This is a genomic window from Pantoea sp. EKM21T, assembly GCF_011800405.1.
Classification (GTDB): Bacteria; Pseudomonadota; Gammaproteobacteria; order Enterobacterales; family Enterobacteriaceae; genus Pantoea; species Pantoea agglomerans.
In genome coordinates this window covers 63424-112030 of sequence record NZ_JAALFV010000013.1, presented here as the reverse complement: position 1 = coordinate 112030, position 48607 = coordinate 63424, and the positions used below count along the sequence as shown (strand labels likewise).

Here is a 48607-nt window from a genome sequence, read left to right as displayed (position 1 = left end):
GGGGTTCGGCGGAGCTTACCGGCAAAGCCGGTTAGCGCAGTAGGACTGACGACCCGGCAAAGCCGGGGAGCCGAAGGGGGCCATGACTCCGTGCCGTTTTCAGTTCAGTGCTGTAATCTCCCTGGCTCATACCGCTACCGCCCTGAACATCAGCTTGTTTGGTACCATCCAGCGTTCCAGCGCCTGCGTCATCGCGGTCGATTCCTCTGACAGGAACCCGGCCTCAGCCCCGAGTCTCCATAACGGCTGGCCTGCCATTTCCCAGCGATCCAGAGATTTCAGTGAAGGGAATCTCTCACTCCACCGATAAAACATGATCTCCAGCTCGGTATGATGCAGTTGCGAGTCAGACCAGCGTGATATCCAGCTGCTGACACTGGCTGGCGTGTGGAATGCCAGGTCAATCTCAGCCTGCCCTTTTACCGCCTGATGAATCCGCGTTTTCTCCTCTCTCTCCCGGCGATACTGGCGGGAATACTTCTCATCGCGCAGCTCCGTTTTTCGCCGCTGCCGCTCGGTGCCCTGAAAACGCCATCCCGGAAACAGATCGTGAACATCATAACTGCTCAGCGGATGCGGACAGTCCTCACCGGCACTGGCAATCATCCGGTCAATCGCTGCCAGCCATGACTGCCTGTTACCCCTGAATTCGTCCTCAAGCATCGAGGGACGGAAAAAGCGGATTTCTTTCAGGGTTACCCGCCTGCTGCCCCTGAGAAGGCGGAAAAAAGCGTGTGCATACGGATAGTCTGCACAGTACACGTTACGTTCATGCCTGTTTTCAACGAACGCAATGGCCTGCATCGCTGCACGGCGTGCAGGTGAAAGCGGAACCAGTGAACGACTGAGCGGGATCATGCGAACTCTCCTTCTGCCAGATATTCCGCCATGCCGGCTGCGCAGTGTTCCAGCAGGGATGCCTGTGCCGCTGCGGCGATCAGGTCGCTGATGCGCTGCGGGTCGAACGGCGTCAGCCTGAGCACCTCGCGCACGCAGTTACCGTCAGCTGACACCAGTACAATCAGCCACTCCCCGGACACGTCTCCCGGACTGCATACGCAGAGACTGAACGCCTCTCCGGGCGGCGTGTAGCGCAGCTGAACCGGAAAGAATCCGCCAAATTCGGCACGGTATTCCCCGTTGACATTCCAGCCCGCTGGCACGCGCAGCAGCTGCGCGACAGCGCTGGTCAGAATATGGCGATCGTTCTCGCCTCTTTCGCGCCACTCCTCAAATTCGCAGGGGTGCATTCCGGTCAGCACGGTCAGATTCAGAGCATTGTTATTTTTCATGTTTGTCTCCATGCCGCCCCGAAGGGCGGCGCTCCTTATCAGGCCGCGTGAGCGGGATCGTTGTTGTCAGTGTCGCTGTCAGCCTCAGCAGATCCGGCCCCGCCGGTCGTTTCTGGCTCCGGCCCTTTCATCCAGGCTGGCACCCAGCGCGTATCCCGCATTTTTCCCTCAGCCAGTTCAGCAGCATCCCCCTTCTTCATTTTCGCCGCGTCAGCAGCCGCGCCTGTAAACCCGGCCTCAGTCAGTGCATCGATAATCTGTGTATGCTTCAGGTCAGCGAAGAAGTTCGCCTTTGTGGGTTGCCACCAGTCACGCATGTGGAAGCCAATGGCGTTTTCCAGTGAGTCCAGGCGGCTGTCAGAGGTGCGCTGATATTCACGCGTCTGTACCCCGTCAACTGAGCAGGCGACACAGAACGCCATCAGCGACATAAGCGTTTCACCGCTCAGATCGAAGAAGGTGGTGAAGTCTTTATTCCATCCCTGCGGCAGCAGGGCTTCCAGACGGGTCTTTTCCTGCATCAGGGCAGTAAAGCCCGGGCCTTTGTCACCGGACGGGGCATTCTGCGTCAGGCTGTAGTGCGGCACGGTCACGCGGATGCCAAACGGGTTGCCATAATGTGAGCCGGAGGTGAAGACATCAGTGCAAAGCTGCCAGACCAGCAGGGCAACCGCCTTTTTCTGCTGCTGCATCAGCGCAGCCTGCACGGCAAGAGTGCGCTCAGAGGACATTTTTGTGAGAAGCGGCAGACTGATACCCTCAGCCGCATCCGGCTTTTTAGCCACGTTGATTGGGCTGATATGAGGTACGGCAGACTCTGCGCCCTGCTCTGTTTCGCTGCTTTCTTCGCCCTGCAGATCGGCAATACGCACAACGCCGCGCTGCACACAGAGTTCACCGTATTTATCGAACCCGACCACCACGCCCGACATGGCGCGAATTTCCGGGGTCCAGGCACGAACCAGTGCTGCTTTTTCGATGATTTCAATTGCATCGCTGGCGGCGCTGTAGCCATCGTCGTCGGCGCTTTGTGCGCACTCGTCGGCTACCTTGTACAAATCATCGATGCGGCTTTCTTCATCACCGATGTACACAGGCTCCGGCTCGTCAGTCAGCTGATACATCAGCGCATCCCTGTGCGGATAAAGTGAACTCAGCTGGCCCATACTCCATTTCCAGCCTTCACTTTTCTGAATGTCCAGCGCCATTGCGGTCAGCTTCTGCACGGTCAGGGTTTCCAGCAGTACTGAGTCAGCCGTTCCCTCACCTTCCTGCTGACTGAACAGGTCTTCGCGCACGACACCGCCTGCTGCCTCATACGTCTCACGACCCACGAAAAGAAAGCGCTTATCCGTGATCGAGATTTCTTTATCGGTAATGAGTTTTCTTAACATGGTGACCGGCAGGTTAGGCCAGGAGGTTTTCACCTCTTCATAGACACGCACCTGACGGGCCTGATCGTCTTCGAGGCAAAGCGTCTGGCACTGCTCAACCGTCAGCTGATCGTCTGCCAGCAATTTAAGCAGTGACGGCGCAAGGTTTGCGAGTTTCAGCATGCGCTGAACGTGACGAGTGCTGTAGCCCAGCTCTGCACCAATCTGCTCGGGGGCTTTGCCCTGATAAGCCAGGGCACCGAAGCTGGCAATCTGCTCTGCCGCATGCATATCGCTGCGCTGCGCATTCTCGATGTAGGAAACCAGCGCGGCCATTTCCGGGGAAACGCGCTTGAACGGCACCGGGTAATCGGGGGTCAGAAACTGCTGTGAGAGCAGAAGATTCAGGGCGGTAAGGCGTTTGCCGCCTGCGGCCACCGCCAGTTCGCCGTCCGGCAGTTCGTGGGCGACCAGATTCTGCAACAGGCCGACCGACTTAATGGTTGCCGCCATGCTTTCAATGCTTTCCGTTGAATACGGGATGGTGCGGGCATTAAGCAGCGACATCACGAACACTGACAGGGGCGCGTATTCAACCGGCGTGGCTTCAAGCGCCGCTTTTACCGCTGCCTGTTCGGCGTCGGTCACTTTTTTAGCGCTGGTTTTTTTAGGGGCTTTTGCTTTAACATTGGCTACTGACATCGTTGATACCTCGTTAGATTAATGACTGTCTCGCCCTGCAGAGTTGCTGCTCCGCAGGGCACCTTTTCACTGCTTACTGCGCTTTGCGAATACCGTAATCACCGATATAACGGTTCAGCCAGTAACCCGCGTTTGATTCAAAATTCCATGCCCGCCAGACCAAATCGCCGTCCTTGCGCACGACAAGGCGAAAATGCGTACCCTGATCGTCTTCGATAGCAACATTGATGTACTGCGCGGCGACTGCCGTCGCCTGCTCACGCGTATAGGTGTCATCCGGTAAGCGCACAATTGCTGGCTGTTCCACTGAAATCTCCTGATTGTGTTTGCCCTTAAAACCATCACCCGTTGAGTTGCCGGGGCCGCGGTCTTGACGTTTTGCGGGGAACTGCTGTTTTCTCCCCAGGTTGTAACCTTCACCCGTTTGAGAGCCGTTCGCCGCAAAGGGCGTAACGAGCACGGGCCGGCGCAGATGTCCGGGCGCGAGCGGAAAAATTTTTGGCCACATAAAAAATTTTCCGGCGAGAGGCTTCAGCCGTCCCTGGACAGCCAGGCGGTTTGTGCTTGTCTCAGCCCCGGCGAAAGGACTCAGGCGGGCGAAACAACCCATGAGGAAAGCAGGAACCCGCCGCAACGGTGTGACGCGCGGGCGCGATACAGCGTTGCCCCTTACATCCCGCCGTGTGTGGTGGCGGGATGCAGGGAGCGCCGTTTACGGCGAGACTGAGCGGCGCAGCCGGAACGGCTGCTGCGAGCGGAAGGTGTTGCGTCAGGATGGAAACCCACTGCCCCGGAACGGGGCCGGGCAGAGACGGCCTGCCGGCTCTGTGCGAAGCATGACAGCCGACAGGACGCCCGGTGAGACAAAAAACTGTCTGCAAGCAACGGGTGAAACCGGAAGCACTGCGTGCAGACTATGCTGAAAAATTCTGAAAAAATGGCAGCGAAAGCCGGTTTGATTAATCACGTAATCAAAGGCGGAGCGGTGGCTGCGCCGTCAGGCGCACGTTCTTCCGCCCCGCCGCCGCAGGCGAAGGTTTTCAGGCGCGCTGACAGGCGGCCGGAACCGCCTGACTGTGCTGATTACCCTTTTCCGCCCTGCATAATAAAGTGGCCACCGATGTAAACGGCACTCTGACAGGTCATGAAATAACAGATTTCATCCATGATTTCCTCCGTCCTCAGCTCTCTCAGGCCGTTGGATCGACGCTGCGCATTCACAAGGGTTTTATACTGGCGAAGGATGTCGCGGGTTTGCGGTGACAATTTCATTTTTTTTCCTTTTCGGCAGGGCTTCCCCTGCCGGCATCATCAGTTGCTGAATACAAAGCCGTCGTGCAGCACATACCCGCTGCTGAACAGGTCACGGGCATAGGCTTCATAGTCGAAATAAGAGCGCAGCGGCTCCGGAACGTCATTCAGCAGGCCGCAGTCTTCAATATGCTCATACGCATAATCTTCCTCACTTTCCGCCTTCCCCCTGTACGCATCATCAAATGCGTCGAAATCGCACCCGCCGGAATAATCCGCCCATGCAGCAAAGGCGTCTTCCCTGCCCTCTTCTTTCGCCCGCTTCCACGCCGCGATGAAATCCCAGTCGATATAGGATTCAGACACGAATTTAGACGGAATGCCCTTCCAGTCCTGAAACATAAACTCAGGATCTTCTTCAGAGGCGTGGAGTTCGCGACACGCGTCGTGAAACTCGGTCTTTTCTTCAAATTCAGTGAGATCAAACCACTTCCCGAAAATACTGCCGCAGTTATATTTATGGTAAGTCCCGACGTATACCGCTGGTCCGCTAAATGTCATAAGAAATCCTCCGCAGTCAAAGTTGTCTCAGTTCCGGCCTGTGCCGTGACTGAATGACAGCCCGGCGGAAAGCGGAGTGTTCAGGAGCGACACCGCAGGCCGCAGCGCAAGCGAGCGGGAGACGGGATTACGCACGGCGCAGGCGCGAATTTCTGAGCGGCGGCGCGACGGAAGTAAGCACGGCGGAGCGAGTGCGAACGGGCGAGGATGGCGAGCGAAGCGATCTCTTGAACACGCAGCGGCCGGGCTAAAGTGAAGTCACGGCACCGGCCGCAGCACACACGGATCGGGTTTTCTGCCCTGTCCCGCCGTATGGCGGAATATAGCGGCGCGCAGCAACATCCTTATTTCATTCTGTCCACAGCCCTGGTGCATATCCGGTCAGTAACTCTGTGGACAAAAGCGCTGCAGCAGCAGTATCCGCGCACAGACAGCAGGCGGTCACAAAATGACCGCATATCGTATCTTTCAGATGCAGGTGAAACAGGGCTTCGTGAAAAAACATTAGGAAAACTATCCTATCCATTCCCTCTGGTGAAAAATTAAGCTAATAAAGTTCTTAATAGGATCTCGCTTATAGAATTAAAAATGGCGCGAGTGTTTTAAAGCAGAATTTTTAGCTTTTTTTCAAAGAGGGTATTGTAGCGGCAAGATACTTTTTGTTAATTGTTAATTGTTCCGGGACAGAATGTTTTAAGAATGTTAACTTTAATTTTAAAAGGAAAGTGAAATGAAAAAAGTTGAATCATCAAAACTGCTGAAAATCAAATCTCCACTGTCTGGCTGGTCATTCAGCAAGTAATTACTGACAAGTAGATTTGGAAAATCACGCTCACTGGAGCGTGATTTTTTTGTGGAGATTATTATGTTGAATATCGCTTCCCCAAATTATGATCACAAAGCTGCCAGAAAATTTTTCACTGAAAGCCTGCACGAATCTGTCGACTATCTCATAGACTTCTATGAACTGGACGGTGTTAAAAAGTCCCCGCCTCTTTCATGGCAAATGTGTGCAGCACACTATCTTGCCGCTAAGTCGGCTGAGGCCGAGGATCATGATTCAGCAATAAAATATTTAAAATATATAGAGTCAATTCCTGTTCCAGAGGGCATTGTTGTCTCACCACTAACATCAAGTGATAAATCTTTTGACAAGGAAATGATATTAAAGATTATCCATGATGATAAAGAACTTGGTTTCGGTTTTTGTGATGACAAAAACCTTGCTGCAACCGAAGCAGAAAAGGTTGTTCAAGCTCTTGATGTAATTAAAGAAAATGTCCCTGATGCCTATGAAGAGATAAACACGTTTATCCATTCAGTACATCTCACTCGTGAAACCAGTGACGGTTCTCGTTTCATGCGTTCCGGAACTAACTTTTATATGTGGGGAATGATGTTTACGTATGTTCATGAAGAACATACGGTGCCTTACTATATTGATATTCTCGCGCATGAGTGTGGGCACACTGCACTCAATATTATAAATTCATTCGATGAACTGGTTATCAACAATCCAAACGATACGTTTGTTGCACCCTTACGCGTTGATAACAGACCAATGATCGGAATATTTCATGCATTATTCGTTCTTTCGCGAATCTGCTATGTATTTGATAGGATAATTAAGCGTGGAACCAGTGAATATGTCGAAGAATGTAAGGAAAGATTCTCGGTCGCGTTTAAAAAACTAAATGATACATATGAAATAGTAAAAGAGCACGGACGATTTACCGAAGCCGGGCAGACTATCTATGAAGATATCTGCAAGCTCTGGAAACTGAATTAAAACAAACAGCACCGTGACGGTGCTGTTTGTTTTTATGGAGCTTTAGAAATGAACGTTTACCGACATCTTTTTGAACGAAAAAGTCGTAATATTAATTTGTGCTTTTTGTTTAACTCTATTGGTTCTACACTCCTGATGCCCCTAGCTCTGCTCTATCTGGCTGGCAATAGCCTAAGTGCAAAAGATATTCTGTACCTGGGCACAATGAAATTTTGGTCATTTTCACTTTCGTATTTTCTTATTATTCCTCTTGCTAATCGCCTCGACGTTAAAAATACGATAGTTTTTTCCTTGTTTTTTAAACTTATATCATTAGCAGTTCTGTTTACCGGGCAGGGATTTATCATCTGTATGGCTGTGATGCTCGCGAATGGTCTGGCGTCATCATTTTTCTCTACGGCCTCTAAGATTTATGTTCGGTCAACTTCTGATAATATCAGTGAAAGTTTTTCAGCCCGAATGACGCTCAGTAACGTTGGTGCTGCAGTATCGCCACTGGTTATCAGTGCCTTGGTCTTTTTCCATATTCCGTTTCGCCCTGCTCTGCTTATTCTGATCGTACTTTACACCGTTGGTGTGGTGATGGCCGCTGGCCTAGCCCGGTGCAAAAGGTCTCCAGGGAAATCTTTTGGATTACCGCATCTGGCCGGAGTGCTTAGCAGGGAGTCTGCCGTGGTAGCAACCCTTAGCATTGTGTTTGCCATGCTGTATTACACTTTTGAGACAATCGTTCCTCTGGAGCTGGTCCAGTCTGGAAAAAAAGAGTTAGTTGGGCCCATCATGTTATTCAATACCAGCGTCATTATTCTTGGTCAAATCCCCGTTTATAAGTATTTCACCGAAAAGCTTGGTGTGATTAATGCTCTTCTTTTTTCGACGGCATTCTGTATTTTATTATTTATACCTTGGTTTCTGCAGTTTACAGAACTGTCCGGACTGCTACTGATTGTAGTTGGCGTTACGCTATTAGAAATGTTTTACGGCGCGGGGATAGATACCGTAATTGCATCTGCCGAAAATGACAATAAAATTGCATTGCTGGATGGTGTCTCAAGTATTGCATTATCTGCCGGAGCAGCTTTGGCGGCTGCAGTTTATGGTGATCCCGTCATGTTCATCCCTTTTGTTCTGACACTGTTTGTTATGAGCTTGGTTTTGATCAGAGGTGCAGATCATAAGCTCGCTTAATGGAAGCTGTTTTCGCTGGTGCTGAAATTTTTTTGTCCACAATTGCACCTGTGAGATACGCCCTGCTATCGGAAAGCGCACGCACATGAAGAGCAGAACGAATGTCCCGCGCACGGCGGGGAACGGGTGAGCAGTGGTATTTGATGTCAATTAGGAAGGGTGTTTCAAAGGCGCGCATTGGTTGCAGGTTATGAGCGTCCGCTAAGAGCGAAGAGCGGACCTTGTTTATGCTTATACTTTTTGAATTAGAACCCCTGCTACATGACCTACATAATTGATATGCTATTGAAACTGGCAAATCAGGAAGAAATTCATGGACAAGGACACACTGGTTACACTCTTGAAATTCAAGCGCTGGATTGATGCTGAAGCGCTAAAAGCAGTTAAAGCTATCAGCGAATCTGCTTATGCAGAAAAGCGTCATCTGATGCTAAGATTGATGAACCATATTCATGTGGTAGACATGATTTTCAGAGCAAATATTTCGGGACGGCAGCATGGTTACACTGCCCTGAATACCCCTGAAACACCCTCTGTAGATGAGCTTGAGGTCAAAATGGAAGACTGTACAAACTGGTATATTCAGCACGTCAGCTCAATGGCTCCGGCCGATTTAGGAGAAACGATTAAGTTCAGTTTTGTCGATGGTGGAGAGGGAGAAATGACAGCCATAGACATGCTAAATCATATGCTTTTTCATGGAACCTACCACCGTGGGGCAATAGGCTGGTTAATTTCAGAGTGCGGAGGTGTTCCTCCGAAAGATGTGCTGACGGTTTTTCTAAGGGATCATAATCACTGACAGGTAAGTTCTTCAGCCCATCACTTATCCAGCGGCTTTGAGGGCCGCTTTGGCGAGAAGCCTACCTTAACGACCTGCGATGGCGATAAGTTTGGGCTAAAAATTTTCAGAGATAATGCTTAGAGCTCTCTCAAAAGTCTGGCTGGATTGCCAGCATACACCCCTTTAATTAACACAGGCTTTGTAACCACGCTACCTGCACCAATCACCGCACCACTGCAAATGTCCGTTGTTAAGATAGTTGCTCCGCTCCCCACGGTTACCGCGTTGCCTAATACGATATGTATCCAGCTTTCTGCAGAAGCATCAGGACCGCCATTCTTGAACAGGTCGTTAGCAAAGGTTACGCCATGGCCTATAAAACAGTCCTTACCCAAGGTAACGTTCTCACAGATAAAAGTGTGAGACTGTACTCGGGTTCTGTCGCCTATAACGCATCCCTTTTGTATCTCTACGAATGGTCCTACAAAAACATCATCGCCCAGTTCACACTCATAGATGTTTACCGGCGTGATTACTTTCACATTTTCACCTTGTTTTACGTCACGAATGCCACTTTCAATAACCTTCATATGAGCTGTGCCCTTCCTCGAGATGATTCGGCTAAAAGCTTGAGCAGGTTTTGAACTTCACCAAGTGCCCAAGTTAACCTGCTTTCACTCATTCGCGCACTATGATGATCGCAATGTCTGCTCCTGGCACAAAGCGGCCCCTTAGATGACCAAATGCATGATATGTTTATTTTGGAAGATAGCGCCTGAAGTTACTTAAAGAGATTTTCAGTACCATACTTTATTGATGTATCCTTGCCCGGACTTTCACAAGGAGCAGGTCTGGAAATGAAATGTGGATTTTGTGGTACAAACGTACCTGATAATTATACCGTCTGCATGGGCTGCCACGCTGAGTACAGACTGGAGCCAGCGAGTACAGGATGCAGGCCGGTATTGCCGATGCTGACGGGCATAATCATATTATTTTGTACTCCGGCCATCAGTGAACTGGGTCTGAGACGCCCATTCATTGCAGCAACTATTTTCATAACTGGTTTAGTTCTTTTTATTGGTGGCTGGAAACGTTTGAGACGTCTTCAAAAAGTGACCCCGCGAGTAGGGAGATGGTACAGGAAGAGAATCTGATTTGTAGAAGAGTCAAAATTGAACCGGAAAACGGCATGTCCCGGGCGTAAGCATTAAGCAAAAAATCCACATTTAATACTTGAACACACAACGTTTGCCGAAGTAATGGCTGAGGCTCACCGGGAAACACATGCGCAGCCAGAACGGACTGAATGTTCCGCGAGAATCGGAGAACGGGTGAAGCGTTTTGTTTTGTATCAATCTGGAGAGGTGTTTCAAGGACGCGCAGTAGTTGCAGGTGATGCGCGTCCGCTAAGAGCGAGGAGCAGATGTAAGGATGTAGTATGTTAGCTGATAGGGAGCAAATTTCGGGTCTCCTTACAACATAAACTTTTACAATCCTATGTGTATTTAGGAACGCTTACTGATACTCACTTTCCATTATTAATGATAAAAACCTGTCATGAAATGAACTTAAATTTACAGTAGCAATCAATGTATCGTCTTTGCTGATTACACTTTCTGAACTTTTTCCATAGCATTAGTAAAATAGGAATTTTTGAGATAGTCGTACCACTTTTCAAAAGACTCATTATCTTTCTGTGCAGGATAGGGCTTACCATTCTTATATATTTCACCGCCAATTAGGTAATGAGAAAGCCTTATCTTTATCTCATTTTCACTAACAGAGGTGTTATTTAGCACCGAGGCACGCTTCCCTTCACCGATAAAATAAAAGTAGACATGGTAATTTGTTTTTGAAACTTCAAGAAGCTTCTGGAATGTATCTTTGTCCGGGGAGTGGGTACGAACTACTTCAATGATAACGTTTGGGTAAGAGGAGCGTGGGAAAAATTTATTTACATCTCTTCCACCTATATCCGGTTGAATATAAAATTTATCATGAAACGCAATTCTGGCATCCGCTTCCTTATACCATGTATAATTACTATCATTTAATGGACTGAAAACTACCTGCTCTTCTTTTTTACCATTTTCAAAAACATACGTACAGAACTTGATTTTTTTCGAACCATGACTCATTAATTGATTATGTAAGTAAGTAACACAATCATCGTGCGTTGGATTATTCTCTGCTTTACCTAGAATTTTATCGAAGGATGCATTTCCTATCCGTCTAAAATGAGGGTGTTCGTTATTTCTTACTGGTACAACAATACAGTCATCATTATCAAGGAGGGGTTCCTCTCTCATTCTTGGGTATAAAGCTTGATTAAAGATATCGCATTCCGAATAGTTTCGACCTGAGATTAGTCCTCTTGGCATATGCTCTCCTTAGACTTGGCAGTGATGAATTCACATCGTTTACAGTAGGATATAGCTAAGGCTTCATAATGATCAATACGATAGTCCTTGATCTTACGTACTTAGTTACGCTCAAATTACTTAAATTATACATGAGGGATCGTCCCCTTCAGGTACGAAGCGGACCACCATAAGCACTTAGGGCTCTGCCACGAGCGCGGAGCTGGCATTACCTTAACTAGATGGCTAGAGACTTCGTTCTACAGTACATCCATCATGGTTGGCTTGAAACGGCAGACTACTCAAGCACTCCCACCGACTTACCTAAATTTATTTAATGCTTAGTATATCTTTTAATCTCGTTGTATAGCGAGGTGACAGCATTTCACGTTTCATCTGCCATGAACTGTCGCGATCTCCCTGACCCGCGAAAAAGACTTTTCCTTTCCCGGATCGATTAATACCGTCCAGTGCTGCCATTAGCGCGTCTGCGTTCGCCCGCGGCTGCTGCTCACTAAACATGTCAAACTGCGCAATACCTGACTGATAAAAATCTCCAAGCATGACGCCCGCTTTAGCGTACCGATAGCCTTCCCGCCAGATGGTACTGAGGCCGCTTAGGGCTGACTCAATGATGTCGCGGGTATCGTTCGTCGGATAATCACAAAGGCGAGAGGCGGTATTCGAATATTGCGGTTCATTACCGTGACGGGCAGTGGCGATGGAAACACTGATATGCCGGCAGCGTGAGTTCTGCTCCCTAAGCTTTTCCGCCGCACGTGTGGCATACAGCACGATTGCCTGCTGTATGTCTTCCAGTTTTATGACTCTTTCGCCAAAAGATCGCGAGTTTAAAATGTGCTGTTTTGGTGGTGGGGCATCTTCCAGTGCAATACAGGACTCGCCATTAAGTTCGCGAGTAGTACGCTCAACAATAACGTCGAAGTTTTTCCGTATCATGCTGATGTTGCTATCAGCCAGCTGCAGAGCCGTTGTGATCCCCAGCTGGTGCATGCGTTTGGTAATGCGCGGGCCAATACCCCAGATATCACCGACGTCGGTCAGGTGCAGTAGTTTTCGCTGCCGGATTCTGCTGGACAAATCCACGACGCCCCCGGTCTGCGTCCACTTCTTTGCCGCATGGTTGGCCAGTTTGGCCAGTGTCTTCGTTGGTCCGAATCCTACGCCAATAATCAGCCCGGTTTCACGCCGGATGCGCTCGCGCATCTGCTGACCAAATGTCTCAAGGGAGATAAGGTCACTAATCCCGGTCACATCCAGGAAAGACTCATCGATGGAATAGACTTCCTGTCCCGCAGCCATCTCACCCAGTATGGCCATCATGCGCGCTGACATATCGCCGTACAGTTCATAATTGGAGCTGAACACATGCACACCATTCTGCCTGAAATAACGCTCGTTCTGGAACAGCGGAGCAGCCATTTTGACGCCTAAACACTTTGCTTCTGCCGATCGCGCGATAACGCAGCCGTCGTTGTTCGACACAACGACAATCGGTTTGCCGCGCAGGTCGGGCCTGAATATGGTTTCACATGAGGCGTAAAAGTTGTTGGCATCGGCCAGCGCAAACATTTCTAACCTCCTGCAGGTCCGTTAAATCCCACTCCGGCTACATCGGTGAGGGCATAGGCAACCACACCCCACACCGGGAGCGTCTGGCTCACGTCAAGCAGCGTTACAGTCTCGTCCGCATCCAACGCCTGAAGGGCGGGTACCGGATTGAGCAGCAGGCGCCTCAGCGTCAGCTCCCCGTCGAGTTCAGCAACGATAATCTGACCGTGTGTCGGCGTCAGCGCCCGATCGATGGCCAGCACGGACCCTTTAACAATACCTGTACCGGGACAGTCGCTTTCGCTGCGCATGAGATAGGTAGAGTAAGGGGCAAGATGCACCAGATCGCCCAGACTCAGGCGTGCTTCGGTGTAGTTCTGGGCCGGACTCTGAAAGGCCATGAATTGCTCCATTCTTAATAGCTTTTCAGCCTTGTGAAGTGAACCTGATAGCAACCAGGTGTCCATCTCGCAGGCGCAATTAATGCTCCAGATATCAGTATACGTCGCTATCCTTACATCAACAGCAGGAGGTATCTATGTGTGGAAGATTTGCGCAGTACAGCAGCCGCGACGACTATTTTGACTCCCTCGGTCTTACACCAGACGAAATAATCTTCGATCTGGAGCCTCTCGGGCGGTTTAACGTAGCACCAGGTACTAAGGTACTACTGCTAAACGAACAGAAAGATTCGCTGCGCCTCGATCCGGTTTACTGGGGCTATGGACCGGAGTGGTGGGATAAGCCACCACTTATTAACGCCCGTGGTGAGACGGCTGCGAGCGGCCGCATGTTCAAGCCTCTCTGGAATCATGGCCGCGCTATCGTGCCTGCTGACGGCTGGTTCGAATGGCAGAAAGAAGGTGGTGAGAAGCAGCCATTCTTCATCTTTCACAAAAAAAAGGAGCCTCTTTTTTTTGCCGCCATCGGCAGACAGCCATACGGGCAGGATCACGGCAAAGAAGGCTTTGTGATTGTCACGTCAGCCAGCAATCAGGGCATGGTCGATATACATGACAGGCGGCCGCTGGTCATTACGCCTAATGCCGTTCGTGAATGGCTCAGTAAAGAAACGTCTCCAGCGCGTGCTGAAGAAATTGCCCATGACGCTGCCGTTCCGGAAAAAGCATTTACCTGGCATCCTGTCAGCAAAAAAGTAGGCAATATTCATCACCAGGGCAGTGAGCTTATCGAGCCTTTACCGGCAGATAAGGATTGACTCGCTTACAGTTCACAAAACTTCATATAGGGCATTTCTCAGACGGCTATTATTGCCGGGATGGGCAAGCCATAAGAGTAATAAGGGGCGGTATTTCTTTCCCTGAACGTGCAATTGTAACGCTCGCCGCAGGCCCGACTGAGGCGTACCGCAGCGCAGCGAGGAACGAACAGTCGTGGCGAGGAAGCGTCATTTCACCGATGCCGACATGGACTGCTTACACATCATACATATATAACGCATTATTGTTAGCTCAGCCCGGATCTGAAAGTCAGGGTGATCTTCATAAAATTTCCTATCCCTTCAGATATATAGATTCGCTTTAATAAGTGGCCGTCTCGCTCCCTATTGCCAGATTAATCCGCCTCAATAATACTGTACATATAAACAGTAAAATAAGAGGAGGAATTTTATGCGCTATTTCAAGAGAGTTTCTGCAGTGATAAGACATCATAACCGGAGCATCTGGTCATGAATCCGGGTAACTATGCAGCAGGCCTGACATTGCTCTGGCCCCCACTATTTACGCCCCGCATCCGGGTGCCGCTGTATGCTGATCCGTGCGCAGCCGGCTTCCCCTCCCCCGCTCAGGATTACGTTGAGAAAGAACTCGATCTTAACGAGCTTTGCATCCGCCGACGCGCCTCGACCTTCTTCGTTCGCGCCAGTGGAAACAGTATGCGGGACCTCGGTCTCTGCGATGGTGACGTCATGGTTGTTGATCGGGCTGAGAATGCGGCTCACGGCGATATCGTGATCGCTGAGGTCAACGGCGAGTTCACCGTTAAGCGTCTACAGCTACAGCCCACGCTTGCCCTGCTCCCGATGAATCCGGCCTATCCGGTAATCTATCCGGAAGAACTGCAGCTGCTCGGTGTTGTTACCTGGTTCTTCAACAGTACCCGAGCCCGGCGGAGGTGACCATGTCCATGTTTGGGCTTGCCGACGTCAACTCGTTTTACGCCAGCTGCGAGGCGCTGTTTCGCCCCGATCTCCGCGGTAAACCCGTTGTTGTGCTGTCTAACAACGACGGCTGCATCATCGCACGCAGCGCGGGCGCAAAAAAACTGGGCATCAAAATGGGGGCACCGTGGTTCCAGATAAAAAATCAGGATTTCAGCGAGCGCGTACATGTATTCAGTTCCAACTATGCGCTCTAGTAAGTTAAGTGGAATGCAACATTGACTGGGTAAACTTTGAGCAGCAATGCTGCTGTCAGAGGTAAACACAATGATGATTCCACCAAACGAGGACGTTCTGGTACTGGCGGAGCGCTGGCTGAAACTGCTGTCCGACCTGGGCCGGGCTCAGGCCACACTCTCCGCCTATCGCAGTGCCCTCAGCCATTATTTTGCGTTCTGCAGCCAGAACAGCATTGACCCTGAAAAGGCCCGGTTTGAAGACATGGCTGCCTATATCAACCCTCAGTTACCCGGCATGCCTTTTCCCGCGGCCAGCGCCACGCTCCAGCTGCGCCTTTCTGCGATCCGTCTCTGGTATGACTTTCTGGTTTATCAGGATATATGCAGTCTCAATCCACTACCCCGTGCCGGTTTGCCGGGGAGTGCTTATACGGGACGTGGTCTGGTTCCCCGTATCACACGTCTGCCCGTTATTCCTGATGATGAGCAATGGCTGAGATTTCTTAAACATGTTTCAGCTGCCTCCCTGCGTGACCGGCTGATGCTCGCGCTTGCCTATTTTGGTGCACTCCGCCGTGCAGAGGTGACAGCCCTGGCACTTGAGGATATCGACCCTGCTCATCGTCTGATTCGTGTTCGCGCCGAAACGACGAAAAGCAGGAGGGAAAGGATAGTCTGCTACAGTCCCGCCGTAACACCAGTGCTGGCAAACCATTTCCGGCAGTTACGGCTCGCGGGTTACCGTGGAGGTGCATTGTTTCGCTCGTCTTCTGATCGTAACCACGGTGCCCCCCTGTCTTTCTGGAACTGAAGTAAAACTGTCCGGAAATGGGCACTTGATGCAGGCTTTCCACAAATCACCACACATACCTTCCGCCATCTTCGCCTGACGCACCTGGCTCGCTCAGGATGGAAACTCCATGAACTAGCCACATACGCAGGACACCGCGATCCGCGTACTACCCAGATTTACATCCATCTTTCAGGTTCTGATTTGGCTGGCCGGATGGCCGCTGCAGTAGCTGAAATTGATCGAAAAGTTGCCGGCCTTATTTTTCAGACGGAGACTCGCTAATGAAAGAAGACGTAATCATTTGTACTTACAGCCCCTTTGAACATACAGATGTGCTCACTGATGAAGAACGGGCAGCGCTAAGTACAGGCCATCGCAGATCAGCCGCTCTCGACCAGCCGGATTCTTTGTCATTGTTACTGATGCCTTTGCAGGATATTGCCACTCGCAGTGGAACCAGTGACAGGCTGATCAGGATCATAATTCTTTCCGTTCTGGCAGAAACACACCGGACAGGAAAACCCTGCTGGCAGTGGCCGCAGGAAAAATGGATTTCTCTGTTACAGCAGCATAAATCAGGCAGGCCGCTGCTTTCCGCTTTTGCCTTTCATCTTGGCCCATTTTCTTCTCCGTTCATTTTGCCGCATCAGGGCGCGCCGTCGCTATATGCCCGAGCCATTTTTGGACAGAAAATTTTCAGTCAGGAGCTCAGCCGTCTGACTGAGGTTCTGGTGTCGCTTGGGTATAAAAGTCAGAACCAGAAAAATGCTCTGTCAGCCATACTCGGCGTACTGATGCTGATGAATAACAATCCTCAACTTGAAAGCTTTACGATGGATCTGCTGTGGCGGGCGCAGAATTATCACGACCGGGGAATAGCAAAAACAGCAGGCAGAGTTTCACACGCACTTGCCGCAATGGGCATCATAAAAAATTCTGTACGTATGCGGAATTATAAAGAATGGCATGAAAAACCCACGCAAGGTATCGCGGCAGACTGGGTCACGTGGTGCCGGAAATGGAGGGATACGTCAGTGCTTCGCCCCCGATCGCGCGAGAACCAGTACAGTTTTATTCTCCGCTGTGGGCTGTGGCTTACCCGTGAATATCCGGATATTCGCGAACCGGCCGACTGGACAATGGAAACCTGTGCCAGCTTTATTGCGGCAGTTGGACGAATGAAGGTAGGCGAGCTGTCACTGGGCACTAAAGGAGGAACCCGCCAATCGGCCCGGATAGGTGAGCTCTTGCTGCCGAATTCCCGTAGCGGATTTGTGTATGCGGTTCGCCGTTTCATGATCGATTATGAAAACTGGGGCTGGGGGCGACTGAAATTCAGTCCGGCTCGACATCTCTCTACGCCTGGCACCCCACTGTTCCGTCAGAGTGTAAATCCCCGCGTCATTGATGATCCAGTCTGGCTGAAGCTGATCTGGGCAAGCCTGAATCTGCGCCATGAAGATCTCCTGAGTGACATTCATTATCCTCTGTCCATGCTGCAGGCGATGGCCGTTATCTGGACACATGCCGGGCTGCGTCAGAACGAGTTAATGCGTCTTACTGCTGGCTGCATCACTCTGCAGGCAGAAGATATCAGGCGGGAGGATGGCAGCATCATTCCGGCAGGAACGCTTTGCTACCTCAGCGTACCGGCAGGAAAAACGTCTAAAGCCTTTGTAAAACCTGTCTCTGCCATTGTAAAAAAGTACGTTGATATCTGGCTCAGCGAACGTCCACAGGAACAGGCAGCTCTTACGGATGAGCGTACCGGTGAAAAAGTCCGGTTCCTGTTTCAGTTTCGGGGCAAACCGGTCGGCAGGGATGTCATAAACCGGACGGTCATCCCGGTTCTCTGTGCCAGAGCGGGTATGCCAGTGGAAGACAGCCGGGGGACAATTACCAGCCATCGGGGCCGCGCTTCAGCAGTTACAGCCCTGGCCAGTGTTCCGCAGGGCATGTCTTTGTATGAGCTGATGCAGTGGTCAGGTCATTCTACGCCTCAGTCCACCATGCATTATATTCGTATACGTCCTACCCAGCTGGCTGCGTCTTTTGTGAAGGCGGACCGGGTGGCGCATATGATGAGCGTGCTAATCGATCATGATCCGGAAGCTGTCAGCCTGACCGGACCGGCAACCTATTACGATTTAGGGGATTCTTTCTGTACGAATCCATTCTGGAGCAGTTGCCCTCACCGTATGGCCTGTATCGGGTGCGATTTTAACCTTCCTAAAGAAAGCGCCAGAGGCCTGCTGCTGGAAAGTAAGGCTTCAGTGAAGCGTTATCTGGAGGAAGTGCCGCTGACGGTTGACGAGCAAGAGATTGTCGTTAACGATATGAAAAAACTGGATTATGCATTGAAAAAAAAGTAAGGCACCCTGTTACGCCCCGGAGAACCATTTTGTCTGAAAAACGAATACTGAGCCCGGGGCGAAGGTTCAGACCGGTTATATTACTTTCTCATGAACGATTCCCAGGGGTCCTTCGCCAGAATCCAGCTTTACGTTAACAGACCCCAAAGCGGAAGAGGGTTATTTTTTCAGCCACGTTTCCATATGCTCAATTTCACCTTTTTGCGCTTTGATAATGTCCTCTGCCATCTTCTTCATTTCCGGGTCTTTCCCGTATTTCAGTTCCGTTTCGGCCATAGCAATAGCCCCTTTGTGATGCTCAATCATGCCCCTGGCAAACGCTCTGTCAGCGTCCTGCTCCTTCATGGCATTCATCATGTCGCTGTGCATCTTTTGCATTCCAGACATGTACTCTTTTGAAGCCGGAGACATATTCATATTCTGGGACATTTTTGAGTCCGGCTGCTGGGCTATAACGGCAGCCGGCAGGGCAAAAATCAGGGAAGCAAAAACAAATTGCGTTTTTTTCATAACCTCACTCCTTCATGTGTTGGATTCTGACTTCAGGTTTTCCCGATATCCTTTCGTGTGCCGGGAAACCTATTTCTGATACTAAGACAGTACAAGACCATGAGATTTGTCGACCTGCCGGTAAAACGTTAAAACGCCTCCCGGGGAGCTGGCATCATGGCCGTGAACGTAATTACATTATCGTTCATGGAAACCTGCAGATCGCCCTCATGAGCCAGTAAAACAGAACGGGTGATAGACAGCCCCAGCCCGGCACCATCCGTATTATGCTGACGGGAAGCGTCGCCCCGGTAAAAACGGTCAAAAAGCCGGTTCAGACTATCCCTGTTGATATTTTCTGTGGGGTTAGAGACATGTATAAAAACCCTGCCGGCGTGGTGTTCAGCCAGCACATTAATGGCTGATCCGGGTAATGAATATTTTATGGCATTAGTTATCAGATTACTCATTGCACGACGCAGCATCAGGCGATCGCCTCTGACAACTGCCTCCCCCTGCAGAGAAAGCGTTTTGCCGCTGTCACCGGCAAGCGGTTCAAAAAAATCGAGGAGCTCTTCCAGCTCTGCGTTTAACGAAACGTCCTGTTTCTCCAGAGGCATCAGCCCGTTTTCAGATTTAGCCAGGAAAAGCATATCACTGCTCATTCTGGCGAGCCGGCTCAGCTCTTCCAGATTTGAAAAAAGCACCTCACGGTAACTTTCGGCATCACGTTCACGTGACAGCGCAACCTGAGTCTGCATCATCAGATTACTGACAGGGGTACGCAGTTCATGCGCGATATCCGAAGAGAACTCAGACAGACGACTAAATGAATCTTCCAGCCGTTCAAGCATGCTGTTAAATTCAGCTACTGTTACCTTCAGTTCGGCTGGCAGATTATGGCCAGGGAGACGTTTGCTCAGGCTGTTAATCGTAATTGCCGAGGCAAGCCGGTTTATTTCATTCAGAGGCCTGAGTCCCATCCGGGTGACGAGCCATCCCAGAAAAACGGAGATAAATATCAGAGCGACATTAAACCAGACCAGCCATCTTTTAAGCTGACCGATAAACTCATCATGAAGGCTGGTATCATAGGCGGCCGTAATCAGTACATCGTTTAGTTTACCTGCGCTCTTCGCATTAATTTTTCTGACCATAACGTTATAACGCCTGCTGTCTTCCTCCACCGTCTGCATAATACCCGGACGGGTAGCTTCGCCGCTAAAGCGCTCATAAGGCACCAAAAAACCGGGAGATGAATAGTCGGCCAGCATCTGGTTATCAATTGTTTTAACGGAAAGATAAAGTCCGCTGTGACCAACCATGGCATCCGAAAGCTTTCGTGCAAGCGATGCGCTGTCGAGCTTTCCGGCGTGCACCTCGCCCTCAAGAAGCTCTGTGGCAAGCTCAAGCTTTCCGGTCAGCAATGTGGCATCCTGATGACGAAAATAACTGCTGAGGGCGGCTACAAGCAGCACACTCGAAAGAAGCCAGACGGACATCATCACGCCGGCAAAGATTATGCTCAGTCGTGATGTCAGGGACCAGTTACGCTTCACTCTTCCCGTATCTCCAGCACATATCCGATACCCCGTACCGTGTGAATAAGCTTTGGTGTAAAGTCATCATCCACCTTACTGCGAAGTCGTCTGACGGCCACATCAATCACATTGGTATCGCTTTCAAAATTGATATTCCAGACCAGAGATGAAAGCAGGCTCCTTGGCAGCACCTCTCCGGTCCGCTGTAACAGCAGCTCAAGCAGCACAAATTCTTTAGCAGACAAATGTATCTTTTTGCCGGAACGGCTCACACTCCGGCGGGTGACATCCATAACCAAATCAGCAATGCGGTGCGTACCGGACGCTTGCGTACGGTTGCGTCTGAGCAGGGTGCGGATACGCGCCAGCAGCTCGGCAAAATCAAAGGGTTTGAGCAGATAGTCATCCGCGCCAAGATCGAGACCTTTAATCTTTTCACTGACGTTATCCCGGGCAGTCAGAAACAGCACGGGCTCTTCGTGCCGGGCCATACGCATCTGCTGAAGAATATCCCAGCCGTCCATTGAGGGCAGCATTACATCCAGAATAATGAGATCATAATGCTGTCGCAGGATATGCTCCAGTCCCTGACGCCCGTCGTTTACAAGGGTTACATCATATCCCGCTTCCAGAAGCCCCTGTCTCAGGTAGGTACCGGTTTTCAGTTCATCCTCAACGATCAGCATAGTGGTCATGGGCAGCTTTCCTGCAGGCTACGGTTAGTCGTTATTCCATACCGGTACCCGGCGACAGCGTGCCCAGCCAGGCGACGGTTGCCAGTATCAGTACCGAAACAGTAAATTCCGTGATAATGCTTTTACGCATCAGGTAAATACCCATCTTATATTGGCCCTGACGCAGGGCCTTTTCCAGTCGCGGTGTAAGCCGGAAGCGATTGGCGGCGGCCAGCAGCAGCATCAGAAAAAACAGAACAGTTTTTATCAGCAGCAGCAGACCATAGTCACTGCCTGGCAGGGTACTCAGAGGCTTTTCAACGATAAATACGAAGTTAACCACGGCGGTGATGACAATGCTCAGCACAATGATCGTGCCGGCACGGGCAAAACCCGACAGCGCTGCGGCCAGCTGGCTGGCATAGACAGCCTTTTCAGCCTTTTTAATGCATAAGAGCAGAGTAAAAGCCGCCAGTGCACCGATCCAGGCCCCGGCCGCTGTCAGATGAATGATATCGCTCAGAAGATGAAGATAGTAGCTGATCCCGTCATTCATTGCCGCATGCCCGCCCCATGCCAGTGTAGCAAGTGCTATACCGCCGGACAGGGTAAGCACATAACGTGACAGCCCGACATGCCTGAGCCGCAGGCCAAGCCCGATAAACGCCATGACCAGCGCAGCGAAGCGGATAACCCAGCTCATGCCCACTGCAGTTTCCCCGACAACCATCTCCATAATATGCAGCGTCAGTTCGCCGGGATCACTGACGCCACTCATGGCCTGAGCGACAAGCAGCATATTTACAAGGGACAAAACCATGCCAGCAGAGATGAGCGTAAAAAAGAACGACCAGACGCTGAACAACGATACCGATTTTTTCAATACACCCTTTACCCCATAAATTTCGAATAAAGGCAGGCCAAAAAGAAGCATAAGATCCAGGTAAAGAAAAAAACGGATGATAATAAAAGTCTGATCGTTCATGGTATTACTTCACGCTAAAACTGTAGTTGCCGGTGCGTGGGTGAGTATCAGAAGATACCGCCCGCCATTCCACTTTATAGGTTCCTGCAGGCAGAGTTTTTGCCGGTGTGATAATCATTGTTTTCGGATCGCTGCCCGCTGAGACTTTAGCCGCAACGGGCATTGGCGCATGAGAAGACATGCCCGGCATGGCGGTCATTACAAGACGTGCGCCGGAAAATTTCGTTACCAGATTTTCGGTGAAATGCAGTTCCAGTTTAGACGGTGCCGTTATCTGAGACTTATCAGCAGGGACAGCAGACGCCAGTTCCGGATGCGCCTGTGCAGCGAAAGTTGCGACAGAAGTAACTAAAGCAAAGAAATATTTGGCAGATGAATGTTTCATAATAATACCTGTTTTGTTTGAATTAACTGCATCAGAACCACATGCGAGCCCCGAGGAGGAAGCGCACTTCATTATCTTTTTCACCTTCACGGGCAGCCATATCAGCAGTATTGCCATAGAGCTGGCTCCACGAAATCCCCACGTAAGGTGCAAATTCTCTTTTCACTTCATAGCGAAGGCGAAGAGCAAGTTCGGTACTGGAAAGGCCTTTACCGGTTTCCCGTGCTTCATCATCTTTCCCGTAAATATTTGCCTCAAAGGAAGGCTGCAGGATCAGGCGATTGGTCAGCAGCACATCGTATTCGGCTTCCAGCCTGAGCGCTGTCCGTCCCTGCTCGCCGGCAAACGCAGTCAGCTCGCTTTCAAAGTTGTACAACGCCATGCCCTGAAAACCAGCAGCCAGCCAGGTTTGCGGTTTTCCGGGCCTGAAATCCTGCCGGGCACCGGCAACCACGTCCCACCAGGGTGTCAGAGCATGTCCCCATAAAGCCTGAACTTCTGCGGATTCGACTTTACCTCGGGTGGTTTCACCTTCGCTACGTAACCAGAGTCGATTTATATCCCCGCCAGCCCAGCCGCTCACATCCCAGCTGAAGCCACCCGGATCACTGTTTTTTTGCCATTCCAGCTGATCGGCAAGCACAAAGTAATTTATGCTGTTGTCATGAACCTTATGCCCATGTACGTCCGGGAATGCTGCCTTACGGTCCGCCTCCGTAACCGGCGGAATGGGTGTACGGCTTTCTGCTGGCGCCGCGGGCTGCATGGATTCCATACCCTCCATACCGGATGCCCCAGGCGTCATTCCTTCCATTGACGCATGATCCATTCCCTGCATAGCAGAATGGTCCATGCCTGACATATCATGCTGTTGTGTATTGTCAGATGATCCCGTAGGTGCTGCATACGCGGGCATCACTATCGTTCCGGCAAACGCAGTGCAGGCCAGCAATCCTGCAGCGGAACGTGAAAAATACTTTGCCATACCATTCCATCCTGAAACTGACATTATCGCTACCTCACTCTGTAACCCGGACTTCACGAAACATGCCGGTTTCCATATGGAAAAGAAGATGACAGTGATAAGCCCACCGCCCGAGTGCATCGGCTGTCACCCGATAGCTTCGGCGGGTGCCCGGAGGCATATCGATAGTGTGTTTGCGTACCAGGAAATTACCGTCCTCATCCTCGAGATCGCTCCACATACCATGCAGGTGAATGGGGTGCGTCATCATCGTGTCGTTAACCAGCACCACACGCACGCGTTCGCCATATCGCAGCGTAACCGGTTCTGAATCGGAGAATTTAATACCGTTGAATGACCAGGCGAATTTTTCCATATGTCCGGTGAGATGTAGCTCGATGGTACGCGACGGCTCACGCCCGTCCGGATCTTCGAATGTGCTTTTCAGATCGGCATACGTAAGGACTTTTCTGCCGTTATTACGCAAACCAATGCCCGGGTCACTTAATTTAGGCGCCGGCATCATGGCCTGCATATCAACCAGTGGATTGTCTGTTTCAGATGCAGGATGTTTCTGCATGTCCCCCATGCCACTCATGCTGCCGTGATCCATCCCTGCCATGGCGCTATGGTCCATTTCCGGCATACTTTCTGCTGCTCCGGATACAGCTGAGCCATCCATAGCCTGCATAGCATTACCATCCATACCTGTCATGGTGTCGTTATTCATGCTCTGCATCTGGCTGTGATCCATACCTCCCATGCTGCCGTGATCCATCCCGCCCATCCCCATATCGTCCATAGTCAGCCAGGGGCGTGGATCGGGAGCCGGTACCGGAGCATAAAGCCCTTCACGGACAGCCAGCGTGCCGCGAGCGTAGCCGCTTCTGTCCATAGACTGCGCGAAAATAGTGTAGGCATCTTCAGCCGGCTCAACGATTACATCGTAAGTTTCGGCCACAGCGATGCGGAACTCGTCAACAGCAACAGGCGTGACATACTGGCCATCAGCCGCCACGACCGTCATTTTCAGACCCGGAATGCGCACATCAAAGTAGGTCATGGCGGAACCGTTAATGAAACGCAGGCGTACCTTCTCGCCTTTACGGAACAGCCCTGTCCAGTTTTTTCCTGGGCCCTGCCCGTTCATGAGATAGGTATATGTGGCACCACTGACGTCAGCCAGATCCGTCGGATTCATCTTCATTTCTGCCCACATTTTCCGATCGGACAACGTACTGCCGAGACCTTTTTCCCTGGCGTCACGGAAAAAGTCAGAAACGGTAGGTTTCGCAAAGTTGTAATAATCGGACTGCTTTTTCAGTTTGGCGAGAATGTCTGATGCTTTTTCATCAGACCAGTCGGTAAGCATGACTATGTGTTCGCTGTCCCAGACAAACGGTTCTGGTTCAGCTGCATCAATAATAATCGGGCCATAAACACCTTCCTGCTCCTGCAGGCCGGAATGGCTGTGATACCAGTATGTACCGTTCTGCTTTAGCTTAAAGGAGTAAACATAGGTATCGTCCGGCTCAATACCATGAAAACTCAGTCCCGGTACGCCATCCATATTCGCCGGCAGAAGAATGCCATGCCAGTGAATTGATGTCGGTTCAGAAAGGCGATTTTTGACTCTTAATGTAACGGTATCGCCTTCTTTCCAGCGCAACAGAGGACCTGGCAGGCCAGCATTAATGGTTTTTGCATACCGGGTTTTACCGGTGATATTAAGCGGCGTCTCGCCAATAAACAGATCAAAGTCTGTGCCGGTAAGTGTGCGGGACGGCATCAGGCTTACCGCCGAGAATGCATCGAATGTTCGCAGGCCCAGTCCGCCCACAATGCCAGCGGCAGTGATCCCTTTAATGAAATTACGTCGTGAACTTTTAAGCTGCATGACTGAACTCCGGCAATTTCCTGTTATCCCGGGAGAATGGCTCTCTCCGCATCGGAAGCACAAGCCGTGCTTACCGTTCAGGATGTAAATTTTTTTGTTACCGGAAAGCTACCACAGCTACAGACTTTGTGTGATTACAATTGTGTAATGTTGGAACGCACTGTTTATAAATTACATTTCTGTCATTTTTCGCCGTAACGTTTTTTCTTCTGTACGATGAACATCACTGAGGCCACAGGTAAACCCGGCCGGTAATTGTTTATTCTTATTTTACATTCAACGTTAAGGACTGCCACCATGAAAAAAGTAATGCTTATCCCTCTTGTGATCCTGATTTCCGCTTCGTCCGCATGGGCACAGCAGCATCCTGAAACAGCATCAGATAACACTGATAACCGTGTTTCTGTCTCTTCGATGAATGAGCATGAACGAGCCATTCTTGCGCATGAGAGCATGGATAATGCAAACTCAGCTGCACATCAGAGCATTATCGATCTGCACCGTAAAATGATGCTGGAAGAGAAATAACGGATAGTATGTGGACAGAAAATTCGCCCGGAGTTTTCTGTTCTCCTTTGCCACTGCATCCGGGATGTATTGTGTATTACCCTCATCATTAATGTATTTCCGGTAAATCTTCTTTCAGGCTGATTTCAGCCGGCCCGCTGACTGTGGCGGGCTACTTTTTTATATTTTAAACATTCTGTTTACTGCAGACCCCGGTTTACTCAACGTGCAGTAAGGTGTAACTGTATTTACCTTTTTTACCCGGTTCAGGTCTTATCTGCCAGCTGACTGCCCTGAACCTGCACTGCAATCTGCGATTTATCTTCCGGTTATGCCTGAAAGGCCTCATGCTGAAACGATAAAAGCATCGAAATGAATATACAGCCGCTTACAGAATGCCATCAGAACCAATAAAATTTGAAGGTCAGTTTTTTACGTTTCATGACGCATACACCGCTCTTATGCATAATGACAAATTCTAACCGTCAAGAAAAGCGTGCTCTTGCTTCGCCCGTAAATATTTAAAATAATTAACATAGAAATTGATTAATGTGCTTTTATAGCACTCAAAAAATAAGCAGCATTAAGCAAGTAATTTATAGATAAATAGCACATTTCATCATATGAAAATACTAAGCTGGTTGAAATAGCTTCAACAAAATTCCTCAGCATTAGTTCAAAGCGATAAAGCCTCCAGTTGCAGCAGGAAACAAAAAATAAATATCATAAAAATGCCGGGTGTTTATAAGCGTTGCAAAAAAGCCCCAGGCAGGGGCTGATTTGAATAAATGGTTCGTATCTGTAAGGTAAGGATTTCTGCATCTGAATAAAACATTAAGGACTGATATAGCAACCCGCTTCCGTCAGTTTTACTTCATGCCGCGATGTATTGCAGCCATTGACTGGTGTGCTTCTGACTGGCCGTTACTCATATTTTCGTGGACAACGGCGGCCCTTTCATGTTCATCCATTTCTGCAAAAGATGGCGCGGTACTTGATTTCATGCCGGCCATCTCATCTGACATCTTCTGATGGTTCTTCGCCATTTTCTGATGAGCATCAGAAGCACTATTTTTCATGGAATTATGAACGATAAGGGCCTGTTCATGCTGATCCATACTCTTCATTTGTGATACTTCTCCCCTGACAGATTCAGGAACGGATGAAGACGGTTGTTGGTGCGCTGCCGCCTGGGCATTATTAACATGCTCATGAATGTTAATGTTTCCATCGGCCCAGGCTGAAGGAATTAAGCTAAGTCCGACAAAGGAAGCGAAGATTAAACTTTTCATAATAAGGTCCCCATTGATAATGAAATAAATAACGGACTGTCAACGATGTCATCAACTAAAGAACTCACAAGCCAGACTGATTTCATTTTAAAAAAGATAATATACGTAACTCAGCGCCTGTATTCCGCTGATATTGATCCATAAAGACTGTTCCGCCTGCTTAGTGAGGACGATTCTACCTGCTTAATTCTGTTGAAGGCATGACAGCTTAATGACATCTCTGTAATATATTTATTATTCGTCGAAAAACTGGAGACATTCGGGACACTATGCAGCCGTTCTGGGTAATAGCAAAATGAATCGTGTCGAAACTGTATCTGATTCGACCCACAGTTTCCCGTGATGAGCGTTTACGATTGACTTTACAATCGCCAGACCAATCCCACTGCCTTCTCCCTTTCTTTGCCGCGATGGATCGACGCGATAAAATCGATCAAACAAACGTGGCAGGTGTTCTGCAGGTATCGGTTTCCCTGGATTTTCAACTATAAGCTGAACGCTATTCTCATTCCCCGCAATGGTTACAGTCACTATCTTCCCTGACTGCGTATAACGCAGAGCGTTAGAAAGAAGATTATTTAATGCCCTTCGGTACATAAGTGGGTCTCCTTTAATTAGGCAGCACGACCCGTTTAACTGCAGAGAAACATTGAGTTCTTCTGCCCAGGCTTCGAAAAAATCAAACACCTTGACCACTTCTGTGCGGAGATCAAACATTATCCGTTCGGGGATCAATTGATTATTATCAGCCTGTGCCAGAAAAAGCATATCGCTGACCATTTTTGTCATTCTGTTATACTCTTCCAAGCTGGAATACAACACATCCTCCAGCTCTTTCTGCGTTCTGTGCTGACTTAGCGCGATTTCAGTCTGTGTAACCAGATTGGTTATGGGCGTTCTGATTTCATGGGCGATATCAGCAGAGAAATTTGCCTGTCGCGTAAATACATCCTCAATCTTTTCAATCATATGGTTAAACGATATCACCAGTTGCTCCAGCTCGATGGGAACTTTGGACGGTTCCAGTCTCACATCCAGGTTCTCCGAGGTAATATTTTTAATGGCCTTGCTGACGTTGCGGAGAGGAAGATGTCCCTGCCGAACCGCTATGCGGATAATGAAAATAATCAACAGACTGATTACGAAGGCAATGGCAATTAAATTCTTTTTTAGTGCTTCCAGGTAATGAAGATGAAAGTCAATCGAGAGCCCAATTATCATCTGATACGTCTGTGGTTTTCCGTTAAGCGTTGCTTTGCCTGAAGATGCAACGATTCTGTAAGTCTGCATTTTCATGTCAGAGCCGTTGCGCATAAGTAAAGCTGGCTCTTTCACTGTCCAGAGGAATATTTCTCTGGCCCGACTATGCGCGGTAAAGTTTGATGCATTGACCGCAGAGCGTAACGTCGCCCCTTGTGGTGAGCTGAACAACACGTCACCCCCATCAGTCAAAATAAGAACAGCGACGTTGCGGTAATCTGAGATGGATTCTTTGATTTTACTTATTTTTTTTTGGTCCGGAGCTACAGGTGTCTGCAGTATTCTGTTCATCGTGATACTGATTTGTTTCAGATCCCGGACATCCTGCTCTGCAAAGTGTTTTTCAACGGAATGCAGCATAAACCAGGTAAAAGCAAAAAACGCAATTATGGTGGACAGGCTGATAAAGAAGGTCAGTCTCAGTGCGAGAGAGTAAGGGCGCCCTGAGAAATTAAAACGCATCCGGAACCTCCAGGATATATCCCACGCCGCGGACCGTCTGGATCAGCTTAGGCTCATAATCGTTGTCTACCTTTGCCCTGAGGCGTTTTACTGCCACATCTATAGCATTAGTATCGCTGTCAAAGTTCATATCCCAGACCTGCGATGCAATCAGCGAACGGGGCAGCACCTCTCCCTGATGACGAATGAAGAATTCCAGCAGGGAGAACTCCTTACTCGTCAGCAAAATACGTTTCCCTGCGCGGCTAACCTTCCTTGAAACGAGGTCTACCATCAGATCAGCCACCTTAAACTGGCTTTCCGTGATGACTGTGTTACCCCGTCGTAAAAGTGTCCTGACCCGGGCAAGAAGCTCAGCAAACGCAAATGGTTTAATCAGGTAATCGTCCGCGCCCAGCTCAAGTCCTTTAACCCGGTGCTCAATGGTGCCGAGAGCCGTAAGCAGCAAAACAGGCATACCTTTACCTGCGGCACGAAGCATACGAATAATATCCCAGCCGTTTACATCCGGGAGCATGATATCCAGAATCAGTAAATCATATTCGGCTGTTATGGCGAGATGATATCCGGTCAGACCATTATCAGCGTGATCAACTACAAATCCCGCCTCAGTAAGCCCTTTACTGAGGTACTCTCCAGTTTTTACTTCATCTTCAACGATCAGTATTTTCATCTTGCTCCCCTGGCTGACTACTCATGCCATTCATTCTATTTAGCCTAAGCATGTAATCAACGACTTACGTTAAAAATGACAGCATTGTCATTATTCAGTCACCTGGCAAACAGAGAGCATTCTGTAAAATCCCCCTATCAATACTCTGGACTTCATTTGAACCATTTACCAGGCCTGCCTGGAAGAGAAGCGTTATGTTCAAATTAAAACTATTAAGCATCAGCATGATTTTTATACTGACAGGCTGCGTTTCACTGGCACCTGAGTATCAGCGGCCGGCAGCGCCAGTACCACAGCAGTTTTCTCTGTCACGCAACAGCCTGACGCCAGCGGTAAATGGCTATCAGGATACGGGCTGGCGTAATTTTTTTGTCGATCCCCATGTTACCCTGCTGATCGGTGAAGCCCTGACAAACAACCGTGATTTGAGAATGGCCGCCCTGAAGGTTGAAGAGGCCCGGGCCCAGTTCAACGTCACGGATGCAGATCGTAATCCCCAGTTGAATGCCTCATCCGGGATCACCTACCGCGGTAGTCTGAAAGGTGACAAGCCGACCGCACAGGAGTACGACGCGGGTCTGGAGCTCAGCTATGAGCTCGATTTTTTCGGCAAGCTTAAGAACATGAGTGAAGCTGACCGCCAGAACTATTTTGCCAGCGAAGAAGCCCGTCGTGCCGTACACATCCTGCTGGTATCGAACGTTTCACAGAGCTATTTCAGCCAGCAACTGGCGTCCGAACAACTCCGTATTGCGCGGGAAACGCTGAAAAATTATCAACAGTCTTATGCTTTCGTTGAACAACAGCTGGTGACCGGGAGTGCGAACGTTCTGGCGCTTGAACAGGCCAGGGGACAAATCGAAAGTACCCGCGCTGAGATAGCCAAACGAGAAGGCGATCTGGCGCAGGCAAACAATGCCCTGCAACTGCTGCTGGGAACCTACCACGCACTTCCGTCAGAAAAAACGATGAAAGGTGGTGAGATCGCACCAGTAAAACTGCCACCAAACCTGTCGTCACAAATTTTGCTGCAGCGCCCGGATATCATGGAAGCGGAATACCAGCTCAAAGCGGCTGATGCCAATATTGGCGCAGCGCGAGCGGCCTTTTTCCCATCCATTAGCCTGACCAGTAGTCTTTCCGCAAGCAGTACAGAGCTGTCCAGCCTCTTTACGTCAGGAAGCGGAATGTGGAATTTTATTCCCAAAATTGAAATTCCTGTTTTTAATGCCGGCAGGAACAAAGCCAATCTGAAACTGGCTGAAATTCGCCAGCAACAGTCGGTGGTTAACTACGAACAAAAAATTCAGTCCGCCTTTAAGGATGTATCCGATACGCTTGCGCTGCGGGACAGCCTTAGCCAGCAACTTGAGGCACAGCAGCGTTATCTCAATTCACTGCAGATAACCCTCCAGCGTGCCAGAGGATTATATTCAAGTGGTGCTGTCAGCTACATTGAAGTGCTGGATGCAGAACGCTCCCTGTTCACGACACAGCAAACCATTCTCGATCTTACATATTCCCTTCAGGTTAACGAAATCAATCTGTTCACCGCACTGGGTGGCGGTTGGGTAGAGTAAATTTAATTCATTAATCAGGAAATAAAAAATGCGTAATTCACTTAAAGCCGTTTTATTGGGCACCTTCTCTGTCATGATTTCTGCCGGTCTTCATGCTGAAACACATCACCATGGTGATATGAATGCTGCCAGTGATGCTTCGACACAGCAAATTATTTATGGCAACGGTGTCGTTAAAGACATTGATATAAAAAGTAAAAAAATTACCATTTCGCACGGAGCTATCCCTGCGGTGGGCTGGCCTGCAATGACCATGCGCTTCACCTTTGTGAATGCAGACGACACCATTAATGCCCTGAAAACCGGTAACCACGTTGATTTCTCGTTTATTAAGCAGGGCAATATCGCCTTACTCAAAAGCATTAACGTTACCCAATCCTGACTGACAGCCCGGAGCGAATATATCCAGTGGGCCTGAACACTTATAAAGATATTTCTGTGAATTAATGATCAGGCGCATATGCTAGGTGTTTTGATTTTTCAGCGAGAAATTGTATGGCTTCTTTAAAGATAAAATATGCTGCAATAATTATCAGCAGCCTGATAGCAGGGGGGCTGATATCGGTTACTGCCTGGCAGTATGTAAACCCGGAACAAAAAACAGTACAAACGGAACTAAAGACACCGGAGCGAAAGATACTTTTCTGGTATGACCCGATGAAACCGGATACGAAATTTGATAAACCCGGAAAATCACCCTTTATGGACATGGACCTGGTGCCAAAATATGCAAATGAAAGCGGCGAGAAAATCAGCGATGGGATCCGTATTGATCCAACGCTGGTTCAGAACCTGGGATTAAAAACGCAAAAAGTCACACGCGGAATGCTGAATTATTCTCAGACAATACCGGCCAATGTTATTTACAACGAGTATCAGTTTGTCATTGTGCAGGCGCGCTCTGACGGTTTCGTCGAAAAAGTGTATCCCCTGACGATTGGCGATCATGTGAAGGAAGGTACACCGCTTATCGATATTACCATTCCGGAATGGGTGGAAGCACAAAGTGAGTTTCTACTGTTATCTGGCACCGGAGGGACACCAACGCAAATTAAAGGTGTGCTTGAACGACTTCGTCTGGCCGGAATGCCGGAAAAGGATATCCAGAAACTGCGGTCAACCCGGAGTATTCAGACCCGGTTTACCATTAAGGCACCGATAGATGGTGTCATTACGGCGTTTGACCTGCGCACTGGTATGAATATCTCAAAAGATAAAGTGGTGGCACAGATTCAGGGGATGGATCCGGTCTGGATCAGTGCGGCAGTACCCGAATCCATCGCCTATCTCCTGAAAGACACCTCTCAATTTGAAATTTCAGTACCGGCCTATCCGGATAAATTGTTCCATGTAGAAAAATGGAACATTCTTCCCAGCGTCGATCAAACCACCCGGACCCTGCAGGTACGTCTGCAGGTATCAAACAAGGACGAACGTCTTAAACCGGGCATGAATGCCTATCTGAAACTGAATACCCGGAGCCAGGAAATGTTGCTGATCCCGTCGCAGGCCGTTATTGACACCGGTAAAGAACAGCGCGTGATCACTGTCGATGCAGAAGGTCGGTTTGTGCCAAAAAGGGTCCACGTTCTCCACGAATCTCAGCAACAGTCCGGTATCGGCACCGGCCTCAATGAAGGCGATATGGTGGTAGTCAGCGGCATGTTCCTGATTGACTCCGAAGCCAACATTACGGGCGCACTGGAACGTATGCGTCATCCGGAAACAACGGACGGCACAATGTCGCCAATGTCCGCTCCGTCTGCAAATACACATTCCGGTCATTGAGGAGACGATGATGATTGAATGGATTATACGGCGATCGGTTGCCAACCGTTTCCTCGTTATGATGGCCGCTCTGTTTCTTAGTGTCTGGGGCACCTGGACTATCATCAACACCCCTGTGGATGCGCTACCCGATCTGTCCGATGTACAGGTAATTATCAAGACCAGCTATCCTGGTCAGGCTCCGCAGATTGTTGAAAACCAGGTTACATATCCGCTCACGACCACCATGCTGTCGGTACCCGGTGCCAAGACCGTGCGCGGTTTTTCCCAGTTCGGCGATTCCTACGTGTATGTCATTTTTGAGGACGGGACCGATCTGTACTGGGCCCGCTCGCGTGTGCTCGAATACCTTAATCAGGTTCAGGGAAAACTGCCTTCCGGTGTAAGCTCGGAAATCGGGCCTGATGCCACAGGTGTGGGCTGGATATTTGAATATGCTCTGGTTGATCACAGCGGAAAACACGACCTTTCCGAACTGCGCTCTCTGCAGGACTGGTTCCTGAAATTTGAACTGAAAACTATCCCTAACGTCGCGGAAGTTGCATCAGTAGGCGGCGTGGTCAAGCAGTACCAAATCCAGGTTAACCCGGAGAAACTGGCCCAGTACGGCATCAGCCTGCCAGAAGTAAAACAGGCCCTTGAGTCATCTAATCAGGAAGCCGGTGGCTCATCCGTTGAAATCGCCGAAGCGGAGTACATGGTCCGGGCCAGCGGTTACCTCCAGTCCATAGACGATTTCAATAACATCGTCCTGAAAACCGGAGAAAACGGTGTACCGATTTATCTGCGGGACGTGGCCCGCGTGCAGACCGGGCCTGAAATGCGGCGTGGTATAGCAGAACTTAACGGTCAGGGAGAAGTCGCCGGCGGCGTCGTGATCCTGCGGTCGGGTAAAAATGCGCGCGACGTTATCACGGCAGTGAAAGATAAACTGGAGACCCTGAAGGCAAGTTTGCCTGAAGGCGTTGAGATTGTGACTACCTACGATCGCAGCCAGTTAATTGACCGGGCCATTGACAACCTCAGCTACAAACTCCTGGAAGAGTTTATCGTGGTGGCCATCGTCTGCGCCCTGTTCCTGTGGCATGTTCGTTCGGCCCTGGTGGCGATTATTTCTCTGCCTCTTGGTCTGTGTATCGCCTTTATTGTCATGCATTTCCAGGGGCTGAACGCCAATATAATGTCGCTGGGAGGGATCGCCATTGCCGTAGGGGCGATGGTGGATGCCGCCATCGTGATGATTGAAAATGCGCATAAATGGCTGGAAGAGTGGGATCATCAGCATCCGGGTGAGCAGATTGATAACGCAACCCGCTGGAAGGTTATCACCGATGCCTCCGTTGAAGTGGGACCCGCGCTGTTTATCAGTCTGTTGATCATTACCCTGTCCTTTATTCCTATTTTTACCCTGGAAGGACAGGAAGGTCGTCTGTTTGGTCCGCTGGCCTTCACGAAAACCTACTCCATGGCGGGCGCGGCCGCGCTGGCCATCATCGTCATTCCGATTCTGATGGGATTCTGGATCCGCGGGAAAATTCCTGCCGAGACCAGCAATCCCCTGAACCGGCTGCTGATCAAAGCGTATCATCCTTTGCTGCTGCGGGTACTTCACTGGCCAAAAATAACCCTGCTGGTTGCGACCTTATCCATCTTCACGGTTATCTGGCCCCTGAGTCAGGTAGGCGGCGAGTTTCTGCCGAAGATAAATGAGGGCGACCTGTTGTATATGCCCTCAACATTGCCGGGCGTGTCGCCGGCAGCGGCCGCTGCGCTCTTACAGACCACGGATAAGCTTATTAAAACCGTACCTGAAGTAGCTTCTGTTTTTGGCAAGACCGGGAAGGCCGAGACCGCGACGGATTCCGCGCCGCTCGAAATGATGGAAACCACGATCCAGCTTAAACCAGAGGATCAGTGGCGGCCCGGCATGACGATTGACAAGATTATTGACGAACTCGATAAAACGGTCCGTTTACCCGGTCTGGCTAACCTCTGGGTGCCCCCCATCCGTAACCGTATTGATATGCTCTCAACCGGGATAAAAAGTCCGATAGGTATCAAGGTGTCAGGTACTGTTCTGTCCGATATCGATGCAACGGCGCAGAGCATTGAGGCGGTAGCCAAAACCGTGCCGGGCGTGATATCGGCTCTGGCCGAGCGACTGGAGGGCGGGCGCTACATTGACATCGATATTAACCGTGAAAAAGCCTCCCGCTACGGGATGACGGTGGGTGATGTCCAGCTGTTTGTCTCCTCAGCCATCGGCGGCGCGACGGTGGGGGAAACGGTTGAGGGCGTGGCCCGGTATCCGATTAATATCCGTTACCCGCAGGATTACCGGAGCAGTCCACAAGCTCTGAGGGAAATGCCCATCCTGACACCCATGAAACAGCAGATCACGCTGGGTGACGTTGCCGATATTAACGTTGTATCCGGACCTACCATGCTGAAAACGGAAAACGCGCGACCGGCCAGCTGGATTTATGTTGATGCCCGCGGCAGGGACATGGTGTCGGTGGTCAACGATATCAGGACGGCTATCAGCGAAAAAGTGAAACTGAGACCGGGGACCAGCGTGTCATTCTCCGGTCAGTTTGAATTACTGGAGCATGCCAACAAGAAACTGAAACTGATGGTTCCGATGACGGTGGTGATCATTTTCATCCTGTTGTATCTGGCATTCCGTCGTGTGGATGAGGCCTTGCTGATCCTGATGAGTCTGCCGTTCGCGCTGGTCGGGGGAATATGGTTCCTCTACTGGCAGGGCTTCCACATGTCTGTGGCGACCGGAACCGGGTTTATCGCCCTGGCCGGGGTGGCGGCAGAATTTGGTGTGGTCATGCTGATGTATCTGCGTCATGCCATTGAAGCACACCCGGAATTGTCCCACCGGGAGACGTTCACACCTGAAGGCCTTGATGAAGCTCTTTATCATGGAGCAGTATTACGTGTCCGGCCAAAAGCCATGACTGTAGCGGTGATCATTGCGGGCCTGCTACCCATTCTGTGGGGAACCGGAGCAGGCTCAGAAGTCATGAGTCGGATTGCGGCCCCCATGATTGGAGGGATGATAACAGCTCCGCTTCTTTCACTGTTCATTATTCCTGCTGCCTACAAATTAATCTGGCTGCGCAGGCATAAAACAGACGTATCATGACATTCTAAGGCCCTCTGTCGGAGAGAGCCTTTATATCAGGATGGGTATCGAAACTGCACTACGTCTATTATGAAAAGTGCTGTGTCAGTGATGCTGTCACTCAGTTTTCCAGAGCCGGCATTGGCAACAAAACGCAGAAGATATAAGCCAACGGCTTCTCCTGACACTGCCCATCATAATCTGATAGGCAGCAACCGCTGCTTATTACGTAACAGGCGCAGACCATTTGCCACGACAAGCAGGCTTGCACCCACATCCGCGAATACCGCCATCCACATGGTGCCCATACCTGCAATGGTCAGGGCCAGAAACACTGCCTTGATCCCAATAGCCATAACGATATTCTGAACCAGAACGTTATACGTCTGGCGGGAGAGTCGGACAAAAGCCGGGATTTTACGCAAATCGTCATCCATGAGGGCCACATCGGCAGTCTCGATGGCGGTATCCGTGCCCATTGCGCCCATGGCAAAGCCGATATCGGCGCGGGCCAGCGCCGGTGCATCATTGATGCCGTCGCCTACCATGCCGGTCGTGCCCTGCGCCGTAAACGTTTCTACAGCACGCAGTTTATCTTCCGGCAGCTGATCCCCCCGCGCCTCATCGATACCAACCTGACCGGCAATGGCCTGCGCAGTGTGCGCATTGTCTCCGGTCAGCATGAGCGTTTTGACACCCAGACTATGCAACTGACTTATCGCCTCGCGGCTGCTTTCCTTCACCGTATCAGCCACCGCAAACAGCCCAAGCACCTGATGAGTGTCACAGAGCATGATGACCGTTTTACCCCCGGTCTCCAGTTCCGTTAGTGCAGCCCTGACCGCTTCCGGGCAGCGCACCGTTTCTTCAGCCAGCCTCAGATTGCCCAGACTGTAGGTTTGACCGTTGATGACGCCACGCACGCCGCGGCCTGGCAGAGCCTCAAAGTTTTCCACTTCATAACGCTGAATGCTATCTGATGCCGCCGATACAGCCTGCGAAACCGGATGATCGGAGTAACCTGCCAGGCTCACAGCCAGCCTGCGCCCCTCGTCTTCTGCCACCCCGGTATAGATAATCGCATCCGTCTGTACCGGCTTACCGTGCGTCAGGGTGCCGGTCTTGTCGAGCGCCAGCCACTTCAGCTTTCGACCCTCTTCAAGATAAACGCCGCCCTTGATCAATATCCCCCGGCGGGCTGCTGCCGTCAGGCCGCTGACAAGGGTCACTGGCGTGGAAATGACCAGCGCACAGGGACAGGCGATAACCAGCATCACCAGCGCCTTGTATATCCACGCCTGCCAGCTTTCACCTGCAATCAGCGGCGGGAGAACGGCAACTGCGACGGCAATAGCAAACACCACAGGGGTATAAATTTGCGCAAAGCGATCAACAAAGCGCTGCGTAGGGGCTTTTGCCCCCTGCGCTTCCTCCACGGCATGAATGATACGCGCAAGCGTGGTATTTCCGGCAGCGGCCGTTACCCGGTACTCAAAGCCACCGGATCCGTTGACCGTCCCGGCGAAGACCGGGTCGCCTTCCCCTTTATCCACCGGCAGGCTTTCGCCGGTAATAGGTGCCTGATTAATGGCGGTCCTTCCCCGAACCACCGTGCCGTCGAGGGCGATACGCTCGCCCGGTTTTACCCTGACCACGCTGTTAAGGGATACAGACACGGCCTCAGTTTCTTTCCAGGAGCCGTCCGGCTGCTGAATTGTGGCCGTTTCAGGCGTCAGTTTCATCAGAGAGCCGATGGCATTGCGGGCGCGATCAAGAGACTTTGCTTCAATCAGTTCCGCAATCGTGAACAGGACCATTACCATGGCGGCTTCAGGCCACTGTCCGAGCGCCAGCGCCCCGGTGACGGCAATACTCATCAGGGCGTTGATGTTCAGGTTGCCGTTGCGAAGAGCAATCCAGCCTTTTTTGTACGTGGACAGGCCACAGGCCGCAACGGCAGCAAGAGCAAGAGCCGCTTCCAGCCATTCCGGCATGCCCGCCCAATGCATGGCTTCGGCGGCGCTTGCCGCCACACCGGCAAGCGCGAGCGGCCACCAGGGTTTTTTCTTTTCCTCAGTGACCACGTGCCGGCCATTACTGTCAGGAAGTTCAGGTTCAAAGCCCAGCGAACGAATGGCGGCCAGAACTGGCTCCAGCGCATCCGGTGCGTGAACCACCGTCAGTACGCGCTGCATAAGATTGAAATCCAGTTCCTTGACGGCTGACATGCCATCCAGCTTTTTACGAATCATGCCCTCTTCAACAGGGCAGTCCATCTGCATGATCCTGATACTGGTACGCACCCCGTCAGCGGTCAACTGCTGCGTCTGCAGCTCACCGAATGTGACAGGGACAGGTGCGCAGCAGGAACCGCCGGTACTTTCCGCCTCACGGCCTGTACAACAGTTGCCTTCAGGCTGCATTGCTTTATCAATCGGTTCCGGGTCAAAACCCAGCGAGCGCACCGCCTGCAGAACCGGTTCCAGCGCCTGCGGCGTATGGGTCACGGTAAGCACCCTCTGTATAAGATTGAATTCGAGATTGCTGACGGCAGATAATTTTGCCAGTTTTTTTCGGAGGAGCGCCTCCTCCGTCGGGCAGTCCATCTGCATGATGCGCAGACGCGTCTGAACGTCATCGTTGCGGGGATGCTCTGCAACCAGTTCGGACACCTGGCTCAGGCCGTCCGTTGAGCAGCAGCTCCCGGTGCTGCAACAAGCCGGTGTGGTCTCAGTCGTTTTTGGTGGCATCTTCCCGGAAGCCTCAGTCGGGGCAGTTGCGGTATTTTTAACAGACGCCTCCTCTACGGTTGCGGCTGATCCACATTTTTTATTACTGCAGCAGTCACTCATTTTTTTATCCCGTTCATAACGTATACTGGCATTAAAGACCCTGATGTAACTACAGGGTCAAGCTCAGAAGAGGTGTGATATGAAAATTGGTGAACTGGCCCGCCAGGCGGGATGTCCTGTAGAGACGGTACGTTATTATGAGCGAGAGGGGCTTTTGCAGGCCGCATTGCGGGACCAGACTAATAACTACCGCCATTACGACAGCGCACATCTCGAAAGGCTTATGTTTATCCGGCGCTGCCGGGCGCTCGATATGACCCATGAAGAAATCCGGGTGTTGCTGCAGGCGCGCAGCCAGCCTGACGCAGACTGCGGTACGGTTAATGCCCTGATAAATGAACATCTGAACCACGTTCAGGCCCGTATTCGTGAACTGAATATGCTGGAAAAACAACTTTTTGAGCTCCAAAGCCACTGCAATGCCAACCGGGCAACACGGGACTGCGGAATTCTGCGCGAACTGGAGCAGACAGAAGAGTCTGAGGATATCGTGCCGGTTATCACTGCAGGTCATCTGGCCGGAAGCCACTCTTACTGATGCTGCTTTCTGCTGTAAGTAGAACTGTTCACTAAAGAAACAGGCTTTTTTGTGATGTGACTTCGTCTTGCCCGTCTATTAAGGCAGCTGAAAGTGTGCTGCCGTTAAAATCTGTGTGACATCGTTTAACCGCTATTCCCTCATTAAGCTGTACAGAAAAGCCTGTAATCACGTCACAACATATATGAATTTATCAATATAAAATTGACCTTTCGTCTGCAGAAGACGAGACTTGTTGCTGTCCGCCACGAAGGAGAAATTATGCCGTCACTTTTGCCCCTGCAACTTTTTAAGAATCTTTCTGACGAAACCCGGCTCAGCCTGGTGCTGTTGTTGCGCGAAAAAGGGGAGCTCTGCGTCTGCGAGCTTGTATCTATCCTGAAAGAAACACAGCCAAAAATATCGCGGCACCTGGCCCTGCTCAGAGAGAGTGAACTGCTTATCGACAGGCGCGACGGCAAGTGGATCCATTACCGGTTATCGCCACACATGCCTGCGTGGGCAGCAGCGGTCATTGAGCAGGCATATCTGTGTCAGCGGGATGAAATTCTTCATCTCAGTCAGCAGGCTGAGCGTGATAACTCAACCACCAACGGCAAAGCTGTCTGCATGTAAAAATTTTATCTAAACACATTCGATTAAATGCATATGTTTACAGGGTACACTTAGCAGCCCGCTTTAACGGGCAGTTATAATTAAGAAGGAGAGAGTATGTTTCTGGCGGGTGCGATTTTTATCCTGACCCTGATACTGGTGATCTGGCAGCCGAAAGGGCTCAGCATTGGCTGGAGTGCCGTTATCGGCGCGGCGCTGGCGCTGCTGACCGGCGTGGTACACATCGGAGACATTCCTGTGGTCTGGCAGATTGTCTGGAACGCCACGGCCACGTTTATTGCGGTCATCATTATCAGCCTGCTCCTTGATGAGTCCGGCTTTTTCGAATGGGCCGCGCTGCACGTTTCACGCTGGGGCGGCGGCAGGGGCCGGTTGCTGTTCACGTATATCGTTCTGCTGGGTGCAGCAGTGGCGGCGCTGTTTGCCAATGACGGAGCCGCGCTAATTCTGACGCCGATCGTTATCGCCATGCTGCTGGCGCTGGGCTTCAGCCCCGGGGCCACGCTGGCGTTTGTGATGGCGGCCGGCTTTATCGCCGATACCTCCAGCCTGCCGCTCATCGTGTCAAACCTGGTGAATATCGTCACGGCAGACTTCTTTAAACTGGGTTTCAGCGAGTATGCCTCGGTGATGGTGCCGGTGAATATCGCGTCCGTGGTCGCCACGCTGGTGATGCTGCACCTGTTTTTCCGCAGGGACATCCCGGCCACTTACGACCTGGCGAAGCTGAAGGCGCCGCGTGAGGCCATTCGCGATGCGCGCACCTTTAAAACCGGCTGGATTGTTCTCATTCTGCTGCTGGCCGGCTTTTTCGCTCTTGAACCCCTTGGCGTACCGGTCAGCCTGGTGGCAGCGGTGGCGGCGTTTATTCTCTGGCTGGTAGCCCGGAAAGGCCACGTGATTGATACCAGCAAGGTACTGAAAGGTGCGCCCTGGCAGATTGTTATCTTCTCGCTCGGCATGTACCTGGTGGTATACGGACTTCGCAATGCCGGCCTGACGGATTATCTTTCTGCCGCCCTGAACCGGTTTGCAGAGCACGGCGTCTGGGGCGCAACGCTCGGCACCGGCTTTCTGACGGCGACGCTTTCCTCGGTGATGAACAACATGCCTACCGTGCTGGTTGGCGCGCTTTCAATTGATGGCAGCACCGCGCAGGGCGTGGTGAAGGAGGCGATGATTTATGCCAACATCATCGGCTGCGACCTTGGCCCGAAAATCACCCCCATCGGCAGCCTCGCTACCCTGTTGTGGCTGCACGTCCTGGCGCAGAAAAACATTACTGTCAGCTGGGGCTACTACTTCCGCGTGGGCATCGTGATGACCCTGCCGGTACTGTTTGTGACGCTGGCCGCGCTGGCCCTGCGCCTGTCTGTTTAACCTTAACCCCGGCGCTGCGCCTGAGCAGTGCATTTATGGAGTACCGCTTATGACTGACATCACCATTTATCACAACCCGGCGTGCGGGACGTCCCGCAATACTCTGGCGCTTATCCGCAACAGCGGCACCGAACCCACGGTTATTCTGTATCTGGAAACACCGCCGTCGCGCGATGAGCTGAAAAAGCTGATTGCGGACATGGGCATCAGCGTGCGTACCCTGCTGCGCAAAAATACCGAACCGTACGAGCAGCTCGGCCTGGCAGAAGATCTCTTCAGCGATGACGAGCTGCTCGATGCCATGCTGGCTCATCCGATCCTCATTAATCGTCCGGTGGTGGTGACGCCGCTCGGTACGAAGCTCTGCCGCCCCTCCGAAGCAGTTCTGGACATACTGCCGGACCCGCAGCAGGGCGCGTTTACCAAAGAGGACGGCGAAGCCGTCATTGATGAGCACGGTAACCGCGTCAGCCACTGATTTTTCACCAGGTGGCATATATATAACGAGTGTAAAAAAAGCCGGCAGATGCCGGCTTTTTTATATGCTGCGCTGGTTGACCCGCTCTGAGAGCTGCGCAGCACTCTCTTTCCTTTCGCTGTAGCGGTCGGTCAGATAATCGCTTCGCCCGCGCGTCAGCAGGGTGAACTTCATCAGTTCCTCCATGACGTCCACGATGCGGTCGTAATACGGAGAAGGCTTCATGCGGCCGGTCTCATCAAACTCGGCCCAGGCTTTTGCCACGGATGACTGGTTCGGGATAGTGATCATCCGCATCCAGCGCCCAAGAATACGCATCTGGTTTACGGCGTTGAACGACTGTGAGCCGCCGCTGACCTGCATGACAGCAAGGGTTTTCCCCTGCGAGGGCCGGACCGCACCGGACGTCAGCGGTATCCAGTCAATCTGCGTCTTCATGATGCCGGTCATGGCACCATGACGCTCAGGAGAGCACCAGACCATCCCTTCTGACCAGAGCACCAGTTCGCGCAGCTCTGTAACCTTCGGGTGCGTCTCAGGTGCATCATCCGGCAGCGGCAGGCCGGACGGATTGAATATCTTCACTTCTGCTCCCATGGCCGTCAGCAACCGGGCGCCCTCCTCAGTAGTGAGACGGCTGTAAGAGCGCTCCCGCAGCGAGCCGTAGAGCATCAGAATACGGGGCGGGTGCGTCACCTCTTCGGCCTTTAATTGTTCTTCCGTAAGGGGCGCATCCAGGAGCGCCGGATCGATATTGTTCAGGGCATCATTGAAGTTATTCACAATAGAGTCTCTTTATGAGTAATCGTGGTGGGCAGGCTGCAGCCGCTGCCACCGGCGCAACACTCTTCAGTCAGAAAAGCCATCAGCTGCTCAAGCTGTGCATAGCAGGGCCTGCAGAACAGGGTGCGGCTCTGCCGTTCCTGGCTTATGAGGCCAGCGGACATCAGCGCAGAAAGATGATGGCTGAGCGTGGAGGCCGGAATAGCCAGTCTTTTCTGAATGTCACCCACGGGCAGTCCTTCAGGCCCGGCTTTCACCAGTTCACGGTAAATTCCCAGTCGCGTCACGTGTCCCAGTTCCCTGAGAGCAGCCGCCGCATTTTGTATGTCCACGCCATCACCAAATCTATATTTCCAGAATAATGGAAATATAATTTAAAGCGGACTGAATGGTCAAGCCTCTTCCCGCCATAAAAGTGCTGCGCTCAAAAAGAAAGCCTTTTATATCCTGTTGATCCGGCTGCAGTGGCAGAGCATATAAAAAGGCCATAGCTCAGCATTTCAGTAAAATTCCAGCGCTCTGACAACAGCTTTAGCCATAACCGTTTCGCTTCCTCTTGCCAGAAATTCCAGGCTCAATAATACTGTTCATATAACCAGTATAATTTAAAGGAGGATTTTTATGCGCTTTACATTTTTTTTCCTAATCCGTACACAGCAACACGTCCGGGACGCCGCGTTATGAAAGCGGTCAGTTACGCTCAGGGCCTGACGCTGTTATGGCCGCCGATTTTAACCCCAACGGTAAAGGTGCCGCTGTACGCAGATCCCTGCTCAGCTGGCTTTCCCTCCCCTGCTCAGGATTATGTAGAGAAAGAGCTGGACCTGAATGAGCTCTGTATTCGCAGACGGGCGTCCACATTCTTCGTACGGGCCAGTGGCAACAGCATGCAGGAGCTGGGGCTTTATGACGGCGATGTTATGGTGGTCGATCGCGCGGAGCCACCCACGCACGGCGACATCGTCATCGCCGAGGTTGGCGGTGAGTTCACAGTTAAGCGCCTGCAGCTGATCCCACGGGTGGCACTGCTGCCGATGAACCCTGCTTACGCCGCCATCTATCCGGAAGAGCTCCAGCTGCTCGGCGTTGTCACCTGGTTCTTTAACAGTACCCGTGCACGTCGGAGATAATTATGCCCATGTTCGGACTGGCTGACGTCAACTCTTTCTATGCCAGCTGTGAGACGCTTTTCCGCCCGGACCTGCGTGGCAGGCCGGTAGTCGTACTCAGTAATAACGATGGCTGCGTTATTGCGCGCTCTGCTGGTGCAAAAGCACTGGGCATAAAAATGGGTGCACCGTGGTTCCAGATAAAAACGCAGGACTATCCGGAAAAGGTACACGTGTTCAGCTCAAACTATGCGCTTTATCACAGCCTCAGCCAGAGAGTGATGACCGCGCTTGAGGAGATAACACCACGCGTCGAGCAGTACAGCATTGATGAGATGTTTCTGGATCTTACCGGTATTAACGGCTGTGAGGACTTCGAAGCTTTTGGTCGTCGCCTGCGCGCGCATGTATTTACCACAACGGGTCTTACCGTGGGTGTCGGCATGGGGCCCACTAAAACGCTGGCAAAATCGGCCCAGTGGGCGAGTAAGGAGTGGAAACAGTTTCGCGGCGTGCTGGCGCTGACGCCGGGTAATCCGAAACGTACTGAAACCCTGCTGGCTAACCAGCCCGTTGAGGAAATATGGGGGGTGGGACGGCGTATCGGTAAGCGACTCAGCCTTATGGGTATCGAAACAGCCCTGCAGCTGTCACGCGCGCGTCCAAAGTTCATTCGCGATAACTTTTCCGTGGTGCTGGAACGCACCGTACGCGAGCTGAACGGTGAGTCATGTATTCCGCTGGAAGAACTGCCGCCAGCAAAACAGCAGATAGTCTGCAGTCGCAGCTTCGGGGAGCGCATTACTACAAAAACAGCCATGCAGCAGGCGTTGTGTCAGTATGCTGCTCGTGCAGCGGAAAAGCTGCGCGGGGAACGTCAGTACTGCCGCAACATCGGCGTGTTTATCCGGACGTCGCCACACGCCAGCGGTGAGGTGTTTTACGGAAACAGCGCCGGAGAGAAGCTGACACTACCAACACAGGACACGCGGGACATCATTGAGTCTGCGATGCGGTCGCTCGATCGTATCTGGCTTGAGGGTCGCAGGTACATGAAAGCCGGCATCATGCTTGATAACTTCACGCCGAACGGCGTAAGCCAGCTAAACCTGTTTGACGATAATCGACCACGGGCTAACAGCGCACAGCTGATGAAGGTACTGGACGGCATTAACCAGTCAGGACTGGGAAATGTGTGGTTTGCCGGACAGGGAATTAACACTGAGTGGAAAATGAAGCGTGAAATGCTCAGCCCTGCCTGGACCACGCGCTGGTCAGACATTCCTAAAGCACGCGTGCTCTGAGACGGTTATTAATTAAGCTGTTGAAACTCTATTCCACATAAACCACAGTATGTCTCAACGCGTAATGACCGCGCTGGAAGAGATAACGCCTCGCGTGGAACAGTATTCTATTGACGAGATGTTCCTGGACCTGACCGGCATTGATTTCTGTGAAGACTTTGAACATTTTGGCCGGCGCCTGCGCGTACACGTACTGGCTACGACTGGCCTCACTGTCGGCGTGGGTATGGGGCCGACAAAAACCCTGGCCAAATCAGCCCAATGGGCCAGCAAGGAGTGGCCGCAGTTCCGCGGTGTATTAGCTCTGACTCCGGGTAATCCGAAGCGCACCGCCACCTTGCTGGCGAACCAGCCCGTTGAGGAAATCTGGGGCGTCGGTCGACGCATAGGCAAGCGCCTTAATCTGATGGGCATTGAAAACGCCCTGCAGCTGTCACGCGCCCACCCTGCCCTTATCCGTAAAAACTTCAGCGTGGTTTTGGAGCGTACTGTACGGGAACTTAATGGGGAATCCTGTATTCCTCTCGAAGAATTTGTACCAGCGAAACAGCAGATCGTCTGCAGCCGCTCTTTTGGCGAGAGAATTACGTCGAAGGTGCTGATGCAGGAGGCGCTGTGTCAGTATGCAACCCGAGCTGCAGAGAAGCTCAGAAAGGAGCGTCAGTTCTGCCGGCGTATCAGCGTCTTTATTCGCACCTCGCCGCATGCGCAGGGTGAGATATTTTATGGCAATAGCGCCGGTGAGAGTCTTAAGATTTCTACCCAGGACACACGTGACGTAATTGAAGTTGCCATGCGGTCTCTCGATCGCATCTGGCTTGAAGGGCGACGTTACATGAAGGCCGGGATAATGCTCGACGATTTTACGCCTAACGGCGTCAGTCAGTTGAATCTGTTCGATGAGAATAAGCCACGTGCTAACAGTGCCCAGTTGATGAAGGTTCTTGACGGGATCAATCAGTCCGGGCTGGGCAGTGTGTGGTTTGCCGGTCAGGGCGTGAATACGGAATGGAAAATGAAGCGGGACATGCTCTCACCGGCATGGACAACGCGCTGGAGCGATATTCCGGTAGCGCGCGTGATGTAGCCGGTTTCAGGAGAGTGTGATGTACGCCTGAAGCCCTGATTTCTCAAGAAGAGTGCTGCCAGAATTTACCAACAGCGTAGAGAGGTCTGCACGGGCGTTTTCCACGGAATTATCGCCCGCGTGGTAGCCTGTCACCATGAGCAAGCTGATAAAGCCATCCCTTAAAGACAGGGCAGCGCCTTTGGACAGGACCCTTAAACATATCGGCTTACTGGGTAATCGTTGTGAGCATCACCCCCTACCCGCGCATATACGTCAGTAGTTCCTGTATTTTCATCAACACTTCTGCATTAAAAGGGGGCTGGCGCGCAGTGGAACGAAAACTCACGTTAAGCTATTACTCCCCCAAAGTTATTTTCCTGTGTTATATTCCGTGTGATTGACAGTGTTAGTTACACGGGATTTTACGTGGGGTATTTATGGCTATAGCACAACGAGCAACGCAAAGCGTTACCATGACCGTAGAACGTGACTTACTCAGCCGTGCGCGTGAGGCCGGAATTAATCTCAGTGCTACCCTGACCACGGCCCTCGACGCTGAACTTCGTCAGTACGAGGCAAAAAAATGGCAGGAGGAAAACAGCGAAGCACTGGAAGCTTTAAACCGCTTTCACGATGAACACGGTTGTTTCAGCGATGAGTACAGGACATTTTAAGAATGCAGTTCACTGTATACAGTAATACCGGGAAAAGCGCCGTCTATCCCCTGCTGCTCGATGTTACCAGCGATATTATCGGGCAGTTGAACCGCAGGATTGTGATCCCCTTGCTGCCTCTTGAAAAGTACCCGAGCAGCACGCGACCTGAACGGCTGGTTCCGCTTATCAGACTGACTGATGACAAAGAATATGCCGTAATGACGCATGAAATGGCGAGCATTCCCACTCGTGCTTTGGGGGCTGTTTTCTGCGATTCATCTCTCTATCGTACAGAGATTAAAGCTGCTATTGATTTTCTTCTCGACGGTATCTAGTGACTCCTACGATGTGGCCCTTCGGGGTTCTAAGCCAGAACCCTATCTAAACAATCTCCCCCTAATGATCCATGCCTGTATTTTGTGAAACACAACGTGAGTTTTCGTTCTACTGAGCATTAGCCCCCTCAAGGTGATTTATTAACGTGATTTTTTCTTGTTCCAGCCGCCGTTGGCCAGAAATGCGGCGCGCGAAACGCAGGCGCCCCACAGCAGTTGCATACCTATTTTGATCAGTTCACTGGCCTCATGCATGAAGAAAAGCGGCACGATAAACAGCGTGCTCAGCAGGAATCCCCATTCAGCAGCGCTTTTTCTATCTTTATCACTCATCGAGCTCATCGGCTTAAAGCCCAAAAATGCAGATAGCATTATTTTTAACCTGTCCATAAAGCAGCCCACCCATAGCCAGTAAGGCATCAAATAAGTATATAATCATCTAATCATCTAATCATCTAATCATCTAATCATCTAATCATCTAATCATCTAATCATCTAATCATCTAATCATCTAATTACCGGTTTTTTTGCATCCAATCATTGATGAGTTCCATTGTTACATCAGTCATGTCTCTGTCCTGCTTCAAACATGCCAGCTTGAAGGACTTGTGCAGATCTTCAGGAATGTTCATCTGGAGTTTCTTTGTCGGTAAAACCGGTTTGTGGATAGCGTCAACCGCCTGCATTGTACTTTTGCTAGCACCGAGTTTCATTTTCATTGGCATAATTCCAGAATGTCGTTTGTAAGTACGTCGATTTCACCTTTGGCATTTGAATCGTCCGTATCAAAAACAGTGCCGCCATCCATCATTGTTTTAATGTAACTCTGCCTTTGCGTCGTTCCTGTCCGTAGCGTGGGAATGCCCGTATCTTCAATCGATGCCTTAAGAACGCTCAGCATTTTGGCTGTATTAACCTTTTTTGTTATTACAAATCTAGCCTTGATTGGTTGCAGTTCCTGCCGCGCTTCAATCACAGCAATGATGGCGCCACAGGCGGCAAAATCCAGCGGTGAAGGTGTTACTGGAATTAAAACCACGTCGGAAACCATGACTGCAGCAGCTGAAATAGCAGATATCGCAGCAGCACCATCTATGATTATGTAATCATATGATTTCAATGTTTTCCTTACTGAGTAGACTTCTTTTTCTGATCCTGCATCAGCTACGTCAAAGAGGCATTTATCCTCGTTGTACCAGTTTCCGATGCTACTCTGTGGATCAGTATCGACTACTATTACTTTGGCCCCCCTTTTTGCGATTGCTGTAGCTACATTTATTGAAGTAGTCGTTTTACCAACTCCCCCCTTACCGTTTAAAAAAGAAATGACTTTAGCCATAAACACACCTTTCAAATGTAAAAATTCGCCTCAAAAACTGTAATCCTGTAATCCTGTAATCCTGTAATCCTGTAATCCTGTAATCCTGTAATCCTGTAATCCTGTAATCCTGTAA

At 50.8% G+C, this 48607-nt stretch carries 46 protein-coding genes and 3 pseudogenes; 23 read left to right on the top strand and 26 right to left on the bottom strand.

Annotated features, from left to right (window positions below):
- Window positions 1-126 precede the first annotated feature (126 nt).
- The 6 genes from HFD87_RS20995 to HFD87_RS20970 form a co-directional block, all read right to left on the bottom strand.
- On the bottom strand, window positions 127-858 hold the full coding sequence (locus HFD87_RS20995; RefSeq protein WP_167423902.1) for a plasmid SOS inhibition protein A: 732 nt from the start codon (window positions 856-858) through the stop codon (window positions 127-129).
- Window positions 855-1292, bottom strand: coding sequence for a conjugation system SOS inhibitor PsiB (gene psiB / locus HFD87_RS20990; protein ID WP_163658889.1), 438 nt, complete (start codon window positions 1290-1292; stop codon window positions 855-857). Before psiB ends, HFD87_RS20995 begins: the two co-directional genes overlap by 4 nt.
- Before the next feature lie 38 nt (window positions 1293-1330).
- On the bottom strand, window positions 1331-3367 hold the full coding sequence (locus HFD87_RS20985; protein ID WP_167423901.1) for a ParB/RepB/Spo0J family partition protein: 2037 nt from the start codon (window positions 3365-3367) through the stop codon (window positions 1331-1333).
- Window positions 3368-3440: 73 nt separating this feature from the next.
- Window positions 3441-3674 (bottom strand): DUF905 domain-containing protein, encoded by a 234-nt coding sequence (locus HFD87_RS20980; protein ID WP_137230303.1) that lies wholly within the window; start codon window positions 3672-3674, stop codon window positions 3441-3443.
- 776 nt (window positions 3675-4450) lie between these two features.
- Window positions 4451-4639, bottom strand: a complete 189-nt coding sequence (locus HFD87_RS20975) for a hypothetical protein (RefSeq protein WP_167423900.1) — start codon at window positions 4637-4639, stop codon at window positions 4451-4453.
- 39 nt (window positions 4640-4678) lie between these two features.
- Window positions 4679-5179, bottom strand: a complete 501-nt coding sequence (locus HFD87_RS20970) for an antirestriction protein ArdA (RefSeq protein ID WP_167423899.1) — start codon at window positions 5177-5179, stop codon at window positions 4679-4681.
- 865 nt (window positions 5180-6044) lie between these two features.
- Between HFD87_RS20970 and HFD87_RS20965 the strand changes: the two genes are divergently transcribed.
- The 3 genes from HFD87_RS20965 to HFD87_RS20955 all read left to right on the top strand — a co-directional run bounded on the left by HFD87_RS20965 (window position 6045) and on the right by HFD87_RS20955 (window position 8958).
- Complete coding sequence (locus HFD87_RS20965) at window positions 6045-6968, top strand: HEXXH motif-containing putative peptide modification protein (RefSeq protein WP_167423898.1); 924 nt, start codon at window positions 6045-6047, stop codon at window positions 6966-6968.
- Between the two features lie 48 nt (window positions 6969-7016).
- Entirely contained in the window at window positions 7017-8156 is a 1140-nt protein-coding gene (locus HFD87_RS20960) for an MFS transporter (RefSeq protein ID WP_167423897.1), read from the top strand.
- Between the two features lie 313 nt (window positions 8157-8469).
- Window positions 8470-8958 carry a DinB family protein gene (locus HFD87_RS20955; protein WP_033761040.1) on the top strand — a complete coding sequence of 163 codons (489 nt, stop codon included), beginning with the start codon at window positions 8470-8472 and terminating at the stop codon, window positions 8956-8958.
- 119 nt (window positions 8959-9077) lie between these two features.
- On the opposite strand, the gene HFD87_RS20950 is transcribed toward HFD87_RS20955, so the two are convergent.
- The 4 genes from HFD87_RS20950 to HFD87_RS20935 form a co-directional block, all read right to left on the bottom strand.
- A complete protein-coding gene (locus HFD87_RS20950) occupies window positions 9078-9530 on the bottom strand; it encodes an acyltransferase (protein ID WP_033761045.1) in 453 nt (150 codons plus the stop codon).
- A gap of 1020 nt (window positions 9531-10550) precedes the next feature.
- A complete protein-coding gene (locus tag HFD87_RS20945) occupies window positions 10551-11324 on the bottom strand; it encodes a hypothetical protein (RefSeq protein WP_167423896.1) in 774 nt (257 codons plus the stop codon).
- Window positions 11325-11633: 309 nt separating this feature from the next.
- A complete protein-coding gene (umuC, locus tag HFD87_RS20940; protein ID WP_167423895.1) occupies window positions 11634-12896 on the bottom strand; it encodes a translesion error-prone DNA polymerase V subunit UmuC in 1263 nt (420 codons plus the stop codon).
- A 2-nt stretch (window positions 12897-12898) separates the two neighbouring features.
- Complete coding sequence (locus HFD87_RS20935; protein WP_167423894.1) at window positions 12899-13276, bottom strand: S24 family peptidase; 378 nt, start codon at window positions 13274-13276, stop codon at window positions 12899-12901.
- A gap of 137 nt (window positions 13277-13413) precedes the next feature.
- On the opposite strand from HFD87_RS20935, the gene HFD87_RS20930 reads away from it, so the two are divergent.
- From HFD87_RS20930 to HFD87_RS20910, 5 genes and pseudogenes are all read left to right on the top strand, one after another.
- Window positions 13414-14094, top strand: a complete 681-nt coding sequence (locus tag HFD87_RS20930) for an SOS response-associated peptidase family protein (protein WP_167423893.1) — start codon at window positions 13414-13416, stop codon at window positions 14092-14094.
- A gap of 471 nt (window positions 14095-14565) precedes the next feature.
- Window positions 14566-15015, top strand: coding sequence for a translesion error-prone DNA polymerase V autoproteolytic subunit (umuD, locus tag HFD87_RS20925; RefSeq protein ID WP_109653998.1), 450 nt, complete (start codon window positions 14566-14568; stop codon window positions 15013-15015).
- Between the two features lie 8 nt (window positions 15016-15023).
- Window positions 15024-15251 (top strand): annotated as a pseudogene (locus HFD87_RS20920) (DNA polymerase V subunit UmuC); the annotation flags it as partial.
- Window positions 15252-15324: 73 nt separating this feature from the next.
- Window positions 15325-16311, top strand: a pseudogene (locus HFD87_RS20915) (tyrosine-type recombinase/integrase).
- Complete coding sequence (locus tag HFD87_RS20910) at window positions 16311-18401, top strand: tyrosine-type recombinase/integrase (protein WP_167423891.1); 2091 nt, start codon at window positions 16311-16313, stop codon at window positions 18399-18401. The pseudogene HFD87_RS20915 and the gene HFD87_RS20910 overlap by 1 nt, the downstream one beginning before the upstream one ends.
- Window positions 18402-18560: 159 nt before the next feature.
- On the opposite strand, the gene HFD87_RS20905 is transcribed toward HFD87_RS20910, so the two are convergent.
- The 7 genes from HFD87_RS20905 to HFD87_RS20875 form a co-directional block, all read right to left on the bottom strand.
- A complete protein-coding gene (locus HFD87_RS20905) occupies window positions 18561-18911 on the bottom strand; it encodes a DUF305 domain-containing protein (RefSeq protein WP_133846935.1) in 351 nt (116 codons plus the stop codon).
- Between the two features lie 128 nt (window positions 18912-19039).
- On the bottom strand, window positions 19040-20449 hold the full coding sequence (locus HFD87_RS20900; RefSeq protein ID WP_133846934.1) for a heavy metal sensor histidine kinase: 1410 nt from the start codon (window positions 20447-20449) through the stop codon (window positions 19040-19042).
- Complete coding sequence (locus HFD87_RS20895) at window positions 20446-21126, bottom strand: heavy metal response regulator transcription factor (protein WP_133846933.1); 681 nt, start codon at window positions 21124-21126, stop codon at window positions 20446-20448. The genes HFD87_RS20900 and HFD87_RS20895 overlap by 4 nt, the downstream gene beginning before the upstream one ends.
- A gap of 31 nt (window positions 21127-21157) precedes the next feature.
- On the bottom strand, window positions 21158-22090 hold the full coding sequence (gene copD, locus HFD87_RS20890; protein WP_133846932.1) for a copper homeostasis membrane protein CopD: 933 nt from the start codon (window positions 22088-22090) through the stop codon (window positions 21158-21160).
- Between the two features lie 4 nt (window positions 22091-22094).
- On the bottom strand, window positions 22095-22475 hold the full coding sequence (gene copC / locus HFD87_RS20885; protein WP_133846943.1) for a copper homeostasis periplasmic binding protein CopC: 381 nt from the start codon (window positions 22473-22475) through the stop codon (window positions 22095-22097).
- Between the two features lie 31 nt (window positions 22476-22506).
- On the bottom strand, window positions 22507-23391 hold the full coding sequence (locus tag HFD87_RS20880) for a copper resistance protein B (RefSeq protein ID WP_133846942.1): 885 nt from the start codon (window positions 23389-23391) through the stop codon (window positions 22507-22509).
- 103 nt (window positions 23392-23494) lie between these two features.
- Window positions 23495-25336, bottom strand: coding sequence for a copper resistance system multicopper oxidase (locus tag HFD87_RS20875; RefSeq protein ID WP_133846931.1), 1842 nt, complete (start codon window positions 25334-25336; stop codon window positions 23495-23497).
- A 297-nt stretch (window positions 25337-25633) separates the two neighbouring features.
- On the opposite strand from HFD87_RS20875, the gene HFD87_RS20870 reads away from it, so the two are divergent.
- The gene (locus tag HFD87_RS20870; protein WP_133846930.1) at window positions 25634-25864 is read left to right on the top strand and encodes a hypothetical protein; all 231 of its coding nucleotides are present in this window, start codon (window positions 25634-25636) and stop codon (window positions 25862-25864) included.
- Window positions 25865-26712: 848 nt separating this feature from the next.
- Here the strand turns inward: HFD87_RS20870 and HFD87_RS20865 are convergent.
- The 3 genes from HFD87_RS20865 to HFD87_RS20855 all read right to left on the bottom strand — a co-directional run bounded on the left by HFD87_RS20865 (window position 26713) and on the right by HFD87_RS20855 (window position 29530).
- Complete coding sequence (locus tag HFD87_RS20865; protein ID WP_133846929.1) at window positions 26713-27135, bottom strand: copper-binding protein; 423 nt, start codon at window positions 27133-27135, stop codon at window positions 26713-26715.
- A gap of 267 nt (window positions 27136-27402) precedes the next feature.
- Window positions 27403-28857: a Cu(+)/Ag(+) sensor histidine kinase gene (locus tag HFD87_RS20860; protein ID WP_133846928.1), complete on the bottom strand. Its 1455-nt coding sequence runs from the start codon at window positions 28855-28857 to the stop codon at window positions 27403-27405.
- Entirely contained in the window at window positions 28847-29530 is a 684-nt protein-coding gene (locus HFD87_RS20855) for a copper/silver response regulator transcription factor (RefSeq protein ID WP_133846927.1), read from the bottom strand. Before HFD87_RS20855 ends, HFD87_RS20860 begins: the two co-directional genes overlap by 11 nt.
- Before the next feature lie 194 nt (window positions 29531-29724).
- On the opposite strand from HFD87_RS20855, the gene silC reads away from it, so the two are divergent.
- The 4 genes from silC (at window position 29725) to silA (ending at window position 36055) form a co-directional block, all read left to right on the top strand.
- Complete coding sequence (gene silC, locus HFD87_RS20850; RefSeq protein ID WP_157353245.1) at window positions 29725-31110, top strand: Cu(+)/Ag(+) efflux RND transporter outer membrane channel SilC; 1386 nt, start codon at window positions 29725-29727, stop codon at window positions 31108-31110.
- A 28-nt stretch (window positions 31111-31138) separates the two neighbouring features.
- The gene (cusF, locus tag HFD87_RS20845) at window positions 31139-31492 is read left to right on the top strand and encodes a cation efflux system protein CusF (protein ID WP_133846925.1); all 354 of its coding nucleotides are present in this window, start codon (window positions 31139-31141) and stop codon (window positions 31490-31492) included.
- Between the two features lie 113 nt (window positions 31493-31605).
- Window positions 31606-32898 (top strand): efflux RND transporter periplasmic adaptor subunit, encoded by a 1293-nt coding sequence (locus tag HFD87_RS20840; protein WP_133846924.1) that lies wholly within the window; start codon window positions 31606-31608, stop codon window positions 32896-32898.
- Between the two features lie 10 nt (window positions 32899-32908).
- Complete coding sequence (gene silA, locus HFD87_RS20835) at window positions 32909-36055, top strand: Cu(+)/Ag(+) efflux RND transporter permease subunit SilA (RefSeq protein WP_065647963.1); 3147 nt, start codon at window positions 32909-32911, stop codon at window positions 36053-36055.
- A 173-nt stretch (window positions 36056-36228) separates the two neighbouring features.
- Here silA and HFD87_RS20830 read toward each other — a convergent pair whose 3' ends face one another.
- Window positions 36229-38646 (bottom strand): heavy metal translocating P-type ATPase, encoded by a 2418-nt coding sequence (locus tag HFD87_RS20830; protein WP_157353394.1) that lies wholly within the window; start codon window positions 38644-38646, stop codon window positions 36229-36231.
- Window positions 38647-38740: 94 nt separating this feature from the next.
- On the opposite strand from HFD87_RS20830, the gene HFD87_RS22840 reads away from it, so the two are divergent.
- From HFD87_RS22840 to arsC, 5 genes are all read left to right on the top strand, one after another.
- Window positions 38741-38905 carry a hypothetical protein gene (locus HFD87_RS22840; protein WP_207713121.1) on the top strand — a complete coding sequence of 55 codons (165 nt, stop codon included), beginning with the start codon at window positions 38741-38743 and terminating at the stop codon, window positions 38903-38905.
- A 60-nt stretch (window positions 38906-38965) separates the two neighbouring features.
- Window positions 38966-39424, top strand: coding sequence for a Cd(II)/Pb(II)-responsive transcriptional regulator (cadR, locus tag HFD87_RS20825; protein WP_065647961.1), 459 nt, complete (start codon window positions 38966-38968; stop codon window positions 39422-39424).
- A 261-nt stretch (window positions 39425-39685) separates the two neighbouring features.
- Window positions 39686-40039 carry a metalloregulator ArsR/SmtB family transcription factor gene (locus HFD87_RS20820; protein WP_133846923.1) on the top strand — a complete coding sequence of 118 codons (354 nt, stop codon included), beginning with the start codon at window positions 39686-39688 and terminating at the stop codon, window positions 40037-40039.
- Between the two features lie 96 nt (window positions 40040-40135).
- Window positions 40136-41419 carry an arsenic transporter gene (locus HFD87_RS20815; protein WP_157353244.1) on the top strand — a complete coding sequence of 428 codons (1284 nt, stop codon included), beginning with the start codon at window positions 40136-40138 and terminating at the stop codon, window positions 41417-41419.
- A 49-nt stretch (window positions 41420-41468) separates the two neighbouring features.
- A complete protein-coding gene (arsC, locus tag HFD87_RS20810; protein ID WP_157353243.1) occupies window positions 41469-41897 on the top strand; it encodes a glutaredoxin-dependent arsenate reductase in 429 nt (142 codons plus the stop codon).
- Window positions 41898-41957: 60 nt separating this feature from the next.
- Here the strand turns inward: arsC and arsH are convergent, their stop codons facing one another.
- Both arsH and HFD87_RS20800 read right to left on the bottom strand, forming a co-directional pair.
- Window positions 41958-42680 (bottom strand): arsenical resistance protein ArsH, encoded by a 723-nt coding sequence (arsH, locus tag HFD87_RS20805; RefSeq protein ID WP_305848814.1) that lies wholly within the window; start codon window positions 42678-42680, stop codon window positions 41958-41960.
- The gene (locus HFD87_RS20800) at window positions 42677-43012 is read right to left on the bottom strand and encodes a helix-turn-helix transcriptional regulator (RefSeq protein WP_167423890.1); all 336 of its coding nucleotides are present in this window, start codon (window positions 43010-43012) and stop codon (window positions 42677-42679) included. The genes arsH and HFD87_RS20800 overlap by 4 nt, the downstream gene beginning before the upstream one ends.
- Before the next feature lie 348 nt (window positions 43013-43360).
- Between HFD87_RS20800 and umuD (HFD87_RS20795) the strand changes: the two genes are divergently transcribed.
- The 5 genes and pseudogenes from umuD (HFD87_RS20795) (at window position 43361) to HFD87_RS20775 (ending at window position 47153) form a co-directional block, all read left to right on the top strand.
- Window positions 43361-43810, top strand: coding sequence for a translesion error-prone DNA polymerase V autoproteolytic subunit (gene umuD / locus HFD87_RS20795; RefSeq protein ID WP_157353242.1), 450 nt, complete (start codon window positions 43361-43363; stop codon window positions 43808-43810).
- Between the two features lie 8 nt (window positions 43811-43818).
- Window positions 43819-45093 carry a translesion error-prone DNA polymerase V subunit UmuC gene (umuC, locus tag HFD87_RS20790; RefSeq protein ID WP_157353391.1) on the top strand — a complete coding sequence of 425 codons (1275 nt, stop codon included), beginning with the start codon at window positions 43819-43821 and terminating at the stop codon, window positions 45091-45093.
- A gap of 43 nt (window positions 45094-45136) precedes the next feature.
- A pseudogene (umuC, locus tag HFD87_RS20785) lies at window positions 45137-46180 on the top strand (translesion error-prone DNA polymerase V subunit UmuC); the annotation flags it as partial.
- 419 nt (window positions 46181-46599) lie between these two features.
- On the top strand, window positions 46600-46836 hold the full coding sequence (locus tag HFD87_RS20780; protein ID WP_167423889.1) for a type II toxin-antitoxin system CcdA family antitoxin: 237 nt from the start codon (window positions 46600-46602) through the stop codon (window positions 46834-46836).
- A 2-nt stretch (window positions 46837-46838) separates the two neighbouring features.
- The gene (locus tag HFD87_RS20775) at window positions 46839-47153 is read left to right on the top strand and encodes a CcdB family protein (protein ID WP_031594618.1); all 315 of its coding nucleotides are present in this window, start codon (window positions 46839-46841) and stop codon (window positions 47151-47153) included.
- Window positions 47154-47294: 141 nt separating this feature from the next.
- On the opposite strand, the gene HFD87_RS20770 is transcribed toward HFD87_RS20775, so the two are convergent.
- The 3 genes from HFD87_RS20770 to parA form a co-directional block, all read right to left on the bottom strand.
- Window positions 47295-47543, bottom strand: coding sequence for a hypothetical protein (locus HFD87_RS20770; RefSeq protein WP_227024379.1), 249 nt, complete (start codon window positions 47541-47543; stop codon window positions 47295-47297).
- Between the two features lie 125 nt (window positions 47544-47668).
- A complete protein-coding gene (locus HFD87_RS20765) occupies window positions 47669-47872 on the bottom strand; it encodes a plasmid partition protein ParG (protein WP_167423888.1) in 204 nt (67 codons plus the stop codon).
- Window positions 47869-48492 (bottom strand): ParA family partition ATPase, encoded by a 624-nt coding sequence (gene parA, locus HFD87_RS20760; RefSeq protein WP_167423887.1) that lies wholly within the window; start codon window positions 48490-48492, stop codon window positions 47869-47871. Before parA ends, HFD87_RS20765 begins: the two co-directional genes overlap by 4 nt.
- Window positions 48493-48607: the final 115 nt, after the last annotated feature.

Coding starts and splice junctions, on each gene's coding strand:
- HFD87_RS20995 (WP_167423902.1), bottom strand. CDS start 858: ATGATCCCGCTCAGTCGTTCACTGGTTCCGCTTTCACCTGCACGCCGT.
- psiB (WP_163658889.1), bottom strand. CDS start 1,292: ATGAAAAATAACAATGCTCTGAATCTGACCGTGCTGACCGGAATGCAC.
- HFD87_RS20985 (WP_167423901.1), bottom strand. CDS start 3,367: ATGTCAGTAGCCAATGTTAAAGCAAAAGCCCCTAAAAAAACCAGCGCT.
- HFD87_RS20975 (WP_167423900.1), bottom strand. CDS start 4,639: ATGAAATTGTCACCGCAAACCCGCGACATCCTTCGCCAGTATAAAACC.
- HFD87_RS20970 (WP_167423899.1), bottom strand. CDS start 5,179: ATGACATTTAGCGGACCAGCGGTATACGTCGGGACTTACCATAAATAT.
- HFD87_RS20965 (WP_167423898.1), top strand. CDS start 6,045: ATGTTGAATATCGCTTCCCCAAATTATGATCACAAAGCTGCCAGAAAA.
- HFD87_RS20960 (WP_167423897.1), top strand. CDS start 7,017: ATGAACGTTTACCGACATCTTTTTGAACGAAAAAGTCGTAATATTAAT.
- HFD87_RS20955 (WP_033761040.1), top strand. CDS start 8,470: ATGGACAAGGACACACTGGTTACACTCTTGAAATTCAAGCGCTGGATT.
- HFD87_RS20950 (WP_033761045.1), bottom strand. CDS start 9,530: ATGAAGGTTATTGAAAGTGGCATTCGTGACGTAAAACAAGGTGAAAAT.
- HFD87_RS20945 (WP_167423896.1), bottom strand. CDS start 11,324: ATGCCAAGAGGACTAATCTCAGGTCGAAACTATTCGGAATGCGATATC.
- umuC (WP_167423895.1), bottom strand. CDS start 12,896: ATGTTTGCGCTGGCCGATGCCAACAACTTTTACGCCTCATGTGAAACC.
- HFD87_RS20935 (WP_167423894.1), bottom strand. CDS start 13,276: ATGGCCTTTCAGAGTCCGGCCCAGAACTACACCGAAGCACGCCTGAGT.
- HFD87_RS20930 (WP_167423893.1), top strand. CDS start 13,414: ATGTGTGGAAGATTTGCGCAGTACAGCAGCCGCGACGACTATTTTGAC.
- umuD (WP_109653998.1), top strand. CDS start 14,566: ATGAATCCGGGTAACTATGCAGCAGGCCTGACATTGCTCTGGCCCCCA.
- HFD87_RS20910 (WP_167423891.1), top strand. CDS start 16,311: ATGAAAGAAGACGTAATCATTTGTACTTACAGCCCCTTTGAACATACA.
- HFD87_RS20905 (WP_133846935.1), bottom strand. CDS start 18,911: ATGAAAAAAACGCAATTTGTTTTTGCTTCCCTGATTTTTGCCCTGCCG.
- HFD87_RS20895 (WP_133846933.1), bottom strand. CDS start 21,126: ATGACCACTATGCTGATCGTTGAGGATGAACTGAAAACCGGTACCTAC.
- copD (WP_133846932.1), bottom strand. CDS start 22,090: ATGAACGATCAGACTTTTATTATCATCCGTTTTTTTCTTTACCTGGAT.
- copC (WP_133846943.1), bottom strand. CDS start 22,475: ATGAAACATTCATCTGCCAAATATTTCTTTGCTTTAGTTACTTCTGTC.
- HFD87_RS20880 (WP_133846942.1), bottom strand. CDS start 23,391: ATGCCCGCGTATGCAGCACCTACGGGATCATCTGACAATACACAACAG.
- HFD87_RS20875 (WP_133846931.1), bottom strand. CDS start 25,336: ATGCAGCTTAAAAGTTCACGACGTAATTTCATTAAAGGGATCACTGCC.
- HFD87_RS20870 (WP_133846930.1), top strand. CDS start 25,634: ATGAAAAAAGTAATGCTTATCCCTCTTGTGATCCTGATTTCCGCTTCG.
- HFD87_RS20865 (WP_133846929.1), bottom strand. CDS start 27,135: ATGAAAAGTTTAATCTTCGCTTCCTTTGTCGGACTTAGCTTAATTCCT.
- HFD87_RS20860 (WP_133846928.1), bottom strand. CDS start 28,857: ATGCGTTTTAATTTCTCAGGGCGCCCTTACTCTCTCGCACTGAGACTG.
- HFD87_RS20855 (WP_133846927.1), bottom strand. CDS start 29,530: ATGAAAATACTGATCGTTGAAGATGAAGTAAAAACTGGAGAGTACCTC.
- silC (WP_157353245.1), top strand. CDS start 29,725: ATGTTCAAATTAAAACTATTAAGCATCAGCATGATTTTTATACTGACA.
- cusF (WP_133846925.1), top strand. CDS start 31,139: ATGCGTAATTCACTTAAAGCCGTTTTATTGGGCACCTTCTCTGTCATG.
- HFD87_RS20840 (WP_133846924.1), top strand. CDS start 31,606: ATGGCTTCTTTAAAGATAAAATATGCTGCAATAATTATCAGCAGCCTG.
- silA (WP_065647963.1), top strand. CDS start 32,909: ATGATTGAATGGATTATACGGCGATCGGTTGCCAACCGTTTCCTCGTT.
- HFD87_RS20830 (WP_157353394.1), bottom strand. CDS start 38,646: ATGCAGATGGACTGCCCGACGGAGGAGGCGCTCCTCCGAAAAAAACTG.
- cadR (WP_065647961.1), top strand. CDS start 38,966: ATGAAAATTGGTGAACTGGCCCGCCAGGCGGGATGTCCTGTAGAGACG.
- HFD87_RS20820 (WP_133846923.1), top strand. CDS start 39,686: ATGCCGTCACTTTTGCCCCTGCAACTTTTTAAGAATCTTTCTGACGAA.
- HFD87_RS20815 (WP_157353244.1), top strand. CDS start 40,136: ATGTTTCTGGCGGGTGCGATTTTTATCCTGACCCTGATACTGGTGATC.
- arsC (WP_157353243.1), top strand. CDS start 41,469: ATGACTGACATCACCATTTATCACAACCCGGCGTGCGGGACGTCCCGC.
- umuD (WP_157353242.1), top strand. CDS start 43,361: ATGAAAGCGGTCAGTTACGCTCAGGGCCTGACGCTGTTATGGCCGCCG.
- umuC (WP_157353391.1), top strand. CDS start 43,819: ATGTTCGGACTGGCTGACGTCAACTCTTTCTATGCCAGCTGTGAGACG.
- HFD87_RS20780 (WP_167423889.1), top strand. CDS start 46,600: ATGGCTATAGCACAACGAGCAACGCAAAGCGTTACCATGACCGTAGAA.
- HFD87_RS20775 (WP_031594618.1), top strand. CDS start 46,839: ATGCAGTTCACTGTATACAGTAATACCGGGAAAAGCGCCGTCTATCCC.
- HFD87_RS20770 (WP_227024379.1), bottom strand. CDS start 47,543: ATGGACAGGTTAAAAATAATGCTATCTGCATTTTTGGGCTTTAAGCCG.
- HFD87_RS20765 (WP_167423888.1), bottom strand. CDS start 47,872: ATGAAAATGAAACTCGGTGCTAGCAAAAGTACAATGCAGGCGGTTGAC.
- parA (WP_167423887.1), bottom strand. CDS start 48,492: ATGGCTAAAGTCATTTCTTTTTTAAACGGTAAGGGGGGAGTTGGTAAA.